The sequence below is a fragment of the Rhizobium pisi genome (assembly GCF_003938655.1).
Taxonomy (GTDB): Bacteria; Pseudomonadota; Alphaproteobacteria; order Rhizobiales; family Rhizobiaceae; genus Rhizobium; species Rhizobium pisi.
The window spans coordinates 56380-111202 of the sequence record NZ_RJJT01000019.1; the positions used below are offsets into that span (position 1 = coordinate 56380).

The window sequence follows — 54823 nt, forward strand, 5'->3', positions numbered from 1 at the left end:
GGACGGATTTTTGAGCCGCGGCGTTTCCTCCTCCAGCCGCAGCGCATCGAAGAAGACGGCAGGCACAGCGAAATGTCTCGCAACGGCAAGGATCGCCGCCTCCTGCCTGCGGCTGTCGATGGTGGCGATGGCCGCAAGCTCCGCCGCGCCGATCCCGACTGCATCAAGCGCCTCGATCGCCAGCGCCAGCACCTCGGCGACCGTCGTCCCGCGCTCGCAGCCGAGCCCGAGCACATGGCGCCTAGTGCTGTCGAAGGGAATGTCGCTCATGTAAGTCGAATGCGCCCCGCTGTGTCCTTGCAGCCATTGCAGCTTGGCGCGGCAAATGCAACAAGACCGGCTGAAAGCCCTTCCGGAATATCATCTTGCCTGACATCGCCCTCCATCTGCTTCTGCTGCTCTGCGCGGCTGCTTTCTTTGCCGGTTTCGTCGATGCCATTGCCGGCGGCGGCGGCCTGATCACCGTTCCCGCCATGCTGATCGCCGGCATTCCGCCGCTGCAGACGCTCGGCACCAACAAGGTGCAATCGATCTTCGGCGCCGCCTCGGCAACGATCGCCTACGCCCGCAAGGGCCATGTGCAGCTTCACGAACAGCTGCCGATGGCGCTAATGGCCGTCATGGGCGGGGCGGTCGGCGCTGCCCTTGCGACGATCGTGCCCGGACAGGTGCTGCAGGCGATCATGCCGGTGCTGCTCCTGGCCATTGCGATCTTCTTTGCCGTCAAGCCTAATCTCAACGACCTCGACACCCACCGTCTCGTTACGCCCTTCGCCTTCGGCCTGACGCTGGTGCCCGCCATCGGCTTCTATGACGGCGTTTTCGGCCCCGGCACCGGTTCCTTCTTCATGCTCTCCTTCGTCACGCTCGCCGGCCTCGGCGTGCTGAAGGCCACCGCCCACACCAAGCTTCTCAATTTCGGCTCGAACCTCGGCGCGCTGATCGTCTTCGCAAGCTTCGGCGCGATCCTCTGGAAGATCGGCCTGTTGATGGGTGTCTGCCAGTTCCTAGGCGCACAGCTGGGTTCCCGGCTCGCCATGCGCATCGGCGCAAAGCTCATCAAGCCGCTGCTGGTGATCGTCTGCGTCGCCCTTGCGATAAAGCTGCTCGCCGACCCGGCAAATCCACTGCGCGTCTGGCTCGGCATCTGACCGAGCCCCTCGACCGCCTTCCATTACCTCTGACGTAATTGATAGGGTGCACCGCCTTCCCGCATGATCGACCTGCCTGAATAAACGGGCGATCAAAGGAGATGACCCGATGAACGACGCAAAGACCAACGCCGAGCGCTACCTCGCCATCTGGAACGAGACGGATGCCGCGCGCCGCCGCGCTCTCATCGCCGAGAGCTGGACGGAAGCCGCCACCTATATCGACCCGCTGATGCGCGGCGAAGGCCACGAGCAGATCAATTCTCTGGTCGAGGCCGTGCAGAGCCGCTTCCCCGGCTTCCGCTTCGAATTGATCGGCACGGCCGATGGCTACGGAAACAACCTGCGCTTCTCCTGGGGCCTCGGTCCTGAGAACGGCGAAGCACTGATCAAGGGCACGGATTTCGCCGAGCTCGAAGACGGCAGGCTGAAATCCGTCCGCGGCTTCATCGATCTCCTGCCGGAAGCCGCCTGATGACGCAGACCGCCCGCTCTCTCGGAGATCATCTGCGCGAATGGCGCCAGCGCCGCCGCATGAGCCAGCTGGATCTGGCGCTGGAAGCCGAAATCTCCCAACGGCACTTAAGCTTCATCGAGAGCGGGCGCGCAACGCCCAGCCGCGAAATGCTGCTGCATCTGGCCGAACGCCTCAGCGTGCCGCTCCGCGAAAGAAACCCGCTGCTGCTGGCTGCGGGTTTCGCTCCGGTTTTTGCCGAGCGCAAACTGGATGATCCCGCACTTCAGCCGGCGCGACGCGCCATCGACATGGTGCTGAAAGGCCACGAGCCCTTCCCGGCCATCGCCATCGACCGCAACTGGACGCTGGTTGCCGCTAATGCCGCCATCGCGCCGCTGCTCGAAGCCGTTGCCGATCCGTCCCTGCTGGAACCGCCGGTCAACGTGCTGCGTCTCAGCCTGCATCCGCAAGGCCTGGCGCCCCACATCGCCAATCTCCCGGAATGGCGCGCCCATCTTCTCGACCGGTTGCGTCAGCAGATATCGGTCTCGGGCGATCCGATGCTGGAAAAGCTGTTGAAGGAACTGCTGTCCTACCCCGCGCCCGAAAATGCCGGCGAGACCCATACCGATCTGGCTGGTATCGCCGTGCCCTTGCAGCTTTCGACCAAGGCCGGCCTGCTCTCCTTCATCTCGACGACGACGGTCTTTGGCACGCCTGTCGACATCACCCTCTCGGAACTCGCAATCGAATCTTTCTTCCCGGCAGACGAAGAAACGGCCGCGATCCTGCGCGGCCATCTCGCCAATTAAGCCCTTGTCCACGCAATTCCGGACGCAGAACCGCTGCACACTTTTGCTGGAATTGCTTTAGAACTCCACGCCCGGCTGCCCCTTGATGCCGGAGCGGAAGGGGTGCTTGATGAGTTCCATTTCGGTCACGAGATCGGCGATCTCGATCAGCTCGTCCTTGGCGTTGCGTCCCGTCAGCACGACATGCGTCATGTAAGGCTTTTCGGTCTTCAGGAATTCCACCACCTCGTTGACATCGAGATAGTCATAGCGCAGGGCGATGTTGATCTCGTCGAGCAGCACCATGGAATTGCGCTCGTCGCGGATCAGCTCCTTGGCCTTTTCCCAGGCCGCACCGGCCGCCGCCACATCCCGCGCCCGGTCCTGCGTCTCCCAGGTAAAGCCTTCGCCCATCGTGTGGAACTGGCAGACATCGGAGAAGTGCTTCTCGATCAGATCCCGCTCGCCCGTCCACATCGCGCCCTTGATGAACTGCACGACGGCGGACGGCTTGCCATGGGCGATATGACGGAAGATCATGCCAAAGGCGGCCGAGGATTTACCCTTGCCCTTGCCGGTGTGGACGATGATCAGGCCCTTCTCATCCGTCTTGCTGGCCATGATCTTGTCACGCGCCGCCTTCTTCTTCGCCATCTTCTCGGCGTGACGGGCATCGTCCTTTTCGGCTGGTACGACTGGCTCTTCGGTCATGGCTGGCTGCCTGCTCTTTTCTTGGTTTCGTTGGATTCAGTGAGATCGAATTGCGCCGAGTTGCTGCGCGGCGTCCAGAGCTTGCGCTCGATCGCCTCCATGAGCCGCTCCCTCATGTCGGAAAGGGCCGCCGGGTTCTTCTCGGCCATGAAATCGCGCACTTTGGGGTCGGCGACGAAGGCCTGATAGACCGCCTCGAAATGATGGTTGCCGACAGCCCCCGTCGTCGCCGCAAAAGCAAAGAGATAATCGACCGTCGCCGCAATCTCGAAAGCGCCCTTATAGCCGTGGCGCATAACACCCTCGATCCATTTCGGATTGACGACACGCCCGCGCACCACCCGCCCGATCTCCTCTTCAAGCGAACGAATGACCGGCTTTTCCGGCCGCGAATGGTCATTGTGATAGATCGCCGGCCGCACTCCACCGAGCACTTCGGCCGCCGCCGCCATGCCGCCTTCAAACTGGTAATAATCGTCGCTGTCGAGCAGGTCGTGCTCGCGATTGTCCTGGTTCTGCACGACCGCCTGAATGGAACGCAGCCTTTCTTCGAAAACCCCGCGCTCGGCTCGGCCCTCCTCGCCCGCACCATAGGCATAACTGCCCCAGACAAGATAGGCTTCGGCCAAATCGGCCCGCCGCTCCCAGCCCTTCTCGTCGATCAGCGCCTGCAGGCCGGCACCATAGGCACCGGGCTTCGACCCGAAGATGCGATAGCCGGCCCGCTTTGCCGCGGCCTTCTCATCAAGCCCGGCAGCTGTCAGCCGCGCCGCCTCGCCGCGCATGCGCCCGCCAATCGGGTTGTCGGTCGCATCCTCCTCCAGCGCGCCAACGGCGCGAATCGCCTTGTCGAAGAGCGCGATCTGCTCGGGAAAGGCATCGCGGAAAAAGCCGGAAATACGCAGCGTCACATCCACCCGCGGCCGGCGCAGCATGGCCTGCGGAATGATTTCGTAACCGGTGACGCGCCGCGAGGCCATGTCCCAGACAGGCTTGACCCCGATCAGCGCCAAAGCCTGGGCGATATCGTCGCCGCCGGTGCGCATGTTGGACGTGCCCCAGGCCGTCAGCCCGAAGGAGATAGGCCATTCGCCATGATCCTGCACATAGCGGCGGATGAGCAATTCGGCGGATTTCTTGCCGAGTTCGTAGGCTGCCGGGGTCGGCACAGCGCGACTGTCGACGGAATAGAAATTCCGCCCCGTCGGCAACACATCCGGCCGCCCGCGCGTCGGCGCGCCGGACGGGCCGGGCGGCACGAAACGACCGTCGAGGCCGCGCAGCAGACCGGCGATCTCGGCCGGGCCGCAGGCAAGGATCGAGGGTTTGAGGCGGGCTTCGATTTCATCGAGTACGGCTCTGGTTTGGGACCAGAGAGGTGGGCAGGTGATTTCGCCGGAGACGAGCTTGGCGGCGAGTAGTTCGATGCGCTCGACGGTGTCACCGTTTGTACGCCAGGGGGCATCGGCGACATCGACAAGGATCGCTGGACGTGGACCGATCCAGATCGCTGCCATATCGCAGTCCAGAGGATCGAAAGAACGCTGAGGTACGCGACTCCCCTTCTCCCCAGCGGGGAGAAGGTGGCCCGAAGGGTCGGATGAGGGGGCCACACCCTGAACCTCGGCCTCGCCTACGCTCAGCCGCTCGCTCCTGGCGTCGCTCGCCCCCTCATCTGTCCTGACGGACATCTTCTCCCCGCTGGGGAGAAGGAGGAAAGCCAACACATCCCCAGCAATCGCCCGCTGCAGACTCGCATCTCCACCCTCACCCAGCCCGCGCGGCACCCGCGCTAAGGCCACAGTCAGATCCGTCAGCAACCGCCCTTCAGGCGAAACCCCAAACACATGCAGCCCATCACGGATCTGCATTTCCTTGAGGTCACAGAGATAGGCATCGAGCTTCTTCAGCGCCTCGCCTTCGCTCTCGCCCTTCGCAATCCCCGCATCCCGATCCAGCCCGATATCAGCAACGAGATCGAGGATCTGCCGGCTGAGCAGCCGGATACGCCTGGGATCGCCGCCCGACGCCTCGTAATATTCGTCGACCAGCGCCTCCAGATCCTTCAGCGGCCCATAGCTTTCGGCGCGCGTCAGCGGCGGCGTCAGATGGTCGATGATAACAGCGGCCGTGCGGCGCTTGGCCTGCGTGCCTTCACCGGGATCGTTGACGATGAAAGGATAGAGATGCGGCAGCGGCCCGAGGATCGCCTCGGGATAGCAGGTTTCTGACAGCGCCAGCGCCTTGCCCGGCAGCCATTCCAGATTGCCGTGCTTGCCCATATGGATCACGGCCTGCGCCCCGAATTCTTCGCGCAGGAAAGCATAGAAGGCAAGATAGCCGTGCGGCGGCACGAGATCGGGCGAGTGATAACTTTCCTTCGGATCGATGTTGTAGCCGCGCGCCGGCTGGATACCGATCAGCAACTCGCTGAACCGGGCGAAAGGCAGCGCGAAAGCGCCATCGCGCACATAGGGATCAGCCTCCGGCGCACCCCAGCGCGCGTTGACCTCATCCTGAATCTGATTGGGAAGAGATTCCAGGAAATCCTTGTATCGACTCAGGGAAAGCCGCTCACGCACGACCTTGCCGTCGAAGCCGGAATTGGTCGGCCCCAACATCATATGCCGTATCAGCGCATCACCATCGGCAGGAATATCGGCAATGGGATAACCGGCCCTCTCCATCGCCCGCATCACCTCGATGGTGCCGGCCGGCGTATCCAGCCCGACGCCATTGCCGAGCCGTCCGTCGCGGTTCGGATAGTTCGCCATGACGAGCGCAACTCGGCGACTCTCCGCCGGCACCTGCCGCAGCCGCGCCCAGTTGCCGGCAAGCGATGCCACATAGTTCATGCGCCCAGCATCCGGCTCGCTGGAAACGATGTTGGCCTCGACAGCAACGTCATAGCGCGCGGCTGATTTGAAGGAGACGGCGCGCGACAGCACCCTGCCATCCACCTCCGGCAGCGCGACATTCATGCCGAGATCACGCGCCGAGAGCCCCTGCGATGAGGCGGCCCAGGCCTCCCGCGACGAAGCGGAAAAGATCGCTTGCAGCACGATCGCGTCATTGGCCTCCAACACCGTCGGCTGGCGATCGGCGCCGGGTGCGGAGACGGCAAAGCCGGTCGTGTTGATAACGACATCGGGTTTGAGTTCGGCGAAGATGCTTTCGAGGATACCTCTGGAGACGGGATCCTTGAGACTGTAGGCGAAGACTGGCAGCGGGCGCAGGCCTTGCTGCTGGAGTGCTTCGATCAAGGCTTCGACGGGTTTGGTTTCGCCGCTTTGCACGAGAGCGCGGTAGAAGGCGATGGCGACTGTCGGGCGAGCCGTGGGTTTGAATCCCACCTCTTCCGCCGAATGTGTGGCGTTCGCCTCCTCGTCCGAGCGTGTAACACCCCCCTCTGTCCTGCCGGACATCTCCCCCACAAGGGGGGAGATCGGCAAGGAGCGAGACCTTCGCTCTATGTCGGTAGTTTGGGGAGACGCGGGCCGCGATTCAATCTCCCCCCTTGTGGGGGGTCCGAAGGACGGGTCGAGACCCGCGGCTCGACCCCGGTAGTCCGGCAGGACAGAGGGGGGTGCTACGCCCTCAATCGCCGGGGAAGGCACAACAGAAACAAGCCGACGCCACTCCTCAACTCCAACCAGCCCTCGCCCGGGCCACCAGATCCCCGCCTTCATCAACGGCGCAGCCGGCGCCGGCTTCTCCTCCCCCGAGAGCATCGCCGCCGCATAGGCAAGAAAGCCCCGCGCATTGGCATCCCCGCCTTCGATCAGGTATCCCCAGAGCGCATTGAGATCCTCAAGCGCCACATTCGAAAACGGCGTCAGGCCCGCATCCGGCTTGGAATCCCCCGGTAGCACCGCAATCAGCGCCCCGCCCCTCGCCGCCACCGCATGCAGGGCCTCGAGCGCGTAGTGAAAATAGCTCGCCCCGCCGAGCGCCCGCACGATGATCAGCTTCGCATGCCGCGCCGTGCGTTCGACGTAGGTATCGACCGACATCGGATGCTTCAGGCTCATCAAGCTCGCAAGCCTGAGCGTATGCCCGCTCGCCCCGTCGGCATGAGCCGCGGCAATCGCCGCAAGCTCGGTGTCGGCGGCCGAGAGGAACAGGACATCGCCCGGCGACTGGCCGAGGTCGATGGCCTCTTCCCCGTCGCTGATCGTTCCCTGTTGAGCCAGAAGCAGATGCATTCTCTATCCTCAGACGAGCGCTTCGATCGCCTTACGCACCGCGTCCTGATCCATTTCGTGCAGACCGATGACGACAAGGCGCGTGCTACGAGCTTCACCCGGCGCCCAGGCGCGGTCGAAATACTGGTCGATGCGGGCGCCGACGGCCTGCAGCTGCAGGCGCATGGGCTTACCGGAGACGTCGATGAAGCCCTTGAGGCGCAGCACGTCATGCTCGGCGATGATGCCCTTCAGCTTCTCGACGAAACCAGATGTATCGGCGATAGCACCGAGATCGACGACGAAACTGTCGAATTCGTCATGGTCGTGCGGCTCACCGTCCTCATGCTCCAGTTCGTGATGGGACTTGCGGTTGGCGATATCGTCTTCCGTGCCGATACCGAGGCCGAGCAGCACGCTCGCCGGCACCTCACCATTCCTGGCCTCGATCATCACCGGCTTGCGGGCAATCCGCGAGGCGACTTCGCTCTTCACGCGGCCAAGGCCGTCCGCGTCGATCAAATCGGTCTTGTTGAGCACGATCAGATCGGCGCAGGTCAGCTGATCCTCGAACAGCTCCTCGATCGGGCTTTCATGATCGAGCGATTCATCCTCGGCACGACGCGCATCGACGGCATCGTGGTCGTCGGCAAAACGCCCGGCGGCAACGGCAGCACTATCAACCACGGTGATCACGCCATCGACCGTTACTTCGCTGCGAATATCCGGCCAGTTGAAAGCGGCGACCAGCGGCTGCGGCAGCGCAAGACCGGAGGTTTCGATGACGATATGGTCCGGGCGCTGCTCGCGCTCCAGAAGCTTGGTCATGGTCGGAATGAAATCGTCGGCGACCGTGCAGCAGATGCAGCCATTGGTGAGCTCGATAATATCGTCTTCGGTGCAATTCTCAGCGCCGCAGCCCTTCAGCACATCGCCATCAACGCCAAGATCGCCGAACTCGTTGATGATGAGCGCAATCTTCTTGCCGCCGGCATTGGTGAGCAGGTTGCGGATCATCGTCGTCTTGCCCGCGCCGAGAAAGCCGGTGATGACGGTTGCGGGAATTTTCTGCTGCATGGATTTAACCCTTCATTTTCAGCGGCAGGCCTGCCGCGATAAAATAGACTTCGGCGGCATTCGCCGCGATCATCTGGTGCAGCCGGCCGGCATGGTCGCGAAATTCCCGCGCCATGCGATTCTCAGGCACGATGCCGAGGCCGACTTCATTGGAAACGATAACGAGCCGCGCCTTCGCGGCCGGCAGGAAATCGGCAAGGGCTGCAAATTCCGCTGCCATCTCGCGCTCCTCCATCATCAGATTGGTGACCCAGAGCGTCAGACAGTCGATCAGCACGATGCGCCCCTCGCCGTCGATGGCGCCAAGCTTGCCGACCAGATCGAGCGGCTCCTCATGCGTCGTCCAGGATGGACCGCGATCGGCCTTGTGCTGAGCGATGCGCGCCTGCATCTCCTCGTCCCATGCCCGGCCGGTGGCGATGTAGTGGCGCTCGAGGCCGGTCGCGGTGACAAGAGATTCAGCGAACCGGGATTTGCCGGAGCGTACGCCGCCGAGGATGAAGGTGGCGGTCATGTCGAAGCGCTCCTCCGGGAGAGGGCAAGACGTCGCCACATCCCCCTTCTCCCCAGCGGGGAGAAGGTGCCGGCAGGCGGTTGAGGGGGTGAGAGGCGCAGCCGCGAATGCGCGGCGCGCAAGCAGAGCGCAAAATGAGGTAAGTGCCGTGTGGCCCCCTCATCCGACCCTTCGGGCCACCTTCTCCCCGCTGGGGAGAAGGGGAAGTACCATCGCACCACCGGAGGCAGCGCTGAATTCAATCGTTCAGCCAAGACAACCTCCGTGCTGGCAGCGGGTTTCTTACCCAGGGGTGGGCTTTTCGCCCGGCACGGGATGGCAGGTCTCCTGGCTCGCGGGTATCGGCCGCGATCGGGGCGGACCGGAAACCGGTCGCCCCTGATCGTGCCAGCGGATCTGCCTCGCCTTCCCGGCTGCATCGGCGAAGAGGTGGACCATTCGTAGAGATAGAGGCGTCCGACCCCGGTTGATCACCATGCATTTCCAGTGGCTTTTCCGGCATGTCGCCCGTACTGCCCGCCTGCACCATTGCATGCGGACAGAAAAGGGTTGGATGCCGGATGGAAGACCCTGACCGCTCTACAGTCGCGGGGTCGGCTGTGATGAAGGCGCCCGGCTTGGGTCCACCCCGTCACATTCCCTTTTCATCCGGAAGGGCAGAACGCCGATCCGGAACCATCCGTTATGTCAGGATGGTCAGGCGACCATCCCTTATATCGGGGATGGTTAGGCAAGCTCAGGGATGAAGTCAACCAGCCTTCGCCGCCGGGGAATGGCCCGCTGGACGGCACGCGCGCGCCAACACGACTTACTCTACCTAAAATATCGTCATTTATCAGAGACTTACGTCACAAATATTTATCCCGCGCGCCGGTTTTTCGCCGCAATTGCGTCGCATGCGGACTGCACCTTCGCCCTTGACCGGGCCTCTCCCAGCCTAGTTGTCTAGCCATGCTTATGAAATTGGATCGGCGCCGTTTCCGCGCGCTGCGTGTTTTCTTCGATCCGGGACGGCTGCGCGTGCTGACCCGCCGCAGCGAGGTCGGCCTTTCCATGGCGGGCGCCGTCGTCGGCATCGCCTCGGGGCTTGCCGTCACCGGCATGAGTTTCGTCTCAAGCGAATTGCACCAGATGATCTTCGGCATTTCAGACAGCGAAAGGCTGAGCGCGTCAGTGATCGACGACAAGCTGCTGCTGCTCATCGCCCCCGTGATGGACGGCGTCCTGCTCGGGCTTCTGCTCTTCGTGATGGCGAAACGGCGCAAGAAGCCGATGGTCGACCCGATCGAAGCCAATGCGCTGCATGGCGGCCGCCTGTCCCTGACCGACAGCATCATCGTCGCTATGCAGAACCTGATCTCCAACGGCTTCGGCGCCTCCGTCGGCCTGGAAGCTGGCTATACCCAGCTTGCCGCCGGGATCGCCTCTAAATTCGGCCTGAAGCTGCAGCTGCGTCGCTCCGACCTGCGCATCCTCGTCGGCTGCGGGGCTGCGGGCGCCATCGCCGCCGCCTTCAACGCGCCGCTCACGGGCGCCTTCTACGCCTTCGAGCTGATCATCGGGACCTATACGATCGTGTCGCTGACCCCGGTCGTCGTCTCCGCCCTCGTTTCCACGCTCATCGCAAGGCTGCTCGCCGAGGGCGACTTCACCATCGATATCGGCAGCTTCGGCGCGGTCGTGCCGGCGGATTATATACCGGCGCTGCTGCTCGGCGCGGTCTCGGCCGGCGTCGGCATCCTCCTCATGCAGGGCGTCGCCTTCATCGAGGAGCTGGCGCGCAAGAGTTCGATCGCCCCGCCCTTTCGCCCGGCGCTCGGCGGCATCATCGTCGGGCTGCTCGCGATGATCTCGCCGCAGGTGCTCTCGGCCGGCCATGGCGCCCTGCATCTCAATCTGTCGCGAGACGTGGCGATCCCGGTGCTGATCGGCCTCTTCCTGTTGAAATCGCTTGCCTCGGCAATCTCGATCGGCTCCGGCTTCAGGGGCGGCTTGTTCTTCGCCTCGCTGTTCATGGGCGCCCTGCTCGGCAAGCTCTTCGCCTATTGCGGGCCCTATTTCGCCGATGCGACTCTGACGCCTGTCATCTATGCCGTGGTCGGCATGAGCTCGCTTGCCGTCGCCGTCATCGGCGGGCCGCTGACGATGACCTTCCTGGCGCTCGAAATCACCGGCGATTTCCCGATCACCGCGCTCGTGCTCGCTGCCGTCATCACCTCCTCGCTCGTCGTGCGCTCGACCTTCGGCTATTCCTTCGCCACGTGGCGCTTTCACCTGCGCGGCGAAAGCATCCGCAGCGCCCACGATGTCGGCTGGATCCGCAACCTGACGGTGGACAAGCTGATGCGCGCCGACGTGAAAACGGCCAAAGCGGGTATCTCTCTGGAGGAGTTCAAAAAGGCCTTCCCAATCGGCTCGACCCAGCGCGTCATCCTCGTCGAGGAGAGCGACAAATATGCCGGCCTCGTGCTTGTGCCGGAGATCTACGCCAATCCGACCGACGCCCAGGACGAAGGCAAGGTGCTTGCCGATTTCATCCGCTACCGCAACGATTTCCTGCAGCCGCAGATGAACGCCAGGCAGGCGGCGGCGATCTTCGACAAGTCCGAAAGCGAAGCGCTCGCCGTCGTCAACAACCTGATCGAGCGCAAGGTGATCGGCCAGCTCAGCGAAAGCTATACGCTGCGCCGCTACAGCGAAGAACTCGACCGCCGCCGCCGCGAGGTATCAGGCGAGATCTGAACCGCAGCGGCCTCCGGCGGCGTGCCTCTTCTTGGAGAACTTGAACTATTCAGCAGCGTCGGCGAGCCTAAAAACCTCGGCCCTCTTCGAAACGCCGCGCAGCTCGAACGATCCGAGATATTGGCACGGCACCGCACAGGTCGTCGCGAAGCTCTCCGACATCAGAAGCGGCTGTTCGAGCGTGCCGCAAAGCTTTTCAAGCCGCGAGGCCTCGTTGACGGCCCTGCCGATCACCGTGAAATCGAGCCTGCCGCGAGCGCCGACATTCCCATAGAAAACCTCGCCGAGATGCAGGACGACGTCGACGCCGATATTGGGGCCGCCATTGCCCGTCCGCTCGCGATTGAGCTCTTCGGTTGCCTTCAGCAGGTTCTTCGCCGAAGCCAACGCCGCCATGCAGGCCTTTTGCGGGTCGTCCGCGTCGGTCGGAAAGATCGCAAGCACGCTGTCGCCCATGAACTTCAGGATCTCGCCGGAATTTTCCTCGACGTGCCGGTCGATCAGCTCGAAATGTTCGTTCAGAAACTCGACGATCTCGCCGGGCTGATAGACCTCGGTCAGGGCGGTGAAATTTCGGAGATCGGCAAGTAGGATCGCAGCGTTGATGGAACCGCCCGTCCCCCTCTGGGTCTCCCCGGCCAGGATGCGCGCGCTGGTCCTGGCGCCGGTGTAAACAGCAAGGATTTCGGTGGCGGTTTTCGATACCGCCACGCGGTAAGCCGCCAGTCCCAGCGCCGGGACAAGCGCTTTGACGATCGCCAGCTGATCATCGGAAAATCCGCCCGGCGCGTCGCTGGTCAGGGAGAAACCGAGCCCACGCAACGCGAGCTCGTTCGGAAATTCGCAAAGACTGACAAGGTGGTCCGTGCCGCCGGCCAGCGCAAATTCCGCAAGCTGCGGATAGTCTAGCCCCTCACCCTTAGCCAATATCCAGCGCCCTGTTCTCTCGCCGCGGCTCAACAGGTAAAATATCGGTGTTTTCTCGAAGTTGCGCTCTTCCACGCTGCCGTGCGCCGCATTTTCGAGAACGGTCGCACCACCGCGCACGAAATTGGCCGAGATGCCGCGATACATGGGATGAAGGGATGGCATGGTGATGCTGGCCCGCCAGATTGGAATGCCGTCGGCAATCAGCCTGTCGCAGAGGCCGGCGACGAGGTCACCAATATGCTCGCTGGTGAGCCCCTGCTCTATAAGCCACTGAATATGATTGTTAATTTTAGAACCTCCACATGACCGACGCAATTTATGGTCGGAAATCGGGCAAATGGACGGCGATAACCAACCGGGGCATTGCCAAATCAACCAATAGTCGAGTCAGGCAGATGTTTCTAGCCATCGATCATGGCCACGACAACCGCAGCGCAGGCACGACGCCTGCGGCATCTTCTCTCACATCCTGACGGTCATTCCACCGTCGACGGTCAGCACGTGGCCGTTGACAAAAGAGGCGGCGGGGCTTGCGAGAAACAGCGCCGCGCCGGCAATCTCGTCAGGCCGTCCCCAGCGCTGAACCGGAATGCGCTGGCGCACAAAAGGCATCAACTCCTCATTTGCAGCCATCGCCGCGTTCGTCTCGGTGGCGAACCAGCCCGGCGCAATCGCGTTGCTGGTGATGCCATGCGGGCCGAATTCGACCGCCATGCCGCGCATCAGGCCGGTCAGGCCCTGCTTGGCTGCCGGATAGACGCAGTCGCCGGGCATTGCGACATGGCCGCTGATCGAGGTCACCGCGATCAGGCGCCCATGATGGCGCCGTTTCATCAGCACGGCCGCATCCCGCGAAAGCGTCATCGCCGCGGCCAGATCGGTGCGCAGCAGTTCTATGATGGCATCATCGTCGAATTCGGCCAGCGGCCGCCTGTCGCGGACGCCGACATTGTTGATCAGGATATCGAGACGGCCATGGTTCTTGTCGATATCGGCCATCACAGCACGCTGGGCCTCGCGGTCGGCGATGTCGAACGCGGCGGCCCCGGCCGTCCCGCCCGCAGCCCGGATGGTCCTGACCGCGTCGTCCAGTGTCGCCGCCGTGCGTCCGGTAACGACGACATGCGCGCCGGCCTCGGCCAGGGCGCGTGCCATCTCAAAACCCAGACCACGGCCGCCGCCGGTGATGAGCGCCACCTGACCCGCCAGTGAAAATCGATCCAGCACACCCATCGTTTTCATCGCCCTCCGCTAAGTCGGTCGCCGCAATTAATGGACTCAGTCAACTAATTTGGCAAGAGCGGACGGAGACGCGGTCCTGTGGAACGATGGAGGCCCGGCTTGGCTCCCTCTTCTCCCCTCGGGGAGAAGGTGCTCGTAGGGCGGATGAGGGGGCGGCACGGCACACCATTCATTGCCCTTCGCTCGCGCTCAGCGCATTCGCGGCTCTGCCGCTCACCCCTCCATCTGCCTGCCGGCATCTTCTCCCCGCTGGGGAGAAGGGATATGTGGCGGCGCCTTGCCCCTCTCTTGACCGGAGCAAGAAATATCCGACGAAGCTGATGGTGCTCCGTCATCGAGTCAGCCGCAAAGACAGCCCAGAACACACCCAACCTAGCCGATCAGCTCACCAAGCCAGTGCGAATCGAGATATCTCTCCAGATCGCTCGCGATCTCATCGAGCGCCCGGTCGACGCTCTCGCGGTAATTCCTCTGCTCGCCCGATAGGCCGAAGCTTTGAAGCAGCCGGGCGCGATAGGCGTCGCTGCCGAAGAGGCCGTGCAGATAGGTACCCATGATTCGGCCGTCAGCCGACATCGCCCCGTCGGGCGCGCCGTCGATGATTGCCGAAGGCCTGTGGCAATCCGGGCCGCGGGTGATGCCGAGATGGATCTGGTAGCCGGCAAGCGGTACGTCGTATTCGGTCGAGCGGGCTTGGCTGTTGCGCACGGTCTTCTCCGGCGCCATCTCGGTCTCGACGTCGAGAAGCGAAAGCCCCGGCGTCTCAAGCGTCCCGCCCTCGATGCCGAGCGGATCGCGTACTGTTCGACCGAGCATCTGATAGCCGCCGCAGATGCCGATGACCCGGCCGCCCCGCCCGATATGTGCCTGGAGATCCCGGTCCCAGCCTTGGGCCCTGAAGTCGGCGAGATCCGATATCGTCGATTTCGAGCCGGGAAGGACGACGAGGCCCGCGTCAGCGGGCAATCGTTCGCCTGATCGCACGAAGACCAGTTCGACATCCGGCTCGGCCCTCAGCGGATCAAGATCGTCGAAATTGGCGATGCGCGCCAGCACCGGCACGGCGACCTTCAGCGCGCCGGCCCCGCCCTTCGCCAGCCGTTCGAGCACCACCGAATCTTCCGCCGGCAGGCGCGCAGCCGCGGATAGCCACGGCACGACGCCGAAACACGGCCAGCCGGTGAAGCCTTCGATGGCGCGGATGCCATCGTCAAACAGCGAGACGTCGCCGCGGAATTTGTTGATGAGATAGCCCGAAATCATCGCCCGGTCGCCCTCGTCGAGGATCGCATGCGTGCCGACGAGCGAAGCGATGACGCCGCCTCGGTCGATATCGCCGACCAGCACGACGGGCACACCGGCCCGCGTCGCAAAGCCCATATTGGCGATATCGCCAGATCTCAGATTGATCTCGGCCGGCGATCCCGCGCCCTCGACGATAACGAGATCGGCGCCCGTGGCCACGTTTTCGAAGCTCTCGAGCACCGCGCCAAGCAGTTGCGGCTTCAGCCGCTGATAGTCCCGCCCCTTCGCCTGGCCGAATACCCTGCCCTGCACGACGATCTGGCTGCCGTTTTCCGATTGCGGCTTCAACAGCACCGGGTTCATGTGCACCGAGGACGGCGCGCGGGCGGCCAGCGACTGTAGCCATTGCGCCCGGCCGATCTCGCCGCCGTCATCGGCGACCGCCGCATTGTTCGACATGTTCTGCGGCTTGAACGGACGAACGATGAGCCCGCGATTGGCCGCCAGCCGGCAGAGGCCGGCGACCAGCACCGTCTTGCCGACATCCGAGCCGGTTCCCTGCAGCATGATCGCTCTTGCCATTGGCAGCCCGTATCCGTCCTTCGTTCAGGCGAGGCCTACAATGGGCTGTGATCCCGGGTCAAGGCTTGCCTCAGCCCCCGGCTGAAAACGCGAAAACCGCGCATGGCCATGGCTCTGCGCGGTTTGCCGAAAACTCAGGCGTCTTCACCCTCTACACGGCGAAGCTCGCTTTCTCCGGTACGCACTACCTGAACCAGAGAAGCAACGGTCGTTCCCGCTGCGACCCCACTGATAACGGCACATTCTTACCGGAGAGTTATTGAAGCCTTACGCAAATATTAATTTTGACTTTTTTTGCCGTTCCCGGCAAATTTTCTGCCGAAGGCCCGCTGTCGATCGCGAGGAACGTGCATTCTCACCCGCCGCCGCATTGGCCGACGTGGCGTCATAAATTATTCGAATTCAATAATTTAGATACTAAACCGTGAGCAGAAGACAGTTGATTTCTGCAAACGAACGCGTAGGCTCCTGAGAAAATGCGCCATGCTTGAACATGGCTTGTGACGGACTGCCGGCACCGCAGGGAATAACGGATTTCAAGACCCGGCTGCACGTCCGATCCAAGAAGAAAAATTCGGGGAATGACGATGAAGACGATTCTGATTTCGGCCGTCTTTGCCGCGGCTTTTTTGACTGTCGCCGCGCCGGCCGAAGCCGCCGACTGCGGCGAGGTTTCGATCGCCGAGATGAAATGGGCCTCGGCCGGCATTGCGGCGAACTTCGACAAGATCATCCTGGAAAAGGGCTATGGCTGCTCCGTCACCATCGTCGATGGCGACACGCTTCCGACCTTTGCCTCGATGAACGAGAAAGGCATCCCCGACATCGCCTCGGAATACTGGATCAATTCCGTCAGGGCCCTGCTCGATCAGGCCGTCAAAACCGGCCGGCTGGAAGAGGGCGCCGAGATCCTGGCCGATGGTGCCATCGAGGGCTGGTGGATCCCGAAATTCATCGCCGACGCCAATCCCGACATTCGCTCCGTCGAGGATGCGCTGAGACATCCAGAGCTCTTCCCCGCCGAAGACGACCCGTCGAAGGGCGCCGTCTACAATTGCCCACCCGACTGGAGCTGCCGGATTTCCACCGCCAACCTGTTCAACGCGCTCGGGGGCGAAAGAAACGGCTTCGAACTGGTCGACACCGGCAGCGCGAAAGGGCTCGACGCGTCGATCGCCCGCGCCTTCGACAACAAGGTCGGCTGGCTCGGCTATTACTGGGCGCCGACCGCCATCCTCGGCAAATACGACATGACCCGGCTGAGCTTCGGCGTTAGCCACGACAAGGCCGAATGGGATCGCTGCACCGCGGTTGTCGGCTGCATCAGGCCGGCCGTCAACTCCTACCCGGTCTCGCGCGCCTTCACGCTGATGACAAGGTCTTTCGCCAGCCGCGCCGGCCCCGTCACCGCCTATCTCAGGACCCGCAAATGGGACAACGAGACCATCAACCAGGTGCTCGCCTGGCAGGACGAAAACCGCGAAAGCAATGCGGATGCCGCGGTCTATTTCCTGCGCAACTATGAGAGCCTGTGGACGAAATGGGTGCCGGCCGATGTAGCCGAGAAGGTGAAGGCGAGCTTATAACGAGAGGACACGATCAACGACCGGACGATTCGAGATGACTGGCAATACTCCCTTTCCCGACCGCGACACCGTCGCGGAAAAGCTTGCCGCGCTGTCCGACGCCGACAAATCGTTTCTGACGCTGCTCATGGAGAACGCCGCCCAGGACGACAATCTGCTCGACGGCCTGCGCCGCCATCTCGACCTTGCTGCGGAATCGCGTTTCCTGAACTCGCTGAAACTTGAAAATCTCGGACTGTGGCTCGGGACCGAGGCGCCGGACCGGCTGCAGATCCGGCTGATGGAAACCGCCCGCTCCGGCCAGCATCCCGCATACCAAGCCTTCCGGACCGGCCTCAGCCGATCCGGCGGCCTCGAAAGGGCATATCCCCCGGTCGTCCGCTAGGACGATCCGGCCCGGCCACTCGTTAGAGTGGTCCGGCCCCAGCCAAGAATGATCCGGCAACGATCCAGCGCGGTCCCGCCGAACCTGCCACCGGATCACTTCCTAGCAGCGTGGCCCACCGAGCGGCCGGCATCCTGGGTAGCGTTGACGGCGTTCGCCGTATCCTTTCCCACGCCGCGGATCGTGAAGGCTGCGGCAATTTTGGCCGTTGTCGTCATTTCGAATATCCTTGTTTGAAATCAACCCCGAACGGCAGTTCATGCCGTCCGCGTCCATAACGCGCAAGGGAATAAAAGGTTCACGCCTGAAAGGTGTCCTCAGGCGGCGACAGCCTTCGCTCTCTCGGCAAAGGCGCCACGAATGCTGTCGGCCACCGTCTCGATCGGCCCCGACATCTGCGAGGCGGTCAAAAGGCGGATATCGAAGGCGCCGAGCTCCGGCAGCCCTTCCTGCGGGCCGAGGATCGCCATGTCCTCGTTGACATAGGAGAGCGGCAGCGGCGCGATGGCAAGATCGGAGAGCACGGCGGCGCGCTGCGCCATCGTGTGGCCGCTGAGATAGGCGACGCGATAAGGCCGCTTGTTGCGTTCGAGTTGGGAGAGCGCCTCCTGGCGCCAGATGCAGCCATCCTCCCAGATCGAGATCGGCAAGGGGTCGCGGCGATGCGCCGAACCGCACTTAGCACCGGCCCAGACCAGCCGCTCGCGGAACACCACCTCGCCGCCCGTCGGGAACGGCCGCGTCGCACAGTTGATCAGAGCCAGGTCGAGCCGCTGCTCCTCCATGCGCTTCTTCAGCCCCATGCTCATGTCGATCGTCACATCGACCATGATGCCGGGATAGCTCTCGGCAAAACTCTTCAGGATCCTCGGCAGCAGCCGCTCGCCGATATCCTCCGGCGCGCCGAGCCGGACGACACCGGTCAGCTCAGGCATGATGAAGCGCGACACCGCCTCGTTGGACAGCGCCAGAATGTTGCGGGCATAGGAGAGCAGCATCTCGCCATGGCGCGTCAGCGTCACGGAGCGGGCATCACGCAAAAACAGCGTCGCGCCGAGTTGCTCCTCGAGCTTCTTGATTTGCATGGAAACCGCCGACGGCGTGCGGAAGACCGCTTCGGCGGCGGTGGAAAAATTGCCTGTCTCGGCGATGGCGACGAAGGTGCGCAGCACATCGTTGTCAAGCAAAGGAATGGGACGGCGAAATGGTAAGCTCATCGTCGCATCTTTCAATTTTTCTGATTTATAACCGCATATCATTTTGTTTGATTGAATGTCAATCGGCCGCCATATTTTCAGTGTCGGACGCTGAAGCAGCAAAGGAGGCCAGACATGTTACAAGCAAACATCTGGAATATCATACAAGCACTTTCCGCATTCAAGTCACGCCGGCGCAGATATGCCAATTACGAAGAAGCTCTGCGCCAGATAAAGCGCTTTCCGCCGCATCTGTTGGCCGATGTCAGCGCGGCATAGCGTTGATGTCCAGAGGCTCTGGCTCTCAGGCGAAAGATCGTCGGCCGCGCATGGGCGCGGCAGATTGGAAATACCTTCATCGACGCGAGAATACTTCTCCTCTCACATCCCGCCCAGCAGCTTGAACGCGATGATCCACATGGTGAAGGCCACCAGCGTCTCCAGCATGCGCCAGGACGAAGGCCTCGAGAAGATCGGCCGCAGCCGCGTTGCGCCATACCCAAGGGCAAAGAAGAACAGGAAGGATCCGGTCATTGCCCCTGCCGCAAAGGAGGCCTGCTGTCCGGGATAGCGCGTCGAAATCGTGCCGAGCAATACGACCGTATCGAGATAGACATGCGGATTGAGCCAGGTGAGCGCGAGGCACGTCGCAAGCGTCTGCCGAAAGCTCGTCGTCTTGGCTTCCGAAGCCGCCAGGGTGGCGGACGACCGCAAGGCGGAATAGAGGCTCTTGGCTCCGTACCAGGCCAGAAACGCCGCTCCTCCATAACGCATAACAGGATCGAGCCAGGGCAGCAGCCTGGCGATCTGCTGGAGGCTGGTCACGCCGAGCAGGATCAGTGCGGCATCGGAGAGCGCACAGGCCAGGCAGACCATGAAGACGTGCTCGTTGCGCAGGCCTTGGCGAAGGATGAAAGCATTCTGCGCGCCGATCGCGACAATCAGGCTGAGGCCCATCATCAGGCCCGTGACATAGATCGAAAAACTCATCTCTTCGGCAAACGCTCCTCAATTCCCTGAGAGGTGCGGTATCGCGACGGCATGAATTAGTCTAATTAATCCAGCTTATCTCAATTAAGCGAACCTAATCCATGCTTGATTATTCCGCCCTTCGCGCCGTCGCAGCCATCGTCCAGACGGGCAGCTTCGAAAGAGCCGCGGCTATCCTGGCCGTAACCCCTTCCGCCGTTTCGCAGCGCGTGAAGCAGCTCGAAGAGCGTCTTGGCGTCGTCCTCATCGTCAGAGGCACGCCTTGCACGGCAACGGAAAAGGGAGAATGGCTCTGCCGTCATATGGAGAATGTCGGCATGCTCGAAGCCGAACTCTTCGGGCAGCTGCCGGCCCTCATCGATCCCGACGAGCCGCGCCAGAGGGTGACGCTCCAGATCGCAACCAACGCCGACAGCCTCGGGACATGGTTCGTGGAGGCCATGTCGAATTTCGCCAAGAGCTCCTCCTATCTCCTGAACGTCGCGGTCGACGACCAGGATCATACCGCCGAATGGCTACAGCGCGGGCGGGTGATCGCGGCCGTCACCAGCCTGGAAAAGCCGATCCGGGGATGCCGGCGCTTCGCGCTCGGGGTCCTGCGCTACCACGCCACGGCAGCCCCCGAATTCGTCGCACGCCACTTTCCGCAGGGCGTGACGCCAGAGGCGATCCGCAACGCCCCGGCCTTGACCTTCAATCAGAAGGACAGGCTGCAGAGCGACTGGATACGCAGGACGTTCGGACGCGATCTCGATTATCCCACCCACTGGCTGCCGTCGCCGCAAAGCTTCGTCGAGGCGAGCCTTTCGGGCATGTGCTGGGGAATGAACCCGATCCAACTGACCCGCGAGCATCTCGCATCCGGACGGCTGGTCGAATTGGTGCCCGACACGCCGCTCGACGTGCCCCTCTACTGGCAGATAAACCGCCTCGCCGCCGACCGCCTGGCGGACCTGACGCGCGAAGTCGTCACGGTGGCCAAGCGTCGCCTCTGATGCATCACGCAAAAACGCAGATGACCAGACGGCTTCTACCTCTTTTCGGCAAGCCGTGCCGGCTATTGCGTCCTACGCGATAGCGATGATCTCCAGCTCCTGGCCGCCTGTCTCCACCACGTCGCCGACAGCCTTGCCCATCAGCAATCGCGCCACCGGGGAAACGTAGGAAATCGATCCGGCCTTGGGATCGGCTTCGTCCTCCCCGACGATCCGATAGGTCTGCACGCGGCCGTCGTCGCGGCGGAAGGTCACCGTGTTGCCGAAGGCGACGGCATCGGCCGACGCAGGCTCCGGCATGAGCTGGGCGGTGCGCAGCCTTGCCGCGAAGTAGCGCAGGTCGCGCAAGGGGGTGGCCGTCTGCCGGCGCCGTTCGTTCACGTCTTCGATGATATTCGCTACGTCATAGGCCTCGCGCGCCTCGCGGAACTGCAGCTCCAGGGCCTTCAGCCCTGCCTCCGTGACGAGGTTCGGATGCGGCGAAACCGGCCGGTCGGGCAGCAGGGTTTCCGAAGCGGTTTCGAAACTCTCTTCCTTGGTGAAGGCAACAGCCAATCTTCAACTCCATGTCAGACGCTACACGCTTATTCCAGGCGGGCGATTGCCCAAGTTTGGAATCCTACATACACCGGGTGCGGACGAACCGCCAATCTTGCCACATCGGGAGCAGTTTTGACGGGGGTACGGCCCGCGGCTTCCGGCTCCGGGAACGTCCTCGCCCACATGGCGTTTATATCCTCCAGATGCACCGTAGCGCAGGAGGATGGAATGCCCGGCCAGCAGCGAAAGAGCGGCAGCGCGGTCGGGGGCGAAACATGTCTTCGTTCCTGACGGATGTCATGCCGCTGGAGCCGAGCTGGTGGGCTATCGCCGCGCGGATCGCACTGACCGTCGTCGCCGGCGGCCTGATCGGCCTCGACCGCGAACGCGGCGGCCACTCCGCGGGTTTCAGGACCACCATCCTGGTGGCGCTGGCCGCCTGTCTGGCGATGATCCAGGCAAACCTCCTTCTGTCGGTCTACGGAAAGACGCCCGGCTTCTTCTCGCAGATGGACGTGCTGCGCTTCCCGCTCGGCGTGCTGACCGGCGTCGGCTTCATCGGCGGCGGCGCGATCCTGAGGCGCGGCGACATGATGACAGGCGTCACGACGGCGGCGACCCTGTGGTTCATGACGATCGTCGGCCTCTGCTTCGGCGGCGGACAGATCGTGATCGGGACGGTGGCAACCGTGGTTGCCTTCATCGTCCTGTCGCCGATGAAGCGCCTGGATACATGGCTGCGCTGCGAACGGAAGGCGACGCTCGTCGTCTACGGCTCGCGCTCCGACATTCCCGACCTGTCGAACGTGCTGGCACCTCTTCAATGCAGCGCAGTATTCGTCGCGTGGGGACCGACCGAAGATGACCGCATCGGGGCCACGTACGAATTGCGCTGGCTGGCAAAAGATCCAGACGCATCCGCCCGCGCGATCCTCGCCGCTGTTTCCGAGGCGCAAGAGATCGCCCATTTCGCGATGCATTCAACGACCGGCTGAGCGCGGCGGCGTGATCGCACCCGCACTATTTCGAGACGTGCTCGGGCTTGCCCTTTCTCTTGGTCGATGCGAATTCCTCGAGCTGCTTTTCGCTCATGGATTCGACCATCTGCTTCGAAGCGCCCTTGAGCTCACTCTTGGGCGTCTCGCCGCGCTTGGCCGAGAGCGCAGCTCCTGCGGCCTTCTGCTGAGCTTTGGACTTGGCTGGCATATCGTTTCTCCTTCTGACCGGAACGAGGATGCTTTCACCTCTCCCGCTTCCTGATCACCCTGCCCTGGACACCGTACGGCGAGGCGGCTGCGGCCAACGCCGCAGCCGACCGCTCGTCAGTTGATGGTGGCCCACTGGCTGCGGACATCCCTGGCGTTCTTCGACAGGTGAACGTGAGCGTCGACGTGATCGACCCAGTCGAGCGGGATCAGGTGATGCTTGCCGTCCTCCGAGTCGGTCTTCGTCAGCTGGATGCGGGTGGGTCCGTCGAGATGATCGACCGTCCCGACACGTGCGCCGTCGGCAGCCCGCACTTCCATATGTTCGCGGATCTGATCTGCGGAAATCATGGTTTCCTCCTTTGCGTCACTCGCAGTTACCAAGCCGCAACGATGAGGAGCGAAGTTGGTTCCAAGACGTCTCGTCATGCGTAGCTGGAAGCGGCGACGCCATACCCGCCGTCGAGATTTGCGGCTCATGGCAAGCTCGATGCGGCAGGCTGCCTTCCCCCCCGTTCACGGGAGATGGCGGACAGCAGCGGCCGCGACATAGACGATGCGGGTGGCCGCATGGTTCGCCAACCATTTAAGGTATTGCCATGACTGCAGCGGGCAATAGAAGGAATTTCCCTCAGCAGATTCTGCAACTGAAGGTATTGCCGAGAGAGATATACTACGTAGATTGCCGTTGACGAGGAGGCATCCCCATGTCGACTTTCCGGAATGCAGTTGTTTCTTTGCCAGGCAGAGAGCGCATAGCAAAAACGCCTTTTGGTGCAAAGATCGTGATCGACGCCACGGCCGCCGAGACCGGAGGCGCATTCGGCATGTTGGAAACCTTCACCCCGCCGGGTCAGGGACCGGCCCCACACACTCACACGCGCGAAACCGAAGTCTTTCGCGTAATCCATGGGCTCTATCGTTTTCAATGTGGCGACGAGGAGTTCGATGCGCCGCCAGGAACCGTGGTCGTTTTGCCGCCGCAAGTGCGACACAGCTGGCGAAACATAAGTGACCAATCCGGCCAAATGTTCGGCACGGTTAGCCCAGGGGGATGCGAGCAATTGTTATCGACATTGAAGCTTCTTGTGCCGACACGCCCGAGAAAATTGCAGTGATTGAAGCGCGGCTTGGGATCATCAATGATCTGACGCTGGCTCTTGGTTTGCATAAAGTATGAAGAACCCGACCGCCTCTTTGGCAGTGTTACCGACGGTGAGGAGCAAGCCAACGTCAGTAGTACGGTAGAAGCGGGCGAGCGTGACGCTCGAAGATTTCCGCCGACGCATGAACGCGGATTCTCTCGCCTTAATTTTGCGGAGAGACCTTTCTAAAATCAGACGCTGGCGGAGGATTGATGGTGGAAAATCAATGGCTATCTCGTGCGAAACGTTTGCAGGCTATCGCCTCGACCGGGCTCCACTTTTGCAAGGACGAGTTTGATCGCGAGCGATACCAAGAAGTCGCTGACATCGCGCAAGCCATGCTAGCGGACCTCGCCAATGTGCCGATTATCCGCATCAAAGGCCTCGTATCTGATTTTGCGAAGGGCTACGCAACGCCAAAGGTCGATGTCCGTGGTGCCTTGATCGAAGACGGCAAGATTTTGCTGGTGCAGGAGAAGAGCGATGGACTTTGGACGTTGCCGGGAGGTTTTGCGGATATAGGACGATCAGCCTCTGAAAACGTGATCAAGGAAACTCGCGAAGAAGCGGGTCTGACGGTATCCGCCACCCATCTTTACAGTATCTCCGACACAAGGCAAAGCAACCATACGATCCGGATGCGAGGGACTTTTACAAACTGTTTTTCCTTTGCGAACGCCGAGGTGAGACGGCTCCGCAGGCGGGCCTGGAAACGAGTGAAGTTGGTTTCTTTCCGCCTGATAAGCTCCCGGCCCTGTCGCGCGGACGCGTAGTTGAAAGCGACATCCACGCTGCATTTAACTTCAGCTACGGCCGTCAACAATTCGCTACTTTTGACTAGCGCTTCACGACTGTTCTGCGTCGATCCATAAAGTCGCAAACCTTCGAGATTGCGGCGCGGTATTTTGGATCTAAAATCGCGAATGGTTTTGGTTCTACACTGCAAAGCTGTCACCGGCGGCCGGCCGGCGCATCGCGATCATTCAATCCTATTGATGTTATCCATAAACTCTATTCGTTTGAATGATGAATTCTCTGAGCCCATATTAGGAACATGGACATGGACGAACTGCTTCAACGGCAACCGTGTCCGGACCCAAGAAAGGAACCGGAAAATGACCACGCTCACCTATCGGGGTAGTGGCAAGACCCTTACCTCCAGCGAAAGCCGCTTCGATCTGGCACATTATGCCCGCAAGCTCGTGCTCGCCTGGAACCGCTGGCGGACCGCCCGCGAAATCGAAGCCATGCCCTTCGATATTCGCAAGGACATCGGTTGGCCGAGCACGGACGACACCAAACACCGGACCATGTGATGAATGCGACATTCCTCCCAAGATAGGGCGGCGCCTGCCTCGTGCAACGCCGCCTTTTTCGTCTCCGGAATGTCCAATTCCCCACCGTTTTCGACCATGAATTTCACTCGCCCGTAGACCTGTTCTCCACCCTGCCCCCGGCCTGATGACGGCTTGACCAGTCAAATCGCGGTCAATGTCGCATATTTGCTCTTCCCGGCCGCATTTATCCATGCCAGTGTCGCTTTCAGGACATCCGCGCGACGCATTCCGCGCGACGAATATGTCATCGTTCCTCGAGCATGGATTTCGCTATGAACAGGATGCAGATCAAGAAGCGTTCACTGGTCTTCTTTATGGTACCGCAATTCACCATGCTGCCCTTTTCGGCCGCCGTGGATACCTTGCGCATTGCCAACCGCATGCTCGGCTACCAGGCCTATACTTGGCGGCTCGCCTCCGTCGACGGGGACAAGGTCTATTCTTCCTGCGGCATCGGCATCGAGGCGAATTCCTCGCTCGCCGAGGAGCGCCGCCATCTCGGTGGTGAAAACCGGCCGGGCATGGTGCTCGTCTGTTCCGGCATCGATATCGAAGAGTTCAACAACAAGTCGGTCAATGCCTGGCTGCGCGAATGCTACAATCGCGGCGTCGCCGTCGGCAGCCTCTGTACGGGCGCGCATGTGCTGGCGCAAGCAGGTCTCCTGAACGGCAAGCGCTGCGCCATCCACTGGGAGAACCTGCCGGGCTTTTCTGAAGCCTTTCCGCAGGCCGAGGTCTATGCCGACCTCTACGAGATCGACGGCAATCTCTACACCTGCGCCGGCGGCACCGCTTCGCTCGACATGATGCTGAACCTCATCGGCGAGGATTTCGGCGAAAGCCTCGTCAACCGCATCTGCGAACAGCACCTGACCGATCGCGTGCGCAATCCGCATGATCGCCAGCGCCTGCCGCTGCGCGCCCGCCTTGGCGTGCAGAACGCCAAGGTGCTGTCGATCATCGAGCTGATGGAAGGCAATCTCGCCGAGCCGCTGTCGCTGATCGAAATCGCCGACGGCGCCGGCCTCTCCCGCCGCCAGATCGAGCGGCTGTTCCGACAGGAAATGGGCCGCTCGCCGGCGCGCTACTATCTCGAAATCCGCCTCGACCGCGCCCGCCACCTGCTGGTGCAGTCCTCCATGCCCGTCGTCGAAGTCGCCGTCGCCTGCGGCTTCGTCTCGGCCTCGCACTTCTCCAAGTGTTATCGCGAACTCTACCACCGCTCGCCACAGCAGGAGCGCGCCGAGCGCAAGATGACCATGGCGACCGCAAGGCAGCCGGTTGCGGCTTGAGACCAAAGAAGCAGTCGCCGCCATATGAGCGGCGACGGCGGGCGCGAGAATCAGAACGCTTTTGGAAGTCCCGCTTGTTTCAGCGTCTCGTTGGCGGTGTGTCGCGACTTGACGCCATGATCAACGGTGAAATGGCGATTTGAAATCGGACTGAACCAGATTTCATGATCGCCTTTTCCCGGCCGCACGTACGCGCAGCCGGCTTTCAGTAACAACTCTTTGAGTTCCCTGATATAGCCGCCCATGCGGTCAATAAGTCGGATTAGGGATGCGAACGAGCTGTTCGGCCATGATGTGGATCGGAATTTCCGGCAGGTCTGATGTAAATCCGTTCAATTCCAAAAGATCGGTGATCGCCGCGACGACTTTGGGCTCAAGGGCTTCAAGGGTGTCGGCCTCAACAGCCAAGCCTTCGATATCGTTGCTGCTGGCAACCCAGACAGCGGCCTCTTCATCCCACTCCGCGCGCACAATGATCGATACGTGCTTCATGCGATGAGTTCTCCATAGCGGACATGATGATATCTCATAGTGCACATATATAGCGGGATGGAAGTGATTTTCAGTAGAATGAATTTTTCGGAGACGTTTCGAATTCCGAAGAACCTTTGAGTCAACCCACACGACGCTCTACTGCGCCGCCTCTTCCGTCATCTTGGCGTCGGAATAGACCTGGTTGCGGCCGCGGTGTTTGGCCATGTAGAGGAACTGGTCGGCGGCGTTGAGATAGTTCTCGAAGGTCTCGTAACCGCCGATCTCGGCGATGCCGATCGAGATGGTGACGCCGAGTTCCTCGTCGTCGGCCGTGACCTTCAGCCGCGAAATATCCGAGCGGATCTCGTCGCAGAGCTTGGTGGCGGCAGCCGAATCCATCTGCGGGAAGAGGATGGCGAATTCCTCGCCGCCGAGGCGCGACAGAAGATTGTCGCTGCCGTCGAAGATCGTGAACAGCCTGTTTGCGACAGCCTTCAGCACCTTGTCGCCGATTTCGTGGCCATAGGTGTCGTTCAGCCGCTTGAAATGGTCGATATCGAGAATAGCAACCGAACTCGGCGCTTTCAACCGCAGGCACTCGTTCACCAGCTTCGGGCCGTTGTCGTAGAAATAGCGGCGGTTAAAGAGGCCTGTGAGATAGTCGCAGGCCGCCGCCGCTCTCAGTTGGCGCATCTGCGCCAGCGTCTCGGCATTGTTGGCGATGCGGCACTGCAGCTCCTCGGCGACGAACGGCCGGTAGACGAAATCGCTGGCGCCGGCCTTGAGGAAACTCGCCGAAAGCATGCGGTCGTTGGAGGAGGAAACGCCGATAACGCGCAGCCTGTCCGAACCGAAGCGATGGCGAATGCGCCGCGTCAGCTCGTAGCCGCTCATATCGGGCATATGGTGGTCGGTGACGACGAGTTCTATATCGCTGTAGGCTTCGAGCGCCGCCAGGGCCTCGAGCCCGGAATTCGCCTCGACGACGAGATATTGCTGTGCCTTCAGGAGGTCGACGAGCACCTGGCGGGCCGAAACGACATCGTCGACGACGAGCACCCGCGTCTTGCGGTTGGAGATCGCGCGGCGGACGGTCGCGACCAGATTGTCGAGCGCGAATTCATTGTCCTTCAGCACGTAGTCGATGACATTGCGCTCCATGATCCGGTTGCGCGTATTGAGATCGAATGTCGCGGTGAAGACGATCGCCGGGATATCGTGCTCGATCGTGCAGTCGAGCGCCTCGCCGTAGGGAGAATCCGGCAGGTTGAGATCGACGACGGCCATGGTGTAGCCGTGACCGTCCTCGGCGAGTTCCCGGCGCAGCGCCTTCAGCGAGGAGCAGGGTTTGACGGCAAGACCGAGTTCCGTCTGGAACCGGTGACAGAGCACCGCGGAAAACATGCGGGAATCTTCAACCAGAAGTATCTTGAGCCCGCCGGAGCGCAGCCCGATACCGTCACGCAGAAAATCCGCTTGAAAAGCCACAGCCGCTACTCCCCCATGCGCCCGCAGGGCTCGACTCGGCCCCTTACCCGGCGGGGCGGACGATAGCCGAGAGGCTCACGCGCGTGAAGGGGACAAATGGTGGCGACACTTGTAATTGCAGAAATTCGACGCCAGGCCCCGACCGTCACGTCAGGGCCTTCCTTGATCCGGATACTGGAGCAGCCGTCAGGCAACCGCCCGCTCCTTGCGCATCGATTGGATCTGCAGGAGCGTATCGAGGTTTTGGTTGACGCGGCAGTAGAATTCCTCGTCGATGAAGGGGCGCAGCATGAAGTCATTGCCGCCCGCTTTCAGGAACCGCGCCGAAAGCAGCCGGTTCGAAGAGGAGGAAACGCCGATGATGCGCAACTCATGCGAGCCGATATTGGAGCGGATGCGCCGCGTCAGCTCGAAGCCGTCGATATCGGGCATGTTGTAGTCGGTGATCATCAGGCCGATATCGCGGTTGGCCTTCAGGATCTCCAGCGCCTTGGCGCCGTTCTCGGCGGTGCTGACGCGGAAATTATAGCGCTTCAGCCGGCTCGACAGCAGCGCGCGCGCCGTCGCGCTGTCATCGACGATCAACACGTGGTGGCGATGATTGGTCAGGAAGCGGCAGATCGATTCCGCCAGAAGATCGACGGCGAAGATGTTGTCCTTGAGGATATAGTCGACGATATCCTTGGCCATCAGCTTGTCGCGCATACCTTCATGGAAGGTGCCGGTGAAGACGATTGTCGGGATGGAGAGATCGACCAGATATTCGAGCGCTTCGCCGTTTTCGGCGCCGGGCAGGTTGATGTTCGAAATCGCCAGCGTGATCGGATCGGAAGACTTGTCGTAGGAAAGCTGCAGATCCTCGAAGCTGCGGCAGATTTCGACCTCAATGTCGAACAGCTCCTTGAGGCGTTTGCTGATCATCGAGGTGAATACGTTGGAATCTTCCGCGACAATAATACGCGCGCCGGCAAACATCTCCCCGGAATATTGCATCCCTGAAATACCTAGAAACGCCATAAGCAAACCTTTGATGTAAATCTGTCCCCGGATCAAATCGGTACATCAATTGATTTGAATAATTATTAATCAGCATCTCGGATATGGAAGCGAAGAAGCGGCCCGATGGGCCTGCCTCCGATTTCTTGCAGATATGATTAAGAAATCAGACGCGAAGCGTCGCTTTATAGGTCGTGCCGAAGATCTTGATGTCGAGCGTTGTGCCTTCCCCAGCGTAAACCGGCCACAGCATGGCGAGCGCCTGCGAGCGGTTGATGCGGAAGCCGAAGGCGTCATGCCCGGCCGGCTGGCAGTGCTTACCCGAAGCGATTATAAACGAACCATCGCTCCCGACCAGCCGAGAGGTCCGCCAATGACCCAATCCGATCCGGTGATCGAATGGCTCCTCGATTCCGATCCCGCAATCCGCTGGCAGGTGATGCGCGACCTCCTCGACGCGCCGCAGCCGCAATGGATGGCCGAGCGGGCCAGGGTGGAGACCGAGGGCTGGGGCGCAAGGCTCCTCTCCTTTCAGGACGCGGACGGACAATGGGGGGGCGCCGCCTTTCTGCCTGCCGATTTCGACCCTCGCGAATGGCGCGAACGCGGCCAGCCCTGGACGGCCACGACCTACTCGCTGTCGCAACTCAGGGAATTCGGCCTCGATCCGTCATCGGAACGGGCCAGGCGCACCGTCGCATTGGTCGGCGCCAACGCCCGTTGGGAGGAAGGCGGCCAGCCCTTCTGGCAAGGCGAAGTCGAGGAATGCATCAATGGCCGGACCGTCGCCGACGGCGCCTATTTCGGCATCGACGTCTCGCTCATCGTCGACCGGCTGACAGGCGAACGCCTCGACGACGGCGGCTGGAACTGCGAGCGGATCAACGGCTCCCGCCGCTCCTCCTTCGCCAGCACCATCAACGTGCTGGAAGGGCTGCTGGAGTACGAGAAGTCAACCTGCGGCACGCCTGAATCCCGGGAGGCGCGCAGCACCGGCGAGGAATTCCTGCTGGAGCGCAACCTCTTCCGCCGCCTCGGCACCGGCGAGCCGGCCGACGAACAATTCCTGCGTTTCCTCCACCCGAACCGCTGGCGCTACGACATCCTGCGCGCGCTCGATTATTTCCGCGCGAGCGCTCTCCTGAGCGCCGCCGCTCCCGATCCGCGCCTCGGCGAAGCGATCGGCCACCTCCGCTCCCGGCGCTTGGAAGACGGCACCTGGCCGCTCGACTGGAGCACGGAAGGCCGTGTGTGGTTCGAGATCGATGACGGGCCCGGCGAGCCATCGCGATGGATCACACTCCGGGCGATGCGGGTGCTCAGATGGTGGGACGTCAGGTCAATTTAGCGTCCAGCGGTTGGAATAATTTTTCGCCGAACCATTCGTGCAGCAAGAAGTGTGCATTTTTAGCAAGATTGAAAAATACCTGGATTCGTCCCGAAGCATATCTTGCCGGGAGCTCAAGGATTATTACTTTAGCACGATCGCGCAAAGCATGAACCTGGTGTCAAAATTCTTTGAAGGGGTATTTCATGTCCAGCAAACCGAGCATTGTTTTCGCCCATGGCCTCTGGGCCGATGGCTCCTGCTTCAGCAAGGTCATCAATCTGCTCGTCGCCGATGGCTATGAAGTCATCGCGACGCAGAATCATCTGAACACCGTGGCGGATGACGCTGCCGCGGTGCGCACCTCCTTTAGTCGCGCCAGCGGCCCCATCGTTCTCGTCGGTCACTCCTACGGCGGCACTGTCATTACGACAGCAGGAACCGACGACCGTGTCGCTGCGCTCGTCTACATCTGCGCGCTCGCGCCAGAGGACGGCGACACCACCCAGGCTGATCAGACCAAATTTCCGCAAACCCCGGTATTCGACCATATCGAGGTGGCTGACGGCAGGTTGTTCCTGCGGCCGGCGGGCATTGCGGATTTTGCCGGCGATCTCCCAGAGGCCGAACAGAAACTTGTCTGGGCCACCCAGATGGGACCGCTGGCAGATTTGTTCAGTCAGCCCGTTCCCGGTGCAGCATGGAAATCGAAGCCGACATACTACATTGTTGGGACTCAGGATCGAACCGTTCAACCGGACCTGCAACGCTTCCTCGCAAAGCGCATGGAAGCTGAGGTGACTGAGCTCGCGTCGAGCCATGTGCCCATGCTATCGCAACCTCAACGCGTTTACGAGGTGATCCGGGAGGCCGCCAACGCGGTGCAGCAGGGCGGCAGATAGTCGCCTGCCTTTCCGCCATCGGCTTGGATCATTCTGGTGCGCCGCCGACCCGGCGCGCCAGCCGCTTTCACAAGGCGTGAGGCCCGGCACAGCAGCCACTCTTTGCCGCTGCCGGCCCGCAGCACGCCGCTGTCTTGCTGCTTTCCTCCGCCAGCCAGCGATCGCGCGGCTTGCAGCTTGCCGGCCTCGGCGATAGCTCGACATGCACCGCTCCGGCGCGGAGAACTGGCGCTGCGGCACAATAAAGCTGCATTGGCCGCACCCCGTCGCTGACCTCGAAGGTCAATTTGGCCGAACCGTCGAGCTGCACATGCTCCGTCACCTTGCGGATGATGGAATAAAATTTGCCGGCCGGCATATGCGTGCGGTCGCCGTCCTCGATGTCCCAGAGCTGGATGAAGATCTCCGTCCAGGCCTCGGGATTGGCGCCGCAATCGAGGCCTGAGAACTGGCCCGCCTTGACCTCAGTCACGTGATAGCCGGGTTTCGCCGGCTGACCATCGTAGTGGAAAATCAGCGGAGAATCCTTGGCGCCGGCGAGCGCGCTGAGCAGCAGGCCGAGATCAATGTCGTTCTCTTGAATTTTGCTGTTGTCGATGGCGTTCATATCGGCTAATGCTCGTTTCAATGATTCAAGGATTATTGAAATATGGATCAACGTCAAGCCCTCGTCGCATTCGGCGCTCTCTCGCAAGAGACCCGCCTGCACATCATCCGCATGCTGGTGGTATCAGGCCCCGATGGCATGGCGGCTGGCGCCATCGCGGAAAAAGCGGAGGTCTCGCCGTCCAACGTTTCCTTCCACCTGAAGGAGCTGGAACGCTCCGGCCTGATAGCCCAGCAGCGCGAATCCCGCTCGATCATCTACACCGCCAATTACGAAGCCCTCGGCGGCTTGATCCGCTTCCTGATGGAGGATTGCTGCGGCGGCAACCCTGATATCTGTGCCCCGGCTGCCGCCGTCGCCGCATGCTGTGCACCTGCAACCAAGGAGGAACTGCAATGACCACAGACCGCGTTTACAATGTGCTCTTTCTCTGCACGGGCAATTCCGCCCGCTCGATCCTGGCGGAATCCATCCTGGAGACCGAAGGCAAGGGCCGGTTCAAGGCGTATTCCGCCGGCAGCCAGCCAAAGGGTAAGGTCAATCCCTATGCACTAAAGGAGCTTGCCGCGCAGGGTTATCCGACGACCGGCTTCCGCTCAAAAAGCTGGGACGAGTTCGCCGAGCCTGGCGCACCGGAGATGGACTTTATCTTCACCGTCTGCGACAGCGCCCACGGCGAGGCCTGCCCGGTCTGGATCGGCCATCCGATGACCGCCCATTGGGGCGTCGAGGATCCCGCTGCCGTTGAGGGCAGCGAAGTCGATAAGGGCCGCGCTTTCGCGCAGGCCGCCCGCTTCCTCAAGAACCGGATCAGCGCCTTCCTCAGCCTGCCGGTGTCATCGATCGACAAGCTGGCGCTGGAACAGCACCTCCACCAGATCGGCGCCATGGAAGGCACGACCGCAAGACCGGCGACGGCCGGCTGATGGGTTTCGATTTGAACCAGCAGACCTTGCAAGGGCACGACGACAGCCTTCGCGCCGCGCTCGCAGGCGCCGGCCTTCCGGTCGATGACCTCACAGACGCCGGTCGAAGCTTCTACCGGTTTTCGCGTGGCGGCCAGACAGTCGGCTTCGGCGGGCTGGAACTCTATGACGAGACCGCACTCCTGCGTTCCATTGTCGTACTGTCCGATCAGCGAGGCTTTGGCTTCGGCCATGCGATCACCCTTAGCTTGCTCGATCAGGCCCATAAGAAAGGTGCGGCTGCTGCCTATGTGCTGACTGAAACGGCCGCCCCCTTCTTTCAATCGCTCGGTTTTCTTCCGATCGCCCGCGATGAGGCGCCCGCCGCAATCCTGACGACGCGCCAGGCCGCAAGCCTGTGTCCGGCATCCGCCGCCTTGATGGTCCGGAGCCTGCCGGCATGAGCGCGCCAGTGTTTCCGTTGTCTCGACGACTCACCGCCGAAGCCCTGGGTACGCTGTTGCTGGTGGCGACCGTCGTCGGATCGGGAATCATGGCGGATAACCTGACGAACGATACGGCGCTTGCGCTGCTCGCCAACACGCTGGCAACAGGGGCGGCACTTGTCGTCCTCATCACCGTCCTGGGCCCGATTTCCGGCGCGCATTTCAATCCAGTGGTGTCGCTGGTTTTTGCGCTCCGGCGAGAGCTGCCTGCCTCTTCCGTTCCCGCCTATATCGCCGCGCAGATCGTCGGCGGCATTGCCGGAACGATGCTCGCCCATGCCATGTTCGCCCTTCCCCTGCTGCAGGCCTCGGAAACCGTGCGCACCGGCAGCGCGCAATGGCTCTCCGAAATGACGGCAACCTTCGGCCTCGTCTTCGTCATCTTCGCCGGTGTGCGCTTTCGCGCCGACGCTGTGGCATGGCTGGTCGGCCTATATATCACCGCCGCCTACTGGTTCACCGCTTCCACGTCGTTTGCCAATCCCGCGGTCGCGATCGCCCGGTCGCTGACGCACACATTTTCCGGCATCCGCCCGATCGATCTACCGGGTTTTATCGTTGCCGAAATCCTCGGCGCATTGCTGGCGCTGATGCTCGCGGGATGGCTGCTGATGGAATCCCGCAATCCTGAAACCCTCACCAAGACGGAATCCGCCTCATGACTATCGATGTTACGATCTATCACAACCCGGAATGCGGTACCTCGCGCAACACGCTGGCGATGATCCAGAACGCCGGTATTGAGCCCAACGTCATTGAATATCTGAAAAACCCGCCGTCGCGCGAACAGCTAGTCAAGATGATTGCGGATGCAGGTTTGAGTGTTCGCGAGGCGATCCGCGAAAAGGGCACACCCTATGCGGAGTTCGGCCTCGACAACCCTGATCTTACCGACGAGCAACTGCTCGATGCTATGCTGAAAGATCCGATCCTGATCAATCGCCCCTTCGTCATCACGCAGATCGGCACGCGCCTTGCTCGGCCTTCCGAAGTCGTGCTCGATATCCTGCCGGAAACCCACAAGGGCGCCTTCACCAAGGAAGACGGTGAGAAGGTGCTCGATGCCGAGGGCAAACGCATTGTCTGATCTGCCTGCAGCGTCCCCGATGCATCTGCATCAACCGGATATGGAAGCGCTCAGGCCGACGCTCTCGACCCACAAGCCGCGCATCCTGATCCTTTATGGCTCCCTCAGAGCGGTCTCCTACAGCCGCCTCCTCGCACAGGAGGCCGGACGGCTGCTCGAATATTTCGGCTGCGACGTGCGGATCTTCAATCCGGAAGGCCTGCCGCTGCCCGACGCGGAACCGGCGAGCCACCCGAAGATTCAGGAGCTCCGTGAACTGTCGGCATGGTCGGAAGGCCAGGTGTGGGTCAGCCCTGAACGCCATGGCGCGATGACCGGCATCATGAAGGCGCAGATCGACTGGATTCCTTTGTCAGTCGGCTCAGTGCGGCCGACACAAGGCAAGACGCTGGCGGTTATGCAGGTCTCCGGCGGTTCCCAGTCCTTCAATGCGGTGAGCCAGCTCCGCATCCTTGGCCGCTGGATGCGGATGATCACCATCCCCAATCAGTCCTCGGTCGCCAAAGCTTTCCAGGAATTCGACGCGGACGGCCGTATGAAACCCTCATCCTATTACGACCGTGTCGTCGACGTCTGCGAGGAACTGGTGAAGTTCACGCTGCTGACCCGGGATGCCTCGAACTATCTGACCGACCGCTACAGCGAGCGGAAAGAAGAAGCTGAAAAGGTAGAACAGCGCGTGAGCCTCAGATCCCTATGACCAGCCCCGAACGGCCGCCGGTAGCAGCCATCGTCGCACTCGGCCTCACGCAGATCATCGGTTATGGCAGCCTCTACTACAGCTTCAGTATCCTCGCCCCTGACATGGCGCATGATCTCAGCTGGTCGACGGAATGGATCTTCGGCGCGCTTTCCGTGGCCCTTCTGATCGGCGGGCTGGCCGCACCTGTCATGGGCACATGGATCGATCGCTTCGGCGCAGGCAGGATCATGACATCAGGCTCGGCGATTGCCGCTGCGGCCCTCGTCGCCTGCGCCTTCGCGCCGGGAAAGATCGCTTTCGTCGCGGCATTGATCGGCATCGAGATCGCCTCGAATCTGGTGCAGTATGGCGCCGCCTTCGCCCTGCTCGTGCAGATCAGGCCGCGCGTCGCCCAGCGCAGCATCACCTACCTGACCCTGATCGCCGGCTTTGCCTCAACCATCTTCTGGCCGATCACCACGGCGCTGCACTCGCATCTCTCTTGGCAGAACGTCTATCTGATCTTCGCCGCACTCAATCTCGTGGTCTGCCTTCCCATTCATGCCTGGCTATCCCGTGGCGTCAGCGAAACCAGGAAACGCGGCGCAGACGAAATCGCAAAGCATGTCGAGCCGAGCCTTCATCCGTCGGTACGCCGGCCGGCCTTCGTTCTGATGGTGACGGGCTTTGCTCTGGAAAGTTTTGTGAACTCAGCGCTTCTGGTCCACATGGTGCCTGTGATGTCTGCACTCGGCCTCGGCGCCATGGCCGTGATGGTCGGAACGCTCTTCGGCCCGTCGCAAGTGCTGAGCCGCTTTGTCAATATGGTCTTTGGCGGAGGTTTGTCGCAATTGACGCTGGCGATTATCTGCGCCGTCCTGTTGCCGGCATCCCTCGTCGTCCTCGTCGCCACTGCCCCGCCAGTCCTGGGCGCCCTGCTATTCGCCGTCATCTTCGGTCTCGGTTCGGGCCTCAACAGCATTGTCTACGGAACGCTGCCGCTGGCGCTCTTCGGAAGCGAAGGCTACGGTCGGCGGCAAGGACAAATCATGTCGGTCCGTCTCGTCGTCTCCTCGATGGCGCCGTTCGCGCTCGCCTTCCTGATGCGCAATCTCGGCGTATCATGGTCGCTGTCGATCGCTGCATTGCTCAGCACCGGCGCCGTCGCCGCTTTCTCAGCCATCATGCCAATGACGCGTGCGGTTGGCGGGCCGCGAATGGTTCCCGATCCCGGAGACGCTTAGAGCGCGACAGCCAGTGCTACTTGACGACGGCCGAGCCCTTGATGATGTCGATGGTTTCGCCGCCGTCCAGCCCGATGCGGTCGCCGTCGGGCGTCGTCATGAAGCAGCCGGAGGGGCAGAGGCTTTCCGAAGCGCCGGCATCGACCACGACCTCGACGCGCTGGCCGCTCTCGGTGATGACGAGCACCACGGCGGCCGGGTCGGTGTTGGTGACGGATGCCGCATGGGCCGCCGGCGCGGCAAGCAGCGGGACAAGCAGAACGGCGGCAAATCTTGCCATCATGTGCGGCGGCGCTAACGCGCCCTCCCCTCGAAAGACCGGTGCTGCCCTCGGCAGCGATCCCGATTGTCAGGGATGATGCACATAGACCTGTGAATGATGGCTGAATGACCCGTTCAGCTCTTCAGATTGCCCTCCGCGGTCCGGCTGCGCAGCTGCCGCACCGGCCGCTCGTCCTCCTCCACGGGCGTGTCCTTTGGATTTTCCTGGCTGGGCGCCTTGTCCCTGACCGCATCGGCAAGCACGGGAGGAGCCTCCCGATGGATGGTGAGATCGCTCTGCGGTAGCGGGATCTCGATGCCCTCGGCCTTGAAGCGCCGGAGGATCTCGATCCTCAGATTGTTGCGCACCGTCATGCCGTCGCCCATGTCGGCCAGGAAGAAGCGCAGTTCGAAATCCAGCGAATAGGGACCGAAGCGCAGGAATTCGACATGCGGCTCGGGATTGCGCATGACGAGCGGAATCTTCGCCGTCAGTTCCAGCAGGATATCCATCACCTTCTGCGGATCGGCATCGTAGCTGACGGAAACCGGGATTTCCGAGCGGCCGATCCTGTTGCGGTGCGTCCAGTTGCCGACGAGGCCGTTGATCAGCTCCGAATTCGGCACGATGATCGACTGCTTGCGGAAGGTCTCGATCTCGGTGGCACGCACCGAAATGCGCTTGACGATGCCTTCCGCCGTACCTGAGACGACATGGTCGCCGACCTTGAACGGCCGCTCGACGAGCAGGATCAGGCCGGAGACGAAGTTGGAGACGATGTTCTGCAGGCCGAAACCGATACCGACCGAAAGGGCCGAGGCGACAAGCGCGAAGCTCGACAGATCGATGCCGGCCGCCGAAACGCCGATGATCGCGGCAATGCCGACGCCGAGATAGCCGATACCCGTCTTGACCGAATTGCGCACGCCGAGATCGACATGGCTTCGCGCCATCACATTGCCGTCGAGCCAGCGCTGCAGCCAGCGCGTCAAGAGGTAGACGCCGGCAAAGAGCAGGATGCCGGTGCAGATGCCGAGCAGCGAGATGCTGATGCCGCCGAGCCTGACCTCCGTGAACAGCCGGTAGGCGATGAGCTGCAGGTCCTGCACATGGAAGCCCCAGAGCAGCAGGATCAGCGGGATGCCGACGAGCAGCGCCACGGCATAGATGGCAAGGCCGACGAGCAGGCCCGCCTGGTCGATCGCCACCGGCCCGAGATTGAAGCGGCGCGTCAGGAAGCGTGCGAAGAAGGTGTCGCCGAACATCTCCTGCCGCGATATCGCCTTGCCGGAGAGCAGGCCGACATACATGGTGGCGACAACAGCGCCGGTGATAATGAGCTGCGTGGCGACGAAGCGGGCAAGCCCGACATAACCTGTCAGCGCCGAGACGATCAGGCCGGCGCCCACGACGCGCAGGATGATCGCCATGCCGCGCGGCCAATGCCGGCCCGGGGCGTCGGGATCACCGTTCCTTGCCAGCATCGGTTTGCCGAAGGAGGCCACGATCAGGATCATCCCGATGATCAGCGCCGCGATCAGGCTTCTGACCACGGTCAGCACCAGCGGCGAGCCCATCGCCTCGCCGATCGTGCCGAAGAGATAATCGAGCGCGTTGACCACGGCCATCGCCAGCAGGCAATAGCCGATCGATCGCGCACCAAGATTGGAAAGCCGAACGAGGCGCCAGTGCGGTTCGTTGGGCGCGAAGATGGCGTTGACGAAGCGGCCGACGAAATAGACGAGCCCGATCGCTGCGAACAAGGCGCCGATGATGGGCGCGATGTCGGGCCGCAGAACGTTGAAACTGTTGAGGAAGAAGAACGACGTGACGAGCAGGACCGATAGAGCCAGCGTGCGGATCAGCGTCGACCAGAAGGCGATCGATAGCCGGCCGATATAGGATGGGTTTTCGATCGCCTCGTCCCGCAGCAGATAAGAGCCGAACAGCCGGTAGCTGCCGGACACCAGGATGAGCGCCGAAGCAAGCGACAGGAAGATCGCGGCAAAGAGCGGGAACCGCTTGAACTTCCAGACGAAAGAGGTCCAGCTCGACAAGGCCTGCGAGAATTCGCTGACCTCGTGCACGAAGGCCCCCACTGCATCGTCAAGTACCGAGACGGAGATCTCGGTGCGCTTGAACAGCGTGTCGGCAAAAAGCTGCCGCCGCATCTCGATGATTTCGTTGAGGAGCTTCGTCACCGCGATCGACAGGTTTTCGGCGTCGCCGGTCACCGCGTTGATCTGCGCACGCTCGGCGGCAAGCGCGTTGCGCTCGTCCGTGACGATCTGCGCCTCGGCCGGCTGCCCCTCCTTGGGCGGATCGCCGATTTCGGCAAGCCTGTTCTTGATCTGGTCGAAACGCGGCCTGAGATTGACCGATATGGTGATGACGGCGCGGCTGAGCTCATCAGCCTTGGTCGCAAGCCCGACTAGCGCATCGTCATTGTCGGCATTGCCCTTGACGCTGTCCTGAAGTGAGGCAAGCTGGGCCTTCGCCTTGTCGATCTCCTTCGCGGCCTGGTCGAAGGGTGTTTCGGCAAGCGGCGCCGGCGCTGCCGCCTGCGGCTGCTGTTCCTGCGCTAGGGCATTCTCGAAATGCGCGCCGGCGAGCGCCAGCGTCACGAGAAGAATGGTGCGAAGCAGGATGGACCTCAGTCGCAAAAGAGCCTCCGGAAAGGTTGTCGTCGGATTAGAATGCCTGCTTTTCATAGCAAAGAAAGGCGACACAAAGGCGGAAACTCTCTAAAGCGCGTCGCATCGTACTTGTTCCACGTCTCTCAAAACCACAGCACGCTTCGATCGACATGCATGGGAGCACTCAGAAACCGGCGCCGGGCCTGGAAAGATAGTCGCGCTCCGCCGCCGTCGACTCCCGCCCGAGCATGGCGTTGCGGTGCGGAAAGCGGCCGTAGGCGGCGATCACCTCCCGGTGGCGGATCGCATAGTCGAGATATTCCTCGTCGCCGAGCGGGGTGAACAATGCCACCGAACGATCCTGCTCATCGAGGTTTTCGGCGTGTTCAAACGGCAGGTAGAAGAAGGTGCGGCAGGCGGGCTCGACCGCCCGGTCGGCGCCCGCTGCAAGCGCAAGCTTGGCTTCCCGAAGCGCCAGCCCGTCGGTCGCAACCGCAAGCGGCGTGCCGCGATAGATATTGCGGGGAAACTGGTCGAGCACGATGACGGCCGCCAGCCGGCACACCGGATCGGCCCGCCATTCGTCGCCGACACCCGCGGCAAGCGCCAGATGCGTATCCCGAAAGGTGCTGCGGATCTCGACGTCAAGCTCCGGCGGCGGGCGAAACCACAGCTCCCTGCCGCATCGGACAAACCAGAAATCATAGACTTCACGAGGCGCACGGATCGTCGTCATGTTTCCCTTCCCTAGCGTGAGATTGAATGATGTTATGTCGGTAAGCTATTGTAGGAAAAAGATAACACCGTGGTTGCAGCCCCCTCATCCGCCTGCCGGCACCTTCTCCCCGCTGGGGCGAAGGGGGAAAGAGGCGCCGCCGCGAATCCCTTCTACCCAGCGGGGAGAAGGTGGCGGCAGCCGGATGAGGGGGCCGCTCGGCACACCCTTCATCACTTCCCCGTTCACACCTGTCTACTTCCCCTCCTGCAACGAAAACACCAGCGTCGCCCTCGTCCCGTCATGCCCTGGATCATAAGCGAAATCCGATTTCAAACTCGCAGCCATCGCCGTCAGGATGCGTGTGCCGAGGCCGGTTCCCCAGGCGGGGCTCGACGGCTCGAATCCGGCGCCGTCATCCTCGACGATGAGGCGCAGCGCCTCGTCCGCCTGATCGACGGTGACGCGGATCTCGCCCGACACGCCATCAGGATAGGCATATTTGAAAGCGTTGGTGACGAGTTCGCTGACGATCAGGCCGAGCGTGATCACCTTGTCGGTCGCCAGCTTGACCGGCTGGGCGGCAAGCACGATGCGGTGCGGCCGGTTGTCGTCGCGCATCGAGGCTTCGAGTTCGGTGAGCAGGCTGTCCAGATATTCGTCGACCTGTACCGAGCCGACCTGCCGGTTGGTGTAGAGCCGGCGGTGCACGCTGGCGATGGCGTTGATGCGCATCTGCGTTTCGTGCAGCGCGTCGATCGCCACCTGGTCCTTGGTCATCGAGGACTGCATGCGGATCAGCGCGCCGACGAGGCCGAGGCTGTTGGCGATGCGGTGGTTGACTTCGGCAAGCAGCATTTCGGCGAGGTCGCGCTGCTGGCGGATCACCTCCTGCGCCTGCGCCGTCTCGCGGCGGAAGCGGGCCCGCTCCAGCGCCTGTTCAAGGGCAGCGGCGAGCAGGTCGAAATAGTCGGCCGAGATCCCCTTGAGCATATAATCGTCGGCGCCCGCCTTCAGCGCCGCGACCGCGATGCCGGTATCGTCCGAACCGGTGGCGTAGATGACAGGCGGATGGTCCGGCATATCGGTGATGCAGGGCAGGATGTCGAGGCCGGTCTCGCCGGTCAGGAGATGATCGAGCACGACGGCGTCGATGCCGCCCTCGCCGAGCCGCGCAAGGCCGGCGGCGCCGCTCTGCGCCCACTCGACCGAAAAGCCGCGCCGGCCGAGGTTCTTCTGCATCAGCAGGGCCAGTTCCTCGTCGTCGTCGATATAGAGGATGTGGATCGGGCCGTCCGCATCGACGTTAGAATTGCTCATTCCGTCTCCCGGCGTTCTCACAAGCGTCCGAGTCGGCCGCATGGCAATGTGGTATTGCATTGGCCGCTTGAGGTAAACCGCGCTTCTTGCTCACCCTCACCGCCGCTGCCCGATGGGTTCGGCGGGCGATGCTAATTCCGGCGGAATTTCCCGCGGCCGGAAACTTCGGCGCCCGCCTCCGCCGGCAATTGCAGGAAGCGCAGCGACGAGGCGACGCCGATTGCGCCGACCACGACGAAGGCCCAGCGGAAATCGGCAAGAACGGGATTGTCGGCGCCCCTGAGGGCCGAGGAAATATTGAGCACGGCCGCCGCCACGGCGACGCCGAGCAGCATCGACACCTGCTGCAGCATGCTCGACAGCGTCGAGGCCGAGCTTCGCTGCGCCGGGCCGATATCGGCAAAGGAGAGCGTATTCAGCGCCGTGAACTCCATCGACCGCGACAGGCCGGCGACAAACAGCAGCGCATGGATGAAAAATTGCGGCGTGTCAGGCGAAAGGAACCCGCAGGCGACGATCGAAAACGCGGCGATCAATCCGTTCAGCACCAGCACCGTGCGGAAGCCGAAAAAACGCAGGAGCGGCGTCGTCACCGTCTTCATGCCGAGATTGCCGAGGAAATAGACCAGCAGATAGGCGCCCGCGGCAATCGAGCTCAGTCCGAAGCCAAGCTGGAACAGGAGGGGCAGCAGGAACGGCGTCGCATTGATCGCCGTCCGGCAGGCCGTGCCCGCCGAGAGCGTCGACATCGAGAAGGTCTGAACGCGGAAGGCGGAGAGATCGAGCAGCGGATTGTCGACGGCAAGGAAGTGCCGCGTCGCCAGGAAGGACAGCACGATCCCCGCCGCCAGCATCGCCATAACAGGCAGAAGCCCGCCCTCCCATTTGACCGAAAGCTCAAGGGCGGCGAGCAGGAAGGTCAGCCCTGCCGCACTCAAAATGAAACCGAGGATATCCAGCCGGCCGGGATCGGACTCGCGCTGCTCGGGCACGAAGCGCAGCACCAGCCCCATGCCGAGAATGCCGATCGGGATGTTGATCAGGAAATTCCAGTGCCAGCTGGCATAGGTGGTGATGAAGCCGCCGAGCACCGGGCCGATCACGGGCGCGGTCAGCGCCGGCCAGGTGATCAGCGCGATCGCCTGGACGAGTTCGGACTTGCGGGCGTTCTTCAACACGATGATGCGCCCGACCGGCGTCATCAGCGCGCTGCCCGCCCCCTGGACGGCGCGCCAGAGCACGAATTCCGCAAGGCTGCCGGAAAATGCACAGAACAGCGAGGCAACCGTGAAGACACCGATCGACGTCAGGAAGACGCGCCGCGCGCCGAACCGGTCGCCGAGCCAGCCCGACAGCGGAATGAAGGCGGCCATCGTCAGCATGTAGACGGTGATGCCGATACTCATAGATACCGGCTGCACGCTGAAGCTTGCCGCCATCTGCGGCAGCGACGTGGCGACGATCGTGCCGTCGAGGATCTGCATGAAGAAGGAAACGGCAACGACCAGCGCCACGATCTTCGCCTGGCGGCCGCCCGCCGCCTCTTGCCCCTGCTCGCTCGTCTCTGCCGTGGTCATCGATCTGCCAATGGAAATTCCGGATGTCGCGACAGGGAAACGGGAAGGAAGGTGATCGGAGGTCTGCCGCGGGAGGCGCGGACAAACCGCGCACTGGCTGAATACGCCCCTTGCATCAGGCCGGAAAGGCTAAATCTCGCACTGCGACGGAATATTCCCGATGCGGCCCGCGCACTTAAGAAAAAGGCCCCACCGAAGCGAGGCCAAGTTTGAACCGCTCCGGGAAAACGGGAGCGGCGTGGAGGTCCATATCTTGCGAGCACCCCCGCAGCGAGGCCAGATTTCGCCGTATCGGTACGCTTGCGAATGAAATTTGCGGATCGGCCGAAAGAACGCTCCTAAAGACAGGTGAAACACCTGTGCACTGCAGCAACGATTGTCCCTTGCAATGTTTACAAAAAAGGATATCACTAAACATATTGCTAAACATGATGAATGAGGAGTTCATGTGAGCATTCTCTGAAATGGGTGAACATGCGACGCCGGCGGGGAGCCGGCATTAGTTCTGGGAGGAACTTATGCAGAAAACATCGAAAGCCCTTTTGGGGCTGGCCGCGGCGTTTGTCATGTCGTCGGCATTGCCCAATCTCGCCAAAGCCGATGAACTGACGCTGTGCTGGGCCGCATGGGACCCCGCCAATGCGCTGGTCGAGCTGTCGAAGGACTTCACCGCCAAGACTGGCACGCAGATGAAGTTCGAATTCGTTCCCTGGACGAGTTATGCCGACCGCTTCCTCAACGAGCTGAATTCCCACGGCAAGCTTTGCGACCTCATCATCGGCGACAGCCAGTGGATCGGCGGCTCTGCCGAGAATGGCCATTACGTCAAGCTCAACGACTTCTTCGACAAGGAAGGCATCAAGATGGATGACTTCGTGCCGGCGACGGTCGTCGGCTACTCGGAATGGCCGAAGAACACGCCGAACTACTGGGCGCTGCCGGCCATGGGCGACGTCGTCGGCTGGACCTACCGCAAGGACTGGTTCGAGAAGCCGGAACTGCAGAAGGAATTCAAGGCGAAATACGGCCACGATCTCGCAGCCCCGAAGACCTATGACGAGCTGAAGCAGATCGCCGAGTTCTTCCAGAAGCGTCAGATCGACGGCAAGACCGTGTATGGCGCCTCGATCTATACTGAGCGCGGCTCCGAAGGCATCACCATGGGCGTGACCAACGTCCTCTACGACTGGGGCTTCCAGTACGAGAACCCGAAGAAGCCTTACGACATGGAAGGCTTCGTCAACTCGGCCGACGCGGTCAAGGGCCTCGAATTCTACAAGTCGCTCTATGATTGCTGCACCCCGCCCGGCAGCTCCAACGTCTACATGGTCGAATCCGCCGACGCCTTCAAATCCGGCCAGGTCGCCATGCAGATGAACTTCGCCTTCACCTGGCCCGGTCTCTACAAGGACGAGAAGGTCGGCGGCGACAGGATCGGCTTCTTCCCCAATCCGGCTGAAAAGGCCCACTTCGCCCAGCTCGGCGGCCAGGGCATCTCGGTGGTCTCCTATTCCGACAAGCGCGATGCCGCCCTGCAATACATCAAATGGTTCGCCCAGCCGGATGTGCAGGCCAAGTGGTGGGAACTCGGCGGTTTCTCCTGCCTGAATTCAGTCGTCAACGCGCCGGATTTCGCCAAGAGCCAGCCCTATGCCCAGGCCTTCCTGGACTCGATGGCGATCGTCAAGGACTTCTGGGCCGAGCCGAGTTATGCTTCGCTGCTGCAGGCCATGCAGAAGCGCGTCCATAACTACGTGGTCGCCGGCAACGGCACCGCCAAGGAAGCGCTCGACGGCCTGGTGAAGGACTGGAGCGACGTCTTCAAGGACGACGGCAAGATCTAGTGCCGGACGACGGGACAGGCGGCATCTCTCTGCGCGCCATCCTCGCCAGGATGGCGGCCCGGATCGGCAAACGAGCCGGGCCGCCGGATCTCTCAAATTCCAAAAGACCGGGTGAAGACTTGACCATTTCCCATTCCTCCATCGTCGAGAAGGCGGCCGACGCGACAGCAAGGGCAACACCGGTCTCGGTTGCCCGGCGCGTCCGCGGCCTCTCCGACAGGGCGATCGCCTGGCTGTTCATTGCGCCAGCCATCACCCTGCTCTTGGCGATCAACATCTTCCCGCTCATCTGGGCAGTCTATCTCTCCTTCACCAATTACCGCGCCAACCGGCCGAATGCGCCGGTCCAGGGCGTCGGCCTTGGAAATTACGAGCGCGTCCTCAACGATCCCGATATCTGGCAGGCGATGCAGACCACCGCGCATTTCGTCTTCTGGACGATCCTGCTGCAGACGGTGATCGGCTTCACGCTCGCCTACCTGATCGACCGCAAGTTTCGCGGCCATGCCTTCTGGACGACGATCATCCTGATCCCGATGATGCTGTCGCCCGCCGTGGTCGGCAATTTCTGGCGCTTTCTCTACGAGCCGCAGATCGGCCTCTTCGCCTATGCCGTGTCGCTGGTCTCTGGCATTCCGACATCGGATATCCAGATGCTCGGCAACGTCTCTCTGGCACCCTGGGCGATCATCATCGTCGATACCTGGATGTGGACGCCCTATGTGATGCTGATCTGCCTCGCCGGCCTACGCTCGATCCCCGATTATATCTACGAGGCGGCCGAGGTCGACCGCGCTTCGCCCTGGCGCCAGTTCTGGTCGATCACGGTGCCGATGGCCCTGCCCTTCATCATGCTCGCCGTGCTCTTCCGCGGCATCGAGAATTTCAAGATGTTCGACATGGTGACGCTGCTCACCGGCGGCGGACCGGGCTCGGTCACCGAAGTCGCCTCGATCACGCTGAAACGCGCCGCCTTCGAAAGCTGGGCGACCGGCCGGGCCTCGGCCTTCGCCATCATCCTCTTTGTCGCGGTGTTCGGCCTCGCCAACATCTACGTCAAGGCATTGAACAAGGTGAAGCAACGATGAGCGCCGCCAACTCAGCCCATTCGGTCGTCGAACCGAGCCTGTCCAGCAAGCGCATCGCCGGCACCATCGTCGTGCTTTACGCGCTGATCACCCTCATCCCGCTCGTCTGGATCTTCCTGACCAGCATCAAGTCGCCGCCGGATTCGATCAGCTATCCCCCCAAGATCGTCTTTACCCCGTCGCTCGAGGGCTATTGCAACCTGTTCACGACGCGCACCCGGCAGACGCCCGATTATATCGCCTCGCTGCCGGCGCCGGCCGGCACCTGCGATGAGGTGACGCGCAAGCGCAACATGGTGATAGCAGGCCCGTCGAATTTCGTGCCGCGCTTCGTCAATTCGCTGGTCATCGCCTTCGGCTCCACCTTCCTCGCGGTCTTCCTCGGCACGCTCGCAGCCTACGGCTTTTCCCGCTTCAAGGTGCCGCTCGCCGACGACCTGCTGTTCTTCATCCTGTCGACGCGCATGATGCCGCCGATCGCCGTCGCCATCCCGATCTACCTGATGTATCGCGAGCTCGGCCTGTCGGACACGGCCTTGGGCATGATCCTGCTCTATACCGCCGTAAACGTCTCGCTCGCCGTCTGGCTGCTCAAGGGCTTCATCGACGAGATCCCGCGCGAATACGAGGAAGCGGCGATGATCGACGGCTATACGAGGCTCCAAGCCTTCCGCAAGGTCGTGCTGCCGCAGGCAACGACCGGCATCGCTGCGACCGCGATCTTCTGCCTGATCTTCGCCTGGAACGAATATGCCTTCGCCGCCCTGCTGACCTCGGGCGAGGCCCAGACCGCGCCGCCCTTCATTCCGACGATCATCGGCGAAGGCGGGCAGGACTGGCCGGCGGTTGCCGCCGGCACCACGATCTTCCTGATCCCGATCCTCGTCTTCACTATTCTCCTGCGCAAACAGCTGCTGCGCGGCATCACTTTCGGAGCCGTCCGCAAATGAGCCATCTGATCGAAACACGCACCCGCACCCCTGCCCGTCCGAAACGGCCCTTCTTCTTGCGGCGTGGCCCGATGGAGGCCATCGCCACCGTGCTGATCGGGCTCGGCTTCCTGATGCTGTTCCAGCCCTTCCTGCTGGTGCTCTACACCTATTCGCTGGTCACCCTGCTTGCAGGCACCGTCATGTTCATCATCGTTTCGAAATTCCCGGAGTGAGCCATGGCCGATATCCGGATTGAAAATCTCCGCAAGGAATTCGGCAGCTTCGTCGCCGTTCAGGATTCGAGCTTCACCGTCCATGACGGCGAGTTCCTGGCGCTGCTCGGTCCATCAGGCTGCGGCAAGACGACGACGCTTCGCATGATCGCCGGCCTCGAACTGCCGTCGAGCGGCAAGATCTATCTCGACGGCGAGGACGTCACCTTCAACCGCGCCAGCGCCCGCGACATCGCCTTCGTCTTCCAGCTCTTCGCGCTCTACCCGCATATGAACGTGCGCAAGAATATCGGCTTCCCCTTGCTGTCGCAGGGCATGCCCAAGGCCGAAATCCGTCAGCGCGTGGAGGAGACCGCCCGGCTGCTGCAGATCGACCATATTCTCAACCGCTCGGTCTCCGGCCTTGCCGGCGGCGACCGGCAGCGTGTGGCGCTCGGCCGCGCCATCGTCCGGCGCCCGAAATGCTTCCTGATGGATGAGCCGCTCGGCACGCTCGACGCCGAGTTCCGCGAAGTCATGGTCCACGAGCTGCGCGAACTGCACAACCGCATCCATGCCACCACCGTCTACGTCACCCATGACCAGCACGAGGCGATGGCGATGGCCGACAAGATCGCCGTCATGAACCATGGCGTCATCGAGCAGTTCGGCACGCCGCAGGAAATCTATGCCAAGCCCGCGACCATGTATGTCGCCGATTTCATCGGCTCGCCGCCGATGAACTTCATGCGCTTCACCTCGGGCCTGAAAAACGGCGACACATCCATCCTGCTCGACGGCGTCGATGTCGCCGTTCCCGAGATCCATCAGGACGTGGCCGAGAGCGAACTGGCGCTCGGCGTGCGGCCCGAGCATATCCGCTTCAGCGACGCATCGCCCCTTCGCGGCGCCGTCTATGGCAGCGAATATCTCGGCACCAACCAGGTCGTCGCCGTGGAAACCCAGGGCGGCCTAATCAAGGCCCGCGTTCCCGCCAATCGCAGCTTCCGGATCGGCGAGACGGTCGGCCTGGAATTCAACCCGGCGAAACTCGCGCTCTTCGACTGCACGTCGGGCCGCGCGGTGCCATCCCAGCTCTATCAGGAGACCCGGCATGGCTAATGTCGTCCTCAGGAACCTCGCCAAGCGCTTCGGCGATACCCAGGCCTTGGCCGATCTCGATCTCTCGATCCGCGACGGCGAATTCGTCGTGCTGCTCGGTCCCACAGGCGCCGGCAAGACCACGACACTGCGGCTGATCGCCGGCTTGGAAAGGCCGGATAGCGGCCGTATCGAGATCGGCGGCCGCAATGTCGCAGCCGAAGCCCCGGCCGAGCGCGACGTCGCCTTCGTCTTCCAGCAATATTCGCTCTATCCGCACATGACGGTTTACGAGAACCTCGCCTTCCCGCTGAAGGCGCCGGTGCGCAAGCTGAGTGCGGAGGAAATCGATCGGCGCGTGCGCGAGGTCGCGCGCATGGTCCGGATCGACCATAAACTCGAGAATCGCTCGACCAGGCTTTCCGGCGGCGAGATGCAGCGTGTCGCGATCGGTCGTGCGCTGGTGCGCCGACCGGCGATCTATCTGATGGACGAGCCGCTCTCCTCGCTCGATGCCAAGCTGCGCGCGGAACTGCGCCTGGAACTGAAGCGCATCCAGAAGGAATTGGGCTCGACACTGCTCTATGTCACCCACGACCAGGTGGAAGCCATGACCATGGCCGACCGCATCGGCATCGTCGCCGAGGGCCGGTTGATGCAGGTGGGAACGCCGCGCGAAATCTACGGCAATCCCGCCAACCTGCATGTCGCCGCCCGCCTCGGCCAGCCGCATATCAACCTTCTGCCGGCGGACCTGCTTCCCGGCGGCCGTCCGCCGACCGGCACGAAAACCGTCGGCGCCCGCACGGAACATCTCGATATCATTGTCGGCAAGGATGCCAATGCGGAGATCGACTGGATCGAGCATCTCGGCGACCAGAACCATCTGCACATCAGGGCTGGCAATCACAAGCTCGTCACACTTGCAGATCCATATCTGGCGATTGCGCCGGGCGACCGGATCAGCCTGACGCTGCGCGATCCGCTTTATTTCGATGCGGCTGGACAGCGCCTGTCCTGACCGGCAAACACACATGACGACGGCATGAAAAACAAACAGACGGGTCTCAATCGATGAAACACTTTTTCAACCGCAGGGAAACCATCGTCACCGAAGCTCTGGACGGTCTGCTTCTGACGAGCAGCAACGGTCGTCTCGCCCGCCTCGATAGCTTTCCCGACATCAAGGTGATCCTGCGCGCGGACTGGGACAAGTCGAAGGTGGCGATCATCTCGGGCGGCGGCGCCGGCCATGAGCCCTCCCACGCCGGCTTCGTCGGTAAGGGCATGCTGACGGCAGCCGTCTCCGGCGAGATCTTCGCCTCGCCGAGCGTCGATGCCGTGCTGACGGCGATCCGCGCCGTTGCGGGCCCGAAGGGCGCCCTGCTGATCGTCAAGAACTATACCGGCGACCGCCTGAATTTCGGTCTCGCCGCCGAAAAGGCGCGCGCCGAAGGCTTCGACGTCGAGATGGTCATCGTCGCCGACGACATTGCCATCCCCGGCATCAACCAGCCGCGCGGCGTCGCCGGCACGCTGTTCGTCCATAAGATCGCTGGATATCACGCCGAAAGAGGCGAGGACCTGAAGACGGTCGCAGCCCATGCCGTGGCAGCCGCCGGCGACATCGTCTCGCTCGGCATGTCTCTCTCCACCTGCAGCGTGCCCGGCCAGGCGCATGAGGACCGTCTCGGCGAGAACGAAGGCGAACTCGGCCTCGGCATCCATGGCGAACCCGGCGTCGAGCGCATCGCACTGCAGCCGGTCGCCGATATCGTCGCCACCATGGTGGCGCGCCTGTCGCCTGCGCTGCGCGAAGGGGCAAGCCACGCCCTCCTCATCAACAATCTCGGCGCCGTGCCGCCGCTCGAAATGACCGTGATTGCCAATGCCGTACTGTCCTCGCCGCTTGGCCGCCGCATCCGGCTGATCATCGGCCCGGCGCCGATGATGACCGCGCTCAATATGAACGGCTTCTCGCTGTCGCTGATCCGGCTAGATGCCGCGCGTGAGACGGCGTTGACGGCGGCGGTCGAGCCGCATGCCTGGATGCCGGCTGTCGAGCGCCACGAGATCCAGATCATCGCTGCACCGAAAACATCAGCCGGCTTGAACGGCGCGGCCGCAGCCGGGGAGAACGCCCGCAACCGTCGCCTGATCACGGCGCTCTGCGAGCATCTGATTTCGCAGGAAAGCGAACTCAACCGGCTGGATGGTCGCGTCGGCGACGGTGATACCGGCTCGACGGTGGCGACGGGCGCCCGCAGCGTGCTTGCCCGCTTGGACACGCTGCCGCTCGACCGGCCGGCGGCAACGCTCGCCGCGCTGGGCGATATTCTCGGCACCAGCATGGGCGGATCGAGCGGCGTGCTGCTGTCGATCTTCTTCACTGCGGCAGCAAAGGCGATGGCCGACAAGGCCGATATATCGGCAGCCCTTCTTGCCGGGCTCGACAGGATGACGTTCTATGGCGGAGCCGCAGTCGGCGACCGGACGATGGTCGATGCGCTCTCGCCTGCCCTGCAGGCACTGGCATCCGGCGACGTCGCCGCAGCCGCAAGGGCAGCCGTAGCGGGGGCGGAGTCGACGAAGACGATAACGAAGGCGAGAGCCGGACGCGCCTCCTATGTCGGCGAAAGGGATCTGGCGGGCGTTGCCGATCCCGGTGCCGTCGCGGTTGCCGGCGCGTTCGACGTGGTGGCAAGCCTCGCCTGACCGGCGTAAAGTTTGAGAGCCGCGCGGGAGACGCGGCGACAGGGAGGATGGCAGTGCAGGCGGAGCCGATGCTGGTGGCAGGATTGATCGAGGTGTGCCGCGCGACGATCGCGGAGAACACCGATCACCTCTGCGCGCTCGATCGCGCCATCGGCGATGGCGATCACGGAACCAATATGCGGCGCGGCTGCGAGGCGGTGAGCGCCGAGGGCGAGAGCCTGTCCAGCCTGCCCTTCCCCGATGCCGTGGAAAAGATCGGTCTGACGCTGGTGATGAATGTCGGCGGTGCCGCCGGCCCGCTCTACGGCACGCTGCTGATGGAGATCGGCCGCGAGCTTCGCAAGAGCGATGAGAAGGCCGATTTCTCGCAGGTGCTGAAACAGGCGATCGACGCGGTGGCAAGACGCGGGCGCGCCCATGCCGGCGACAAGACCCTGCTCGACGTGCTCTATCCCGTCCATGCCGCGCTGGCGAAGCGGTCACCACTCGGCGACATCGCCCGCAAGGCCGAGCGCTCTGCCGACAGGACCGCCGCGATGAAGGCAATGCGCGGGCGTGCCGCCTATCTCGGCGATCGTTCGATTGGCCATGTCGATCCCGGCGCGTCGAGCTGCGCGCTGCTGACCACGGCGATCTGCCGCTATCTCGGGGAGCATCGCCCCCAATGAATGCAAGGACCGACATGACTGCAAAGACCGCAAACGTGGGGATCGTGATCGTCTCTCACTCGCCGCTGGTGGCAAGGGGTATTGCCGACATGGTGCGCCAGATGGTCGGCGACTGCGTGCCGCTCGCCTGGTCGGGCGGCAATGTCCACGGCGAGCTCGGCACCGATGCCGGCGGCATCCTGAGAGCGATCGAAGCCGCCTGGTCCGATGCCGGCGTCGCCGTCTTCGTCGATCTCGGCGGCGCAGAAACCAACAGCGAGATGGCGGTCGAAATGCTGGGACCTCCTCGTTCGGCGCTCGTCTCCATCTGCAACGCGCCTTTGGTCGAAGGCGCCGTCATCGCTGCCGCTGAAGCGTCGGGGGGCGCGTCGCTGGCCAAGGTCGTCGCCACAGCCGAGGAACTATCCCCCTGATGACAACAGGATTGCGGATTGAAAAACAGGAGCCTAGTCCATTGCATGTGAACTGCCAGACGGAGGTGGAAGTCAAGCACGGCGTCGGGCTGCATGCCCGCCCCTCCGTCACCTTCACGCGGCTTGCGAAGTCCTTTCCCTGTTCGATCGAGGTCGCCGTCAACGGCAGCGACGTCTGGCTGAACGGCAAGAGCATCATCAAAATCATGGGCGCGAGAATCCGCAAAGGGTCGATCCTCAGGATCCGCGCCGACGGCATTCTCGCCGAAGAGGCGATCCGCGCGCTGAAGGAACTCATCGAGCGCAACTTCGATGAGGAAAAGAAACATGGCCGAACCGCTTAGGCTGAAAGCAAAGAGCGCATCCCCGGGCATCGCATCCGGCCCGGCCTTTCTCGCGGAGGAGCCGAACGCTTCTTCCGCTGCCGAGCGGCTGGGCGCCGCACGTGCGCCTCAAATCGCCGGCGGATTCGGCGCACTGGAAAAGGCGATCGATATCTCGATCGGCGAACTGGAGCGCCTTGCAGAGGGTGCCGACGCCGAAAGCCGCGATATCATCGATTTCCAGATCGAAGTGTTGCGCGATCCGACGATCGCGGAGGCGACGGGCGCACGCATGCAGGCCGATGAGAACGTGGTCTTCGCCTGGGTCGCCACCCTCGACGCCTATATCGGCGAACTCGAAGCATCCGATGAGGAACAGATGCGGGCGCGCGCCGTCGATATTCTCGACATCAAGAACCGCGTGCTCGGCGCGCTCGCCGGCACCCCGATCGCCGATTTCCCGCCCGGCTCGGTCTTCGTCGGCAAGGACATGGAGCCCAGCCGCTTTCTCGCCCATGACTGGTCCAAGGGCGGGGGCATTGCGTTGTTTGCAGGCAGCACCGCCGGCCACGTCGCCCTGCTCGCCCGGGCGAAATCCGTGCCGATGGTGGTCGGCACAGGCCGCTTTTCCGCCGCAAACGGAGATCCCATCAGCGTGGATGGCGACGCCGGCGCCGTCATCCTGCAGGCGGGCGGCGTGTTGATCCCACCGCCGCCACCTGCTCAAGCGCCTGCCGGCGACACGCAAATCGAAAGCGGTGAGCTACGCACGGCGGATGGCGTGCCGATCCTCACCTCCATCAACATCAACGATCCCGCTGAGATCGATGCCCTCGATCCGGCAACGGCGGGCGTTGGCCTGATGCGCTCGGAGTTTTCAGTCACCTCGATCGCCGATGCCGCCAATGAGGAACGGCAGCTGGCGATCTATCGCCGCGTGCTGGAGCAGGCGGGCGATAAGCCGGTGATCATAAGAATGCTGGATATCGGCGGCGACAAGCCGCTTGCCGGCCTCGAAGACCTGCCGGCTCTCGACTCGGGCCTGCGCGGCATCCGGCTGCTGCTTGCACGGCCGGAAATCGCCCGCGTCCAGGCCCGTGCCCTGCTGCGCGCCGCCGTCTTCGGCAGGCTTTCGGTGATGCTGCCGATGGTGACCTTTCCCGACGAAATCGACAGGATGCGCGAGCTGTTCCGTGAGGAAGCCGAAAGGCTCGGCCGCCGTGCCCTGCCCCACCGGATGCCGCCGATCGGCATGATGGTGGAGGTGCCGGCTGCAGCGCTGATGCTCGACACCTTCGGCTCGGCAGCATTCTTCTCGTTCGGAACCAACGATCTCACACAATATCTCGCCGCATCCACGCGCAACGACATCGATGCCGATCCCGATAAGTCAGCGCCCGCCGTGCTCCGGCTGATTGCCCAGGCAGTGAAGCTTGCCGCCGGCAAGCCCGTCAGCATTTGCGGCGACATGGCCGGCGACCCGCATTATCTGCCGGGCTTGCTTGCCGCCGGCCTCCGGCATTTTTCCGTGGCGCCGGCCCGGCGTCCCGCGATAAGATCGGCAATCATCGGTCTCAATGCCGATGGCACGAAGGCAGCCGGAGAATAGAATGGCGCGCGAAGACACCGAAGACGCCATTATCGCCTACAAGTCCATTCTGGCGCAGATCATCGACAATAGGCCATCGGGCACGCGCCAGCGCCTGGCGACGGCGCTTGGCAAACACCGCAGCTTCGTCACCCAGATCACCAGCCCGACCTATGCGACGCCGCTGCCGGCGCGCCATCTCGCGACGATCGTCCGCGTCTGCCATTTCAGCGCCACTGAGGAGGAACGCTTTCTCGAAGCCTATCAGGCCGCCCATCCTGGCAAGCTGCCGGATCTCGGCCATTCCGAGAAATTGCGGCACCTGTCGCTGATGGTGCCCGACTTCGGCGACGACCGAAAAAACCGCCTGCTCGAAGAGGCGATCTCCGATCTGGTGCAGAAAATCGTCGCGATTTCAGGGGCGAGTGAGCCCTGAGTGGTGAACAGGTTGACGTAACGTAATGCTTGGCCTTGGGAGGGGCTTGATGAAGAAGTTCATGAACACTGCGGAAACCATGGTCGCCGAAAGCGTCGAAGGCTTCGTGCGCGCCCATGAGGCCTTCGTGGTGTTCGGGACCGAACGCAAATGCATTCGCCGCCGCGATCTCACGTCGGGCAAGGTGGCGCTCATCTCAGGCGGCGGCGCCGGCCACGAACCGATGCATATCGGCTTCGTCGGCCAGGGCATGCTGGATGCGGCCTGTGTCGGCCATATCTTCACCTCGCCGACACCGAGCCAGATCATTGCCGCTATCGAAGAGGCCGATACCGGCGCCGGCTGCCTGCTCGTGGTCAAGAATTACGACGGCGACCTGATGAACTTCGAAATGGCGATCGAGATGGCTGGCGATCGCCACAGCCTCGACATGGTCGTCGTCAGCGACGATATCGAGACGTCGAGAACAGGCGAAGGC

General features: G+C 62.3%; 59 protein-coding genes, 1 pseudogene and 1 riboswitch (2 of these 61 running past the window's edge). Of the genes and pseudogenes, 35 read left to right on the forward strand and 25 right to left on the reverse strand.

Going from position 1 to position 54823, the window contains the following annotated elements; all coding sequences use genetic code 11:
* A protein-coding gene (locus EFD55_RS24100; RefSeq protein WP_125848133.1) for a cobalamin biosynthesis protein crosses the window boundary here: on the reverse strand, positions 1-270 show its 5' portion. Its footprint begins 150 nt before the window's first position; the window shows 270 of its 420 coding nt (coding positions 1-270); its start codon is at positions 268-270; its stop codon lies beyond the left edge, outside the window.
* A 95-nt stretch (positions 271-365) separates the two neighbouring features.
* Here EFD55_RS24100 and EFD55_RS24105 point away from each other — a divergent pair, with 95 nt between their 5' ends.
* From EFD55_RS24105 to EFD55_RS24115, 3 genes are all read left to right on the forward strand, one after another.
* Positions 366-1151, forward strand: coding sequence for a TSUP family transporter (locus tag EFD55_RS24105; protein WP_125848135.1), 786 nt, complete (start codon positions 366-368; stop codon positions 1149-1151).
* Between the two features lie 109 nt (positions 1152-1260).
* Entirely contained in the window at positions 1261-1626 is a 366-nt protein-coding gene (locus tag EFD55_RS24110) for a nuclear transport factor 2 family protein (protein ID WP_125848137.1), read from the forward strand.
* Positions 1626-2420 carry a helix-turn-helix domain-containing protein gene (locus tag EFD55_RS24115; protein ID WP_125848139.1) on the forward strand — a complete coding sequence of 265 codons (795 nt, stop codon included), beginning with the start codon at positions 1626-1628 and terminating at the stop codon, positions 2418-2420. The genes EFD55_RS24110 and EFD55_RS24115 overlap by 1 nt, the downstream gene beginning before the upstream one ends.
* 57 nt (positions 2421-2477) lie before the next feature.
* Here the strand turns inward: EFD55_RS24115 and cobO are convergent, their stop codons facing one another.
* The 4 genes from cobO to cobU are packed head-to-tail and all read right to left on the reverse strand — an operon-like array spanning position 2478 to position 8885.
* Positions 2478-3110, reverse strand: coding sequence for a cob(I)yrinic acid a,c-diamide adenosyltransferase (gene cobO, locus EFD55_RS24120; RefSeq protein WP_125848141.1), 633 nt, complete (start codon positions 3108-3110; stop codon positions 2478-2480).
* Positions 3107-7315: a cobaltochelatase subunit CobN gene (gene cobN, locus EFD55_RS24125; RefSeq protein WP_125848143.1), complete on the reverse strand. Its 4209-nt coding sequence runs from the start codon at positions 7313-7315 to the stop codon at positions 3107-3109. Before cobN ends, cobO begins: the two co-directional genes overlap by 4 nt.
* 9 nt (positions 7316-7324) lie before the next feature.
* Entirely contained in the window at positions 7325-8371 is a 1047-nt protein-coding gene (cobW, locus tag EFD55_RS24130) for a cobalamin biosynthesis protein CobW (protein WP_125848145.1), read from the reverse strand.
* Between the two features lie 4 nt (positions 8372-8375).
* Complete coding sequence (gene cobU / locus EFD55_RS24135) at positions 8376-8885, reverse strand: bifunctional adenosylcobinamide kinase/adenosylcobinamide-phosphate guanylyltransferase (protein ID WP_125848148.1); 510 nt, start codon at positions 8883-8885, stop codon at positions 8376-8378.
* A gap of 545 nt (positions 8886-9430) precedes the next feature.
* Positions 9431-9580, reverse strand: a riboswitch (cobalamin riboswitch).
* Positions 9581-9836: 256 nt separating this feature from the next.
* Between cobU and EFD55_RS24140 the strand changes: the two genes are divergently transcribed.
* Positions 9837-11627 carry a chloride channel protein gene (locus EFD55_RS24140; RefSeq protein WP_125848150.1) on the forward strand — a complete coding sequence of 597 codons (1791 nt, stop codon included), beginning with the start codon at positions 9837-9839 and terminating at the stop codon, positions 11625-11627.
* Positions 11628-11672: 45 nt separating this feature from the next.
* Here the strand turns inward: EFD55_RS24140 and EFD55_RS24145 are convergent, their stop codons facing one another.
* The 3 genes from EFD55_RS24145 to EFD55_RS24155 form a co-directional block, all read right to left on the reverse strand.
* Complete coding sequence (locus EFD55_RS24145) at positions 11673-12761, reverse strand: adenylate/guanylate cyclase domain-containing protein (RefSeq protein ID WP_125848276.1); 1089 nt, start codon at positions 12759-12761, stop codon at positions 11673-11675.
* Between the two features lie 258 nt (positions 12762-13019).
* Positions 13020-13790, reverse strand: coding sequence for an SDR family oxidoreductase (locus tag EFD55_RS24150; protein ID WP_125848278.1), 771 nt, complete (start codon positions 13788-13790; stop codon positions 13020-13022).
* A gap of 381 nt (positions 13791-14171) precedes the next feature.
* Positions 14172-15626 (reverse strand): cobyric acid synthase, encoded by a 1455-nt coding sequence (locus EFD55_RS24155; RefSeq protein WP_125848152.1) that lies wholly within the window; start codon positions 15624-15626, stop codon positions 14172-14174.
* A gap of 581 nt (positions 15627-16207) precedes the next feature.
* Between EFD55_RS24155 and EFD55_RS24160 the strand changes: the two genes are divergently transcribed.
* Together EFD55_RS24160 and EFD55_RS24165 are read left to right on the forward strand one after the other, a co-directional pair.
* Positions 16208-17212, forward strand: a complete 1005-nt coding sequence (locus tag EFD55_RS24160; protein WP_183736837.1) for a glycine betaine ABC transporter substrate-binding protein — start codon at positions 16208-16210, stop codon at positions 17210-17212.
* A 34-nt stretch (positions 17213-17246) separates the two neighbouring features.
* A complete protein-coding gene (locus EFD55_RS24165) occupies positions 17247-17597 on the forward strand; it encodes a hypothetical protein (protein ID WP_125848156.1) in 351 nt (116 codons plus the stop codon).
* Positions 17598-17692: 95 nt separating this feature from the next.
* Here the strand turns inward: EFD55_RS24165 and EFD55_RS24170 are convergent, their stop codons facing one another.
* The gene (locus tag EFD55_RS24170) at positions 17693-17815 is read right to left on the reverse strand and encodes an entericidin domain-containing protein (protein ID WP_125848158.1); all 123 of its coding nucleotides are present in this window, start codon (positions 17813-17815) and stop codon (positions 17693-17695) included.
* Positions 17816-17914: 99 nt separating this feature from the next.
* Positions 17915-18856, reverse strand: coding sequence for a LysR family transcriptional regulator (locus EFD55_RS24175; RefSeq protein ID WP_183736835.1), 942 nt, complete (start codon positions 18854-18856; stop codon positions 17915-17917).
* Positions 18857-18928: 72 nt separating this feature from the next.
* Between EFD55_RS24175 and EFD55_RS33280 the strand changes: the two genes are divergently transcribed.
* Positions 18929-19072, forward strand: a complete 144-nt coding sequence (locus tag EFD55_RS33280) for a hypothetical protein (RefSeq protein ID WP_164737591.1) — start codon at positions 18929-18931, stop codon at positions 19070-19072.
* 102 nt (positions 19073-19174) lie between these two features.
* On the opposite strand, the gene EFD55_RS24180 is transcribed toward EFD55_RS33280, so the two are convergent.
* Positions 19175-19783 carry a LysE/ArgO family amino acid transporter gene (locus EFD55_RS24180; RefSeq protein WP_125848162.1) on the reverse strand — a complete coding sequence of 203 codons (609 nt, stop codon included), beginning with the start codon at positions 19781-19783 and terminating at the stop codon, positions 19175-19177.
* Between the two features lie 101 nt (positions 19784-19884).
* Between EFD55_RS24180 and EFD55_RS24185 the strand changes: the two genes are divergently transcribed.
* Positions 19885-20778 carry a LysR family transcriptional regulator ArgP gene (locus EFD55_RS24185; protein ID WP_125848164.1) on the forward strand — a complete coding sequence of 298 codons (894 nt, stop codon included), beginning with the start codon at positions 19885-19887 and terminating at the stop codon, positions 20776-20778.
* Between the two features lie 72 nt (positions 20779-20850).
* Here EFD55_RS24185 and greA read toward each other — a convergent pair whose 3' ends face one another.
* Positions 20851-21333, reverse strand: a complete 483-nt coding sequence (gene greA / locus EFD55_RS24190) for a transcription elongation factor GreA (protein ID WP_125848166.1) — start codon at positions 21331-21333, stop codon at positions 20851-20853.
* Positions 21334-21593: 260 nt separating this feature from the next.
* Between greA and EFD55_RS24195 the strand changes: the two genes are divergently transcribed.
* A complete protein-coding gene (locus EFD55_RS24195; RefSeq protein WP_125848168.1) occupies positions 21594-22313 on the forward strand; it encodes an MgtC/SapB family protein in 720 nt (239 codons plus the stop codon).
* A 25-nt stretch (positions 22314-22338) separates the two neighbouring features.
* Here EFD55_RS24195 and EFD55_RS24200 read toward each other — a convergent pair whose 3' ends face one another.
* Both EFD55_RS24200 and EFD55_RS24205 read right to left on the reverse strand, forming a co-directional pair.
* Positions 22339-22524 carry a DUF3008 family protein gene (locus EFD55_RS24200; protein ID WP_028756545.1) on the reverse strand — a complete coding sequence of 62 codons (186 nt, stop codon included), beginning with the start codon at positions 22522-22524 and terminating at the stop codon, positions 22339-22341.
* 116 nt (positions 22525-22640) lie between these two features.
* Positions 22641-22874 carry a DUF2171 domain-containing protein gene (locus EFD55_RS24205; RefSeq protein WP_125848170.1) on the reverse strand — a complete coding sequence of 78 codons (234 nt, stop codon included), beginning with the start codon at positions 22872-22874 and terminating at the stop codon, positions 22641-22643.
* 356 nt (positions 22875-23230) lie between these two features.
* On the opposite strand from EFD55_RS24205, the pseudogene EFD55_RS24210 reads away from it, so the two are divergent.
* The 4 genes and pseudogenes from EFD55_RS24210 (at position 23231) to EFD55_RS24225 (ending at position 26297) form a co-directional block, all read left to right on the forward strand.
* Positions 23231-23703: pseudogene (locus EFD55_RS24210) on the forward strand (cupin domain-containing protein).
* A 177-nt stretch (positions 23704-23880) separates the two neighbouring features.
* Positions 23881-24441, forward strand: a complete 561-nt coding sequence (locus EFD55_RS24215; protein WP_245438534.1) for an NUDIX hydrolase — start codon at positions 23881-23883, stop codon at positions 24439-24441.
* Positions 24442-24783: 342 nt separating this feature from the next.
* Positions 24784-24984 carry a hypothetical protein gene (locus tag EFD55_RS24220; protein ID WP_125848172.1) on the forward strand — a complete coding sequence of 67 codons (201 nt, stop codon included), beginning with the start codon at positions 24784-24786 and terminating at the stop codon, positions 24982-24984.
* A gap of 293 nt (positions 24985-25277) precedes the next feature.
* A complete protein-coding gene (locus EFD55_RS24225) occupies positions 25278-26297 on the forward strand; it encodes a GlxA family transcriptional regulator (RefSeq protein WP_125848173.1) in 1020 nt (339 codons plus the stop codon).
* Positions 26298-26347: 50 nt separating this feature from the next.
* Here the strand turns inward: EFD55_RS24225 and EFD55_RS24230 are convergent, their stop codons facing one another.
* The 5 genes from EFD55_RS24230 to EFD55_RS24250 form a co-directional block, all read right to left on the reverse strand.
* Positions 26348-26542 carry a type II toxin-antitoxin system HicA family toxin gene (locus EFD55_RS24230; protein WP_125848175.1) on the reverse strand — a complete coding sequence of 65 codons (195 nt, stop codon included), beginning with the start codon at positions 26540-26542 and terminating at the stop codon, positions 26348-26350.
* Positions 26543-26546: 4 nt separating this feature from the next.
* Positions 26547-26789: a DUF1902 domain-containing protein gene (locus EFD55_RS24235; protein ID WP_125848177.1), complete on the reverse strand. Its 243-nt coding sequence runs from the start codon at positions 26787-26789 to the stop codon at positions 26547-26549.
* Between the two features lie 138 nt (positions 26790-26927).
* Positions 26928-28259: a diguanylate cyclase gene (locus tag EFD55_RS24240; protein WP_125848179.1), complete on the reverse strand. Its 1332-nt coding sequence runs from the start codon at positions 28257-28259 to the stop codon at positions 26928-26930.
* A 186-nt stretch (positions 28260-28445) separates the two neighbouring features.
* Positions 28446-29276 carry a response regulator gene (locus tag EFD55_RS24245; RefSeq protein ID WP_125848181.1) on the reverse strand — a complete coding sequence of 277 codons (831 nt, stop codon included), beginning with the start codon at positions 29274-29276 and terminating at the stop codon, positions 28446-28448.
* A gap of 145 nt (positions 29277-29421) precedes the next feature.
* Entirely contained in the window at positions 29422-29637 is a 216-nt protein-coding gene (locus EFD55_RS24250) for an aminomethyltransferase family protein (RefSeq protein ID WP_125848183.1), read from the reverse strand.
* Here EFD55_RS24250 and EFD55_RS24255 point away from each other — a divergent pair.
* A complete protein-coding gene (locus EFD55_RS24255) occupies positions 29629-30603 on the forward strand; it encodes a squalene cyclase (protein WP_125848186.1) in 975 nt (324 codons plus the stop codon). The two genes, EFD55_RS24250 and EFD55_RS24255, sit on opposite strands and share 9 nt — an antisense overlap.
* A 185-nt stretch (positions 30604-30788) precedes the next feature.
* Positions 30789-31484, forward strand: a complete 696-nt coding sequence (locus EFD55_RS24260) for an alpha/beta fold hydrolase (RefSeq protein ID WP_125848188.1) — start codon at positions 30789-30791, stop codon at positions 31482-31484.
* A 67-nt stretch (positions 31485-31551) separates the two neighbouring features.
* Here the strand turns inward: EFD55_RS24260 and EFD55_RS24265 are convergent, their stop codons facing one another.
* A complete protein-coding gene (locus tag EFD55_RS24265; RefSeq protein ID WP_125848190.1) occupies positions 31552-32091 on the reverse strand; it encodes a DUF6428 family protein in 540 nt (179 codons plus the stop codon).
* A gap of 42 nt (positions 32092-32133) precedes the next feature.
* Between EFD55_RS24265 and EFD55_RS24270 the strand changes: the two genes are divergently transcribed.
* Genes EFD55_RS24270 through arsK form a run of 7 tightly spaced genes read left to right on the forward strand, consistent with a single transcriptional unit; the run spans position 32134 to position 36515 of the window.
* Positions 32134-32490 (forward strand): ArsR/SmtB family transcription factor, encoded by a 357-nt coding sequence (locus tag EFD55_RS24270; RefSeq protein ID WP_125848192.1) that lies wholly within the window; start codon positions 32134-32136, stop codon positions 32488-32490.
* Positions 32487-33017, forward strand: a complete 531-nt coding sequence (locus tag EFD55_RS24275; RefSeq protein ID WP_125848194.1) for an arsenate reductase ArsC — start codon at positions 32487-32489, stop codon at positions 33015-33017. The genes EFD55_RS24270 and EFD55_RS24275 overlap by 4 nt, the downstream gene beginning before the upstream one ends.
* Entirely contained in the window at positions 33017-33460 is a 444-nt protein-coding gene (gene arsN2 / locus EFD55_RS24280) for an arsenic resistance N-acetyltransferase ArsN2 (protein WP_125848196.1), read from the forward strand. Before EFD55_RS24275 ends, arsN2 begins: the two co-directional genes overlap by 1 nt.
* Complete coding sequence (locus EFD55_RS24285) at positions 33457-34164, forward strand: aquaporin (protein ID WP_125848197.1); 708 nt, start codon at positions 33457-33459, stop codon at positions 34162-34164. The genes arsN2 and EFD55_RS24285 overlap by 4 nt, the downstream gene beginning before the upstream one ends.
* Entirely contained in the window at positions 34161-34589 is a 429-nt protein-coding gene (arsC, locus tag EFD55_RS24290) for an arsenate reductase (glutaredoxin) (RefSeq protein ID WP_125848199.1), read from the forward strand. Before EFD55_RS24285 ends, arsC begins: the two co-directional genes overlap by 4 nt.
* The gene (arsH, locus tag EFD55_RS24295) at positions 34564-35289 is read left to right on the forward strand and encodes an arsenical resistance protein ArsH (protein WP_165504827.1); all 726 of its coding nucleotides are present in this window, start codon (positions 34564-34566) and stop codon (positions 35287-35289) included. The genes arsC and arsH overlap by 26 nt, the downstream gene beginning before the upstream one ends.
* Positions 35286-36515: an arsenite efflux MFS transporter ArsK gene (gene arsK / locus EFD55_RS24300; protein ID WP_125848203.1), complete on the forward strand. Its 1230-nt coding sequence runs from the start codon at positions 35286-35288 to the stop codon at positions 36513-36515. Before arsH ends, arsK begins: the two co-directional genes overlap by 4 nt.
* Positions 36516-36531: 16 nt before the next feature.
* Here arsK and EFD55_RS24305 read toward each other — a convergent pair whose 3' ends face one another.
* The 5 genes from EFD55_RS24305 to EFD55_RS24325 all read right to left on the reverse strand — a co-directional run bounded on the left by EFD55_RS24305 (position 36532) and on the right by EFD55_RS24325 (position 43025).
* Positions 36532-36798 (reverse strand): hypothetical protein, encoded by a 267-nt coding sequence (locus EFD55_RS24305; RefSeq protein WP_125848205.1) that lies wholly within the window; start codon positions 36796-36798, stop codon positions 36532-36534.
* Positions 36799-36911: 113 nt separating this feature from the next.
* A complete protein-coding gene (locus EFD55_RS24310; RefSeq protein WP_125848207.1) occupies positions 36912-39440 on the reverse strand; it encodes a mechanosensitive ion channel family protein in 2529 nt (842 codons plus the stop codon).
* Between the two features lie 157 nt (positions 39441-39597).
* Entirely contained in the window at positions 39598-40149 is a 552-nt protein-coding gene (locus EFD55_RS24315; RefSeq protein WP_125848209.1) for a DUF924 family protein, read from the reverse strand.
* Positions 40150-40383: 234 nt separating this feature from the next.
* On the reverse strand, positions 40384-41448 hold the full coding sequence (locus EFD55_RS24320) for a sensor histidine kinase (protein WP_125848210.1): 1065 nt from the start codon (positions 41446-41448) through the stop codon (positions 40384-40386).
* Between the two features lie 131 nt (positions 41449-41579).
* Complete coding sequence (locus EFD55_RS24325) at positions 41580-43025, reverse strand: MFS transporter (RefSeq protein ID WP_125848212.1); 1446 nt, start codon at positions 43023-43025, stop codon at positions 41580-41582.
* Positions 43026-43543: 518 nt separating this feature from the next.
* Between EFD55_RS24325 and EFD55_RS24330 the strand changes: the two genes are divergently transcribed.
* From EFD55_RS24330 to EFD55_RS24390, 13 genes are all read left to right on the forward strand, one after another.
* Complete coding sequence (locus EFD55_RS24330; RefSeq protein WP_125848214.1) at positions 43544-44869, forward strand: ABC transporter substrate-binding protein; 1326 nt, start codon at positions 43544-43546, stop codon at positions 44867-44869.
* A 119-nt stretch (positions 44870-44988) separates the two neighbouring features.
* Entirely contained in the window at positions 44989-45957 is a 969-nt protein-coding gene (locus EFD55_RS24335; RefSeq protein ID WP_125848216.1) for a carbohydrate ABC transporter permease, read from the forward strand.
* A complete protein-coding gene (locus EFD55_RS24340; RefSeq protein WP_125848218.1) occupies positions 45954-46907 on the forward strand; it encodes a carbohydrate ABC transporter permease in 954 nt (317 codons plus the stop codon). The genes EFD55_RS24335 and EFD55_RS24340 overlap by 4 nt, the downstream gene beginning before the upstream one ends.
* Positions 46904-47122, forward strand: a complete 219-nt coding sequence (locus EFD55_RS24345; protein ID WP_125848220.1) for a hypothetical protein — start codon at positions 46904-46906, stop codon at positions 47120-47122. The genes EFD55_RS24340 and EFD55_RS24345 overlap by 4 nt, the downstream gene beginning before the upstream one ends.
* 3 nt (positions 47123-47125) lie before the next feature.
* Positions 47126-48223, forward strand: a complete 1098-nt coding sequence (locus EFD55_RS24350; protein WP_125848222.1) for an ABC transporter ATP-binding protein — start codon at positions 47126-47128, stop codon at positions 48221-48223.
* Positions 48216-49223, forward strand: coding sequence for an ABC transporter ATP-binding protein (locus EFD55_RS24355; protein WP_125848224.1), 1008 nt, complete (start codon positions 48216-48218; stop codon positions 49221-49223). Before EFD55_RS24350 ends, EFD55_RS24355 begins: the two co-directional genes overlap by 8 nt.
* A 53-nt stretch (positions 49224-49276) precedes the next feature.
* Entirely contained in the window at positions 49277-50917 is a 1641-nt protein-coding gene (locus EFD55_RS24360; protein ID WP_125848226.1) for a dihydroxyacetone kinase subunit DhaK, read from the forward strand.
* A gap of 47 nt (positions 50918-50964) precedes the next feature.
* A complete protein-coding gene (dhaL, locus tag EFD55_RS24365; RefSeq protein WP_125848228.1) occupies positions 50965-51585 on the forward strand; it encodes a dihydroxyacetone kinase subunit DhaL in 621 nt (206 codons plus the stop codon).
* Positions 51586-51599: 14 nt separating this feature from the next.
* Positions 51600-51998: a dihydroxyacetone kinase phosphoryl donor subunit DhaM gene (gene dhaM, locus EFD55_RS24370; protein ID WP_125848230.1), complete on the forward strand. Its 399-nt coding sequence runs from the start codon at positions 51600-51602 to the stop codon at positions 51996-51998.
* On the forward strand, positions 51998-52342 hold the full coding sequence (locus tag EFD55_RS24375; protein ID WP_125848232.1) for an HPr family phosphocarrier protein: 345 nt from the start codon (positions 51998-52000) through the stop codon (positions 52340-52342). Before dhaM ends, EFD55_RS24375 begins: the two co-directional genes overlap by 1 nt.
* Positions 52326-53930 carry a putative PEP-binding protein gene (locus EFD55_RS24380; protein ID WP_125848234.1) on the forward strand — a complete coding sequence of 535 codons (1605 nt, stop codon included), beginning with the start codon at positions 52326-52328 and terminating at the stop codon, positions 53928-53930. The genes EFD55_RS24375 and EFD55_RS24380 overlap by 17 nt, the downstream gene beginning before the upstream one ends.
* 1 nt (position 53931) lies before the next feature.
* Complete coding sequence (locus tag EFD55_RS24385) at positions 53932-54345, forward strand: hypothetical protein (RefSeq protein WP_125848237.1); 414 nt, start codon at positions 53932-53934, stop codon at positions 54343-54345.
* A 49-nt stretch (positions 54346-54394) separates the two neighbouring features.
* Positions 54395-54823, forward strand: the 5' end (the start) of a protein-coding gene (locus tag EFD55_RS24390) for a dihydroxyacetone kinase subunit DhaK (RefSeq protein ID WP_125848239.1). Its footprint extends 564 nt past the window's final position; 429 of the gene's 993 nt are visible here — the first part of the coding sequence; it begins with the start codon at positions 54395-54397; its stop codon lies beyond the right edge, outside the window.

Coding starts and splice junctions, on each gene's coding strand:
- EFD55_RS24110 (WP_125848137.1), top strand. CDS start 1,261: ATGAACGACGCAAAGACCAACGCCGAGCGCTACCTCGCCATCTGGAAC.
- EFD55_RS24115 (WP_125848139.1), top strand. CDS start 1,626: ATGACGCAGACCGCCCGCTCTCTCGGAGATCATCTGCGCGAATGGCGC.
- cobO (WP_125848141.1), bottom strand. CDS start 3,110: ATGACCGAAGAGCCAGTCGTACCAGCCGAAAAGGACGATGCCCGTCAC.
- cobN (WP_125848143.1), bottom strand. CDS start 7,315: ATGCATCTGCTTCTGGCTCAACAGGGAACGATCAGCGACGGGGAAGAG.
- cobW (WP_125848145.1), bottom strand. CDS start 8,371: ATGCAGCAGAAAATTCCCGCAACCGTCATCACCGGCTTTCTCGGCGCG.
- cobU (WP_125848148.1), bottom strand. CDS start 8,885: ATGACCGCCACCTTCATCCTCGGCGGCGTACGCTCCGGCAAATCCCGG.
- EFD55_RS24140 (WP_125848150.1), top strand. CDS start 9,837: ATGCTTATGAAATTGGATCGGCGCCGTTTCCGCGCGCTGCGTGTTTTC.
- EFD55_RS24150 (WP_125848278.1), bottom strand. CDS start 13,790: ATGGGTGTGCTGGATCGATTTTCACTGGCGGGTCAGGTGGCGCTCATC.
- EFD55_RS24155 (WP_125848152.1), bottom strand. CDS start 15,626: ATGGCAAGAGCGATCATGCTGCAGGGAACCGGCTCGGATGTCGGCAAG.
- EFD55_RS24160 (WP_183736837.1), top strand. CDS start 16,208: ATGACGATGAAGACGATTCTGATTTCGGCCGTCTTTGCCGCGGCTTTT.
- EFD55_RS24165 (WP_125848156.1), top strand. CDS start 17,247: ATGACTGGCAATACTCCCTTTCCCGACCGCGACACCGTCGCGGAAAAG.
- EFD55_RS24170 (WP_125848158.1), bottom strand. CDS start 17,815: ATGACGACAACGGCCAAAATTGCCGCAGCCTTCACGATCCGCGGCGTG.
- EFD55_RS24175 (WP_183736835.1), bottom strand. CDS start 18,856: ATGATATGCGGTTATAAATCAGAAAAATTGAAAGATGCGACGATGAGC.
- EFD55_RS33280 (WP_164737591.1), top strand. CDS start 18,929: ATGTTACAAGCAAACATCTGGAATATCATACAAGCACTTTCCGCATTC.
- EFD55_RS24180 (WP_125848162.1), bottom strand. CDS start 19,783: ATGAGTTTTTCGATCTATGTCACGGGCCTGATGATGGGCCTCAGCCTG.
- EFD55_RS24185 (WP_125848164.1), top strand. CDS start 19,885: ATGCTTGATTATTCCGCCCTTCGCGCCGTCGCAGCCATCGTCCAGACG.
- EFD55_RS24195 (WP_125848168.1), top strand. CDS start 21,594: ATGTCTTCGTTCCTGACGGATGTCATGCCGCTGGAGCCGAGCTGGTGG.
- EFD55_RS24200 (WP_028756545.1), bottom strand. CDS start 22,524: ATGCCAGCCAAGTCCAAAGCTCAGCAGAAGGCCGCAGGAGCTGCGCTC.
- EFD55_RS24205 (WP_125848170.1), bottom strand. CDS start 22,874: ATGATTTCCGCAGATCAGATCCGCGAACATATGGAAGTGCGGGCTGCC.
- EFD55_RS24215 (WP_245438534.1), top strand. CDS start 23,881: ATGGTGGAAAATCAATGGCTATCTCGTGCGAAACGTTTGCAGGCTATC.
- EFD55_RS24220 (WP_125848172.1), top strand. CDS start 24,784: ATGACCACGCTCACCTATCGGGGTAGTGGCAAGACCCTTACCTCCAGC.
- EFD55_RS24225 (WP_125848173.1), top strand. CDS start 25,278: ATGAACAGGATGCAGATCAAGAAGCGTTCACTGGTCTTCTTTATGGTA.
- EFD55_RS24230 (WP_125848175.1), bottom strand. CDS start 26,542: ATGGGCGGCTATATCAGGGAACTCAAAGAGTTGTTACTGAAAGCCGGC.
- EFD55_RS24235 (WP_125848177.1), bottom strand. CDS start 26,789: ATGAAGCACGTATCGATCATTGTGCGCGCGGAGTGGGATGAAGAGGCC.
- EFD55_RS24245 (WP_125848181.1), bottom strand. CDS start 29,276: ATGGCGTTTCTAGGTATTTCAGGGATGCAATATTCCGGGGAGATGTTT.
- EFD55_RS24255 (WP_125848186.1), top strand. CDS start 29,629: ATGACCCAATCCGATCCGGTGATCGAATGGCTCCTCGATTCCGATCCC.
- EFD55_RS24260 (WP_125848188.1), top strand. CDS start 30,789: ATGTCCAGCAAACCGAGCATTGTTTTCGCCCATGGCCTCTGGGCCGAT.
- EFD55_RS24265 (WP_125848190.1), bottom strand. CDS start 32,091: ATGAACGCCATCGACAACAGCAAAATTCAAGAGAACGACATTGATCTC.
- EFD55_RS24270 (WP_125848192.1), top strand. CDS start 32,134: ATGGATCAACGTCAAGCCCTCGTCGCATTCGGCGCTCTCTCGCAAGAG.
- EFD55_RS24275 (WP_125848194.1), top strand. CDS start 32,487: ATGACCACAGACCGCGTTTACAATGTGCTCTTTCTCTGCACGGGCAAT.
- arsN2 (WP_125848196.1), top strand. CDS start 33,017: ATGGGTTTCGATTTGAACCAGCAGACCTTGCAAGGGCACGACGACAGC.
- EFD55_RS24285 (WP_125848197.1), top strand. CDS start 33,457: ATGAGCGCGCCAGTGTTTCCGTTGTCTCGACGACTCACCGCCGAAGCC.
- arsC (WP_125848199.1), top strand. CDS start 34,161: ATGACTATCGATGTTACGATCTATCACAACCCGGAATGCGGTACCTCG.
- arsH (WP_165504827.1), top strand. CDS start 34,564: ATGCCGAGGGCAAACGCATTGTCTGATCTGCCTGCAGCGTCCCCGATG.
- arsK (WP_125848203.1), top strand. CDS start 35,286: ATGACCAGCCCCGAACGGCCGCCGGTAGCAGCCATCGTCGCACTCGGC.
- EFD55_RS24305 (WP_125848205.1), bottom strand. CDS start 36,798: ATGATGGCAAGATTTGCCGCCGTTCTGCTTGTCCCGCTGCTTGCCGCG.
- EFD55_RS24315 (WP_125848209.1), bottom strand. CDS start 40,149: ATGACGACGATCCGTGCGCCTCGTGAAGTCTATGATTTCTGGTTTGTC.
- EFD55_RS24320 (WP_125848210.1), bottom strand. CDS start 41,448: ATGAGCAATTCTAACGTCGATGCGGACGGCCCGATCCACATCCTCTAT.
- EFD55_RS24325 (WP_125848212.1), bottom strand. CDS start 43,025: ATGACCACGGCAGAGACGAGCGAGCAGGGGCAAGAGGCGGCGGGCGGC.
- EFD55_RS24330 (WP_125848214.1), top strand. CDS start 43,544: ATGCAGAAAACATCGAAAGCCCTTTTGGGGCTGGCCGCGGCGTTTGTC.
- EFD55_RS24340 (WP_125848218.1), top strand. CDS start 45,954: ATGAGCGCCGCCAACTCAGCCCATTCGGTCGTCGAACCGAGCCTGTCC.
- EFD55_RS24345 (WP_125848220.1), top strand. CDS start 46,904: ATGAGCCATCTGATCGAAACACGCACCCGCACCCCTGCCCGTCCGAAA.
- EFD55_RS24350 (WP_125848222.1), top strand. CDS start 47,126: ATGGCCGATATCCGGATTGAAAATCTCCGCAAGGAATTCGGCAGCTTC.
- EFD55_RS24355 (WP_125848224.1), top strand. CDS start 48,216: ATGGCTAATGTCGTCCTCAGGAACCTCGCCAAGCGCTTCGGCGATACC.
- EFD55_RS24360 (WP_125848226.1), top strand. CDS start 49,277: ATGAAACACTTTTTCAACCGCAGGGAAACCATCGTCACCGAAGCTCTG.
- dhaL (WP_125848228.1), top strand. CDS start 50,965: ATGGCAGTGCAGGCGGAGCCGATGCTGGTGGCAGGATTGATCGAGGTG.
- dhaM (WP_125848230.1), top strand. CDS start 51,600: ATGACTGCAAAGACCGCAAACGTGGGGATCGTGATCGTCTCTCACTCG.
- EFD55_RS24375 (WP_125848232.1), top strand. CDS start 51,998: ATGACAACAGGATTGCGGATTGAAAAACAGGAGCCTAGTCCATTGCAT.
- EFD55_RS24380 (WP_125848234.1), top strand. CDS start 52,326: ATGGCCGAACCGCTTAGGCTGAAAGCAAAGAGCGCATCCCCGGGCATC.
- EFD55_RS24385 (WP_125848237.1), top strand. CDS start 53,932: ATGGCGCGCGAAGACACCGAAGACGCCATTATCGCCTACAAGTCCATT.